Raw genomic sequence first — 53211 nt, forward strand, 5'->3', positions numbered from 1 at the left:
CGAAGAAAGCGTAATCGCAAGAGATTGAGGGGTTAAAAAATGCCGCGTCGTCGCGAAGTACCCAAGCGGGACATTCTGCCGGATCCGAAATTCGGCAGTGTCGAGCTTTCCAAGTTTGTCAATGTGCTGATGTCTGCCGGCAAGAAGTCTGTTGCCGAGCGCATCGTCTATGGCGCGTTTGACCAGATCAAGACCAAGAGTGGCAAGGATCCGCTCGAGGTGTTCTCCCAGGCGATCAACAACGTCAAGCCGGTGGTCGAGGTGAAGAGCCGCCGTGTTGGTGGTGCCAACTATCAGGTGCCGGTTGAAGTGCGTCCGTCGCGTCGCATGGCGCTGTCGATGCGCTGGCTGCGTGAGGCTGCCCGCAAGCGTTCCGAGAAGTCGATGGGCCTGCGTCTGGCTGCCGAGCTGCTGGAAGCGGCTGAAGGTCGCGGCGCTGCAATGAAGAAGCGAGACGAAGTTCACCGGATGGCGGATGCCAACAAGGCGTTCTCGCACTTCCGCTTCTGATTCCAAATTTCGCTTAACTGACTGGCCGCCACTTGTGGCGGCCTCTTGTTTCAAAGGACTGTATCGTGGCACGCAAGACACCGATCGAGCGCTACCGGAACATCGGCATTTCCGCTCACATCGACGCCGGCAAGACGACGACGACCGAGCGGATTCTTTACTACACCGGCGTCAACCACAAGCTGGGTGAGGTGCATGATGGCGCCGCCACGACGGACTGGATGGAACAGGAGCAGGAGCGTGGCATCACGATCACCTCCGCTGCCGTGACCACCTTCTGGAAGGGCATGGGCGGCAACTATCCCGAACACCGCATCAACATCATCGACACCCCGGGCCACGTCGACTTCACGATCGAAGTCGAGCGCTCGATGCGTGTGCTCGACGGTGCGTGCATGGTCTATTGCGCGGTGGGTGGCGTTCAGCCGCAGTCGGAAACCGTGTGGCGTCAGGCCAACAAGTACGGTGTGCCGCGTCTCGCCTTCGTGAACAAGATGGACCGTACCGGTGCCAACTTCTTCAAGGTGTACGAGCAGCTTAAGACTCGTCTGAGCGCGAATCCGGTTCCGGTGGTTGTGCCCATCGGCGCGGAAGAGAACTTCAAGGGCGTTGTCGACCTCATCAAGATGAAGGCCATTCTGTGGGATGAGGCTTCGCAGGGCATCAAGTTCTCGTACGAGGACATTCCTGCCGAGCTGCAATCCACCTGTGAAGAGTGGCGTGAAAAGATGGTCGAGGCGGCTGCCGAGTCCAGCGAAGAGATGATGAACAAGTACCTCGAGAGCGGTGAGCTTTCCGAGGCTGACATCATCCTCGGTCTGCGCACCCGCACCATTGCAGGCGAAATCCAACCGATGCTGTGCGGCACCGCGTTCAAGAACAAGGGCGTGCAGCGCATGCTGGATGCTGTCGTCGATTTCCTGCCTTCCCCGGTTGATATTCCGCCGGTCAAGGGCATCGGTGAAAACGACGAGCAGGTTGAGCGCGCAGCGGCCGACGACGAGAAGTTCTCCGCCTTGGCGTTCAAGCTGATGTCGGACAAGTACGTCGGTCAGCTCACCTTCATTCGTGTCTATTCGGGCGTTCTGAAGTCCGGCGATACCGTGTACAACCCGGTCAAGGGCAAGAAGGAGCGTATCGGCCGTCTGGTGCAGATGCACGCCAACGATCGCCAGGAAATCGAAGAGGTTCGTGCAGGCGACATCGCCGCTGCGATCGGCCTTCAGTCGGTGACCACCGGTGAAACGCTGTGCGATCCGGATGCCGAAGTCACGCTCGAGCGTATGGAATTCCCGGAGCCGGTGATTCACGTCGCTGTGGAGCCGAAGACCAAGGGTGACCAGGAAAAGATGGGCCTGGCGCTGGGCCGTCTGGCACAGGAAGATCCGTCCTTCCGCGTGCGTACAGACGAAGAGTCCGGCCAGACCGTTATTTCGGGCATGGGCGAGTTGCACCTCGAAATCATCGTTGATCGCATGAAGCGTGAATTCGGTGTCGAGGCAAACGTCGGTGCGCCGCAGGTGGCCTACCGCGAGGCGGTGCGCAAGTCGGTCGAACAGGAAGGCAAGTTTGTCAAGCAGTCGGGCGGTCGCGGCCAATACGGTCACGTCTGGATCAAGCTTGAGCCGAACGAGCCGGGCAAGGGCTATCAGTTCGTGGATGCGATCAAGGGCGGTACCGTGCCGCGCGAATTCATCCCGGCTGTCGATCGCGGCCTGCAGGAGACCCTGCCGAACGGTGTTCTGGCTGGCTTCCCGGTGGTGGATGTGAAGGTCACGCTGTTTGATGGCTCCTACCACGACGTGGACTCGAACGAGAACGCGTTCAAGATGGCTGCTTCGATGGCCTTCAAGGATGCGATGCGCAAGGCCAGTCCGGTTCTGCTCGAGCCGATGATGGCCGTCGAGGTGGAAACGCCGGAAGACTACATGGGCAACGTCATGGGTGACCTGTCCGGTCGTCGCGGCATCGTCCAGGGCATGGAAGACCTGCCGGGTGGCATCAAGGCGATCAAGGCTGAAGTGCCGCTCGCATCGATGTTCGGTTACTCGACCACGCTGCGCTCGCTGAGCCAGGGTCGCGCAACCTACTCGATGGAATTCAAGCATTACGCGGAAGCGCCCAAGAACGTCGCTGACGCCATCATCAACAAGAAGTGAGTTTTGGGATTTAGGGGTTAGAAATGGCAAAGGGAAAGTTTGAGCGCACCAAGCCGCACGTGAACGTGGGCACGATTGGTCACGTTGACCATGGCAAGACGACGCTGACGGCGGCGATCACGACGATTCTGTCGTCGAAGTTCGGTGGTGAGGCGAAGGCGTACGACCAGATCGACGCAGCGCCGGAAGAGAAGGCACGCGGCATCACGATCAACACGGCGCACGTTGAGTACGAGACGGCAACCCGTCACTACGCGCACGTTGATTGCCCGGGTCACGCCGACTACGTGAAGAACATGATTACCGGTGCCGCGCAGATGGATGGCGCCATCCTGGTGTGTTCGGCCGCTGACGGTCCGATGCCGCAGACGCGCGAGCACATCCTGCTGGCCCGTCAGGTCGGTGTGCCGTACATCGTCGTGTTCCTGAACAAGTGCGACATGGTCGACGACGCCGAGCTGCTCGAGCTGGTTGAAATGGAAGTGCGCGAGCTGCTGTCGAAGTACGACTTCCCGGGCGACGACGTGCCCATCGTCAAGGGCTCGGCCCTGAAGGCGCTGGAAGGCGACAAGACCGACCTGGGCGAAGGCGCCATCATGGCGCTGGCCGCTGCGCTGGACAGCTACATCCCGACGCCGGAGCGCGCGGTGGATGGCGCGTTCCTGATGCCGATCGAAGACGTGTTCTCGATCTCGGGCCGCGGCACCGTGGTGACCGGTCGTATCGAGCGCGGCATCGTGAAGGTCGGTGAGGAAATCGAAATCGTCGGTATCAAGCCGACCGTGAAGACCACCTGCACCGGCGTTGAAATGTTCCGCAAGCTGCTGGACCAGGGTCAGGCGGGCGACAACGTCGGTGTGCTGCTGCGCGGCACCAAGCGTGAAGACGTGGAGCGTGGTCAGGTTCTGGCCAAGCCGGGCTCGATCAAGCCGCACACGCACTTCACGGCCGAGATCTACGTGCTGTCGAAGGAAGAAGGTGGTCGTCACACGCCGTTCTTCAACGGCTACCGCCCGCAGTTCTACTTCCGTACGACGGACGTGACCGGTTCGATCGAACTGCCGGCCGGCACCGAAATGGTGATGCCGGGCGACAACGTGTCGATCACGGTGAAGCTGATCGCCCCGATCGCGATGGAAGAAGGTCTGCGCTTCGCGATCCGCGAAGGTGGCCGCACCGTCGGCGCCGGCGTGGTTGCAAAGATCATCGAATAATTAGTACAATCGACAGCTTTTGCGCCGGGTGGCTTGTGCTACCCGGCTTTGCTCTTTCGCTCTTTGGGAAAAACCAATGCAAAGCCAGAAGATTCGTATTCGCCTCAAGGCATTCGACTATCGCCTGATCGATCAGTCGGCTCTTGAGATTGTGGATACCGCCAAGCGCACCGGCGCCGTTGTTCGTGGTCCCGTGCCGCTGCCGACCCGCATCGAGCGTTTCAACGTGCTGCGTTCGCCGCACGTGAACAAGAGCTCGCGCGATCAGTTTGAAATCCGTACTCATGTTCGCCTGATGGACATCATCGACCCGACCGACAAGACCGTCGACGCGTTGATGAAGCTCGATCTGCCGGCGGGTGTGGATGTCGAGATCAAGCTTCAGTAAGTGCAGTCTTTTCCGGCGTACTTTTTGCCGGTAAGCGTCACCGGATGTTCCGGTGGCAGTTGAAACGGATCCCGGTCAATCGCAACCGGGATGAGGAGAAAAACATGACTCTAGGCCTTGTGGGTCGCAAGGTCGGCATGACGCGTATTTTCACCGACGACGGGCAAACCGTTCCGGTGACGGTCGTTGATGTGTCGAACAATCGCGTTACCCAGATCAAGACAGCAGAAACCGACGGTTACACGTCGGTGCAGGTCGCTTTCGGCAAGCGTCGCGCTACTCGCGTGAACAAAGCCGCCGCAGGTCATTTCGCCAAGGCAGGTGTCGAGGCCGGTGAGGTGCTGCGTGAATTCCGTGTGGATGCTGGCAAACTCGCCGAGTTCAAGGCGGGTGATGTGATCAGCCCTGCCTCGGTGTTCTCGGTAGGCCAGAAGGTCGATGTGACGGGTACGTCCATCGGTAAGGGCTTTGCCGGTGCCATCAAGCGCCACAACTTCTCGTCCAACCGTGCGTCGCACGGCAACTCGATCTCGCACAACTCGCCGGGTTCGATCGGTATGGCGCAGGATCCGGGTCGAGTCTTCCCGGGCAAGCGCATGGCCGGTCACCTGGGTGACGTCAAGTGCACCCAGCAGGGGCTGGAGGTCGTGCGTATCGACGAGGCCCGTCAGCTGCTGCTCATCAAGGGCGCAATTCCGGGTTCCAAGGGCGGCGACGTTGTCGTGCTGCCGGCGGTCAAGGGCTGAGGAGAGCGCGATGGCTGAATTGAAGGTTTTGAACGACGCTGGTCAACAGGCGGCGACGGTGCAGGCACCGGACGCGCTGTTCGCCCGCGAATACAACGAAGCGCTGGTGCACCAGGTGGTCGTGGCCTATCAGGCCAACGCTCGCCAGGGTGCCCGCGCTCAGAAGGACCGTACGCTGGTCAAGCACACCACGCGCAAGCCGTGGCGTCAGAAGGGTACCGGTCGCGCACGCGCCGGTATGTCCTCCAGCCCGCTGTGGCGTGGCGGCGGTCGCATCTTCCCGAACTCGCCCGACGAGAACTTCTCGCAGAAGGTCAATCGCAAGATGTATCGCGCCGGCATCGCCGCGATCCTCTCGCAGCTGGCTCGCGAAGACCGCATCGCTGTGGTCGAGAATTTCAATGTCGAGGCTCCGAAGACCAAGCTGCTGTCGAGCAAGCTCAAGGGCATGGGTCTGGATTCGGTGCTCGTGATCACCGACGAACTCGATGAGAACCTGTTCCTGTCGTCGCGCAACCTGCACAACGTGCTGGTCCTGGAAGCGCATGAGACGGATCCGGTTTCGCTCATCCGCTTCGGCAAGGTGCTGGTCACGCGCAGCGCGATGAGCAAATTCGAGGAGATGTGGGCATGAGCAACTTTTCGCAGGAAAGGCTGATGCAGGTTCTGCTCGCGCCGCAGATTTCCGAGAAGGCTACCTTTATTGCCGACCGTAACAACCAGGTCGTGTTCAAGGTTGCGCCGGATGCTACCAAGCCGGAAATCAAGGCTGCGGTTGAGCTGCTGTTCAGCAAGGGCGACAACAAGATCGAAGTCCTGTCGGTTCAGGTTCTGAACGTGAAGGGCAAGATCAAGCGTTTTGGCCGCACGTTCGGCCGTCGCAGCGACTGGAAGAAGGCCTTTGTGCGCATCAAGCCGGGCCAGGACATCGAGTTCGCTGAAGGAGGGGCTGTCTAATGGCACTCGTCAAAGTCAAGCCGACCTCGGCCGGCCGTCGTGCCGTCGTCAAGGTCGTCAATCCGACCCTGTACAAGGGCCGTCCGGTTGATTCGCTCACCGAGAGCCAGAACAAGACCTCGGGTCGCAACAACCACGGCCGGATCACGACCCGTCACAAGGGCGGTGGTCACCGTCAGCAGTATCGCGTGATCGATTTCCGTCGCAACAAGGATGGCATCGTCGCTACTGTCGAGCGCATCGAGTACGACCCGAACCGTTCGGCTCATATCGCGCTGCTGTGCTACGCCGATGGCGAGCGCCGCTACATCATCGCCCCGAAGGGCATGGTGGTCGGCCAGCAGGTGGTCAGTGGTTCGGAAGCGCCGATCAAGTCTGGTAATACGCTGCCGCTGCGTAACATCCCGGTCGGTTCGACGGTGCATTGCATCGAGATGACGCCGGGCAAGGGCGCCCAGCTGGCGCGTGCCGCGGGTACCTCGGTTCAGTTGCTGGCCCGCGAAGGCAGCTACGCTCAACTGCGTCTGCGTTCCGGTGAAATCCGTCGTGTGCACGTGGAGTGCCGCGCGACCATCGGCGAAGTCGGCAACGAAGAAAACAACCTGCGCAAGCTTGGCAAGGCCGGCGCAACCCGTTGGCGCGGTGTGCGCCCGACGGTTCGCGGTACCGTGATGAACCCGATCGATCACCCGCACGGTGGTGGTGAGGGCCGTACCGGTGAAGGCCGCGTTCCCGTCAGCCCGTGGGGTCAGCCGACCAAGGGCTACCGCACCCGCAGCAACAAGCGCACGAGCAACATGATCGTGCAGCGCCGCTACAAGCGATAAGAGGTAGGCAATGGCACGTTCAATCAAGAAAGGCCCGTTCGTCGACGCCCACCTGCTGGCCAAGGTGGATACGGCTCGCGCGTCGAATGACAAGCGTCCGATCAAGACCTGGTCGCGTCGTTCGACCGTTCTGCCGGACTTCATCGGTCTCACCATCGCCGTGCATAACGGTCGCCAGCACATTCCGGTCTATGTTTCGGAAAACATGGTCGGTCACAAGCTGGGCGAGTTTGCGCTGACCCGTACGTTCAAGGGTCACACCGCAGGCAAGAAAGCGAAGAAGTAAGGAGCGATGACAATGGAAACCCGTGCAAATCTTCGCGGTGTGCGTCTGTCGGCGCAAAAGGGTCGGCTGGTCGCCGATCTGATCCGCGGCAAGTCGGTCAGTCAGGCTCTGAACATTCTGGCTTTCAGCCCCAAGAAGGGCGCAAAGATCATCAAGAAGGTCGTCGAGTCCGCAATCGCCAATGCCGAGCATAACGATGGCGCCGATATCGACAGCCTCAAGGTGAAGACCATTTACGTGGAAAAGGGTGTTGTGCTCAAGCGCTTCACCGCCCGGGCCAAGGGACGCGGTAATCGCATCGTGAAGCCGACCTGCCACGTGTTCGTCACGGTTGGAGACTGAAGGTTATGGGACAGAAGATTCATCCGACCGGCTTCCGTCTGGCGGTCACGCATAACTGGGCTTCGCGCTGGTTCGCGTCCAGCAAGGACTTCCCGCGCATGCTCAATCAGGATCTGCAGGTTCGCGCGTTCCTGAAGAAGAAGCTGGCGCATGCGTCCGTCGGCCGCGTGGTCATCGAGCGTCCGGCCAAGAACGCCCGCATCACCGTCTACTCGGCCCGTCCGGGCGTGGTGATCGGCAAGAAGGGCGAAGAGATCGAGCTGATCAAGGCACAACTGGCCAAGATGATGGGCGTGCCGGTGCACGTCAACATCGAGGAAATCCGCAAGCCGGAGATCGATGCCCAGCTGATCGCCGATTCGATCGCCCAGCAGCTCGAGAAGCGCATCATGTTCCGCCGCGCAATGAAGCGCGCGATGCAGAACGCAATGCGCCTCGGCGCCCAGGGCATCAAGATCATGTCGTCGGGTCGCTTGAACGGTATCGAGATCGCTCGCCGTGAGTGGTATCGCGAAGGTCGCGTGCCGCTGCACACGCTGCGTGCAGACATCGATTACGGAACGTCGGAAGCGAAGACGACCTACGGTGTGATCGGTATCAAGGTGTGGGTGTTCAAGGGCGAAATGCTCGCCCGCGGCGAAGCGCCTGCGGTTACCGAAGAAAACGATAACGCACGTCGTCCGCGTCGTGACGGTCGTCGCCCCGAAGGCGACAACCGCCCGGCAGGCCGCCGCCCCGCTCGTGATGCGAAGCCCGAAGGCGGCGCACCGGCAGGGGATGCCGACGTGAAGTCCACTCAGCAACGAGTCAGAAAGTCAGGAGCTAGCAATGCTGCAGCCGGCGAGAAGAAAGTACCGTAAGGAGCAGAAGGGCCGCAACACGGGCCTCGCCACCCGCGGCACCAAGGTTTCCTTTGGCGAGTACGGTCTCAAGGCCACTTCGCGCGGTCGTCTGACGGCTCGTCAGATTGAGTCCGCACGTCGTGCGATGACGCGTCACATCAAGCGCGGTGGTCGTATCTGGATTCGCATTTTCCCCGACAAGCCGATCTCGAAGAAGCCGGCGGAAGTGCGTATGGGTAACGGCAAGGGCAATCCGGAATACTGGGTTGCGGAAATTCAGCCGGGCAAGGTGCTGTACGAAATGGACGGCGTCGACGAAGCGCTGGCGCGCGAGGCATTCCGCCTGGCGGCTGCCAAGCTCCCGCTCGAAACCACCTTTGTCGTGCGACAGCTGGGGTAAGCGATGAAAGCCAAGGATCTGCGGACGAAAGATGCCGCTGAATTGAACAAGGAGTTGATGGATCTTCTGAAGGCGCAGTTTTCGATGCGCATGCAGAAGGCGACTCAACAGCTGACCAACACCAGCGAACTGAAGAACGTGCGCCGCGATATCGCGCGCGTTCGTACCCTGCTGCAACAGAAAGCGAGTACGAAATGAGCGAGACCAATCAAAAGGTTCATCGCACGCTGGTCGGCCGTGTGGTCAGCGACAAGATGGACAAGACCGTGACCGTTCTGGTGGAGCGTCGTGTGAAGCACCCGCTCTACGGCAAGGTGATCATGCGGTCGAAGAAGTATCACGCGCACGTTGAAGGCCTCGAAGCGCACGAAGGCGATCTGGTTCAGATCGAAGAGTGCCGCCCGATCAGCCGCACGAAGGCGTGGAAGGTTACGCAGGTTGTAGAACAGGCTCGCGTGATCTGAAGATGTATTTCAGGGAGGGGCTTGTATAGCTTCTCCCTGCGTGCTATTGTGGCGCGCTTTGCTTCGCCGAGCCTCAAGGTTTTGTTGGGCTCGTCCTACACCCTGACGGGTCCAAGACTGACCGCTCTCAGAGCGGGATAAGTTGGAGATAACAAATGATCCAGATGCAATCCATGCTGAACGTGGCCGACAACACCGGCGCGCGCTCGGTCATGTGTATCAAGGTGCTGGGTGGTTCCAAGCGCCGTTACGCCGGTATTGGCGATGTGATCAAGGTCAGCATCAAGGATGCTGCGCCCCGCGGTCGCGTCAAGAAGGGCGAGGTCTATAACGCAGTGGTTGTTCGCACTGCGAAGGGTGTGCGTCGTCCGGACGGTTCGCTCGTGAAGTTCGACGGCAATGCCGCAGTGCTTCTGAACAACAAGCTCGAGCCGATCGGTACCCGCATTTTCGGGCCGGTCACGCGTGAGCTGCGCGGCGAGCGTTTCATGAAGATCGTTTCGCTGGCGCCGGAAGTTCTCTGAGGCCAGGCTGGAGAGTCAGATGGAAAAGATTCGCAAGGGCGATGAAGTAGTGGTGCTGACGGGTAAGGATCGTGGTCGCCGCGGTACTGTGCTGCGTCGCGTTGATGAGCGCTCGGTTCTGGTCGAGGGCGTAAACCGCGTGAAGAAGCATCAGCGGCCGAACCCGATGAAGGGTCAGCAGGGCGGCATCGTCGAGAAGGAAATGCCGATCGACATTTCGAATGTTGCGCTGTTCAACCCGGCCACCAGCAAGGGTGATCGTGTGGGCATCAAGACGCTTGAAGACGGTACCAAGGTCCGTTTCTTCAAGTCGAATGGCGAGTTGGTCAAGGCTTAAGGAACGACAATGGCGCGCTTGCAAGATTTTTACAAGGCAACCGTTGTGGGCGATTTGACGGCTCGCTTCGGTTACAAGTCGGTGATGGAAGTTCCGCGCATCACCAAGATCACGCTGAACATGGGTGTCGGCGAAGCGGTGGGTGACAAGAAGGTTCTTGAACACGCCGTGGGAGACATGGTCAAGATCGCCGGTCAGAAGCCGGTCGTCACCAAGGCCCGTAAGGCTATCGCGGGTTTCAAGATCCGTGAGGGTTACCCGATCGGCTGCATGGTGACGCTGCGTGGTCCTCGCATGTTCGAGTTCCTGGATCGTCTGATCACCGTGGCGATGCCGCGCGTGCGTGACTTCCGTGGTGTGTCCGGCAAGGGCTTTGATGGCCGTGGCAACTACAACATCGGCATCAAGGAACAGATCATTTTCCCGGAAATCGAGTACGACAAGGTCGACAAGGTCCGCGGAATGAACATCAGCATCACGACGACCGCCAAGACCGACGAGGAAGCCAAGGCTCTGCTCGCCGCGTTCAAGTTCCCGTTCAAGAATTGAGGTTGCCATGGCCAAGTTGGCATTGAAAAACCGTGAAGAGAAGCGTGAGAAGCTGGTTGCGAAGTTCGCCGCCAAGCGCGCTGCGCTCGAGGCTGTCATCGCTGACATGTCTGCGTCCGACGAAGATCGCGCTTCCGCGCGCCTGAAGCTTCAGGCGCTGCCGCGTAACTCCAGCCCGACGCGTCTTCGCAATCGTTGCGAGCAGACCGGGCGTCCGCGTGGTGTGTTCCGCAAATTCGGTCTTTGCCGCAACAAGTTGCGTGAAGCGGCCTTCCGCGGCGAAGTGCCCGGCATGGTCAAGGCTAGTTGGTAACAGGGGTACAAGATGAGCATGAGTGATCCGATTGCGGACATGCTGACCCGCATCCGCAATGCACAAATGGCACAGAAGGGCTCTGTTGTCATGCCGTCCTCGAAGATCAAGGTGGCGATCGCCGGGGTGCTGCAGTCCGAAGGTTATATCGACGGTTTCAGCGTGCGCACCGATGGTGGCAAGGCTGAACTCGAACTGGTCCTGAAGTATTACTCGGGCCGCCCCGTCATCGAGCGCATCGAGCGCGTCAGCCGTCCTGGTCTTCGCGTTTATCGCGGCATGGACGACCTGCCTCGTGTGATGAACGGACTGGGTGTGGCCATCGTTTCGACGCCGCGCGGCGTCATGACTGATCGCAAGGCCCGCGCCGAGAAGGTCGGCGGCGAAGTGCTGTGCATCGTGGCCTGAGGACGAAGACATGTCACGTATCGCAAAGAATCCAGTAATCGTGCCGAAGGGCGTCGACGTTGCTCTGAGCAACGGCGAGCTGTCGGTCAAGGGGCCGCTCGGCCAGATCCGCCGCGTGATCAACCCGGCTGTGTCGGTTACGGTCGATGGCGGCGAGATCCGTTTCGGTCAGATCGAAGGCGCCGAGAACACCAAGGCACTTTCCGGAACCATGCGTGCGCTGGTCGCCAACATGGTTCAGGGTGTCACCCAGGGTTTCGAGCGCAAGCTGCTGCTGGTCGGCGTGGGCTACAAGGCTCAGGCGCAAGGCGACAAGCTGAACCTGTCGCTCGGTTTCTCGCACCCGGTCGTTCATCAGATGCCGGAAGGCATCAAGGTTGAAACGCCGGCGCAGACGGAAATCCGCATCAAGGGTGTCGACAAGCAACTCGTTGGTCAAGTCGCTGCTGAAGTCCGCGCGTATCGCCAGCCCGAGCCGTACAAGGGCAAGGGCGTTCGCTACGCGGATGAAGTGGTGGTGATCAAAGAGACCAAGAAGAAGTAAGGGTGACGAACATGGACAAGAATATTTCCCGTCTGCGCCGTTCCCGCCAGACCCGTGCGCGCATCGCCCAACTGAAGGCCGTTCGTCTGTCGGTTCACCGCAGCAACAGCCACATCTACGCGCAGGTCTATTCCGGTTGCGGCACCCGTGTGCTCGCAGCGGCGTCGACCATCGAAGAGTCGGTGCGCAAGGAAGTGAGCAACGGCGGCAACGTCGAGGCTGCTACGCTGGTCGGCAAGCTGATTGCCGAGCGCGCTCGCGCGCAAGGTATCGAGCAGGTGGCATTCGATCGTGGCGGCTTCAAGTACCACGGCCGTATCAAGGCGCTCGCTGAGGCCGCCCGCGAAGGCGGTCTCAAGTTCTAACTGATCAGGCGACTCAAGCGATGGCTAAACCGCAACGCAAGCAAAACCAGGCCCAGGAAGAACGCGACGACGGCCTGCGTGAAAAAATGGTGTCGATCAACCGTGTCACCAAGGTGGTGAAGGGTGGTCGTATTCTCGGTTTCGCGGCTCTGACCGTGGTCGGTGACGGCGACGGCGGAATCGGCATGGGCAAGGGCAAGGCGCGTGAAGTGCCGGTCGCCGTGCAGAAGGCGATGGAAGAGGCTCGTCGCAAGATGGTTCGCGTGAGCCTTCGTGACGGCAGCTTCCATCACCCGATCGTCGGCCACCACGGCGCGTCGACCGTGCTGATCCAGCCGGCCGCCGCCGGTACCGGCATCATCGCCGGTGGCCCGATGCGTGCCGTGTTCGAAGTGATGGGTGTGACGGACGTCGTCGCCAAGTCGCTCGGCTCGTCGAATCCCTACAACCTCGTGCGTGCCACGCTGAACGGCCTGCTGCGCATGAGCACGCCGTCGGACATTGCCGCCAAGCGCGGCAAGACCGTGGCGGAAATTCTCGGCTGAGGTCTGTGATGGCTGAAAAAACTCTGAAGGTCACTCTGGTGAAGAGCCTGATCGGTCGCAAGCAGGATCACCGTGCCACGGTGCGTGGCCTGGGTCTGCGCCGTCTGCATCACACCGTCGTCCTTGAGGACACGCCGGCAGTCCGCGGCATGGTCACCAAGGTGTCTTACCTGCTGAAGGTCGAGGCTTAAATGGAACTGAATGACATCAAGCCCGGCGAGGGCTCGAAGCACGCGCGCCGTCGCGTCGGTCGCGGCATGGGCAGTGGCCTGGGCAAGACCTGCGGCCGCGGCCACAAGGGTCAGAAGTCGCGTTCGGGCGGCTGGAAGAGCGTCGGTTTCGAAGGCGGCCAGATGCCGCTGCAGCGCCGACTGCCGAAGCGTGGCTTCACGTCGCTGACGCGTGCGCGCAACGAGGAAGTCAATCTTTCGTCGCTGTCGCGTCTGCCGGTCGAGGACGTTGATCTGCTGGTGCTCAAGCAGTTTGGCCTCGTGTCCCGTGACGCGCTGTCTGCCAAGGTGGTTCTGTCGGGCGAGATCACCCGCCGCGTCGTGCTCAAGGGCATCGGCGCGACCAAGGGTGCGCGCGCGGCGATCGAAGCCGCTGGCGGCCAGGTCGGAGAGTAAGCGTTGGTTACTGCCGCCCAGCAGCCCGGCCGTAGCGCCAAGTTCGGTGATCTGTGGCGTCGCCTGTGGTTCCTCGCAGGCGCGCTGCTGGTCTATCGCCTCGGTGCGCATATTCCGGTCCCGGGTATCGATCCTGCTCGTCTCGCGGAATTGTTCCAGGGGCAGCAGGGCGGCATCCTCGGCGTGTTCAACCTTTTCTCCGGCGGTGCGCTGTCGCGTTTCACGATCTTCGCGCTGGGGATCATGCCGTACATCTCGGCGTCGATCATCATGCAGCTGCTGACCGTCGCAGTGCCGTCGCTTGAGGCGCTGAAGAAGGAAGGTGAGGCGGGCCGTCGCAAGATCACGCAGTACACGCGTTACGGCACTCTGGCGCTCGCGCTGTTCCAGGCCTTCGGTATTTCCGTTGCGCTTGAATCGCAGCAGGGACTGGTGCTCGATCCGGGGATGATGTTCCGCTTCGTGACGATCTCGACCCTGATCACCGGGACGATGTTCCTCATGTGGTTGGGCGAACAGATCACCGAACGCGGCATTGGCAACGGGATCTCGATCATCATCTTTGCGGGTATTGCTGCGGGGCTTCCGGGTTCCATCGGCGGACTTCTCGAGCTGGTGAATACCGGTGCGATGCACGAGCTGACGGCGCTCTTCATCGTTGCGCTGGTGTTCGCTGTGACGGCCGTGGTGGTGTTCGTCGAACGCGGTCAGCGCAAGATCCTGGTCAACTACGCGAAGCGTCAGGTTGGCAACAAGGTGTATGGCGGACAGAGTTCGCACCTGCCCTTGAAGCTGAACATGGCCGGTGTCATTCCGCCGATTTTCGCGTCGTCGATCATCCTTTTCCCGGCGACGCTGGCGGGGTGGTTCGCAACCACGGACAGCACGCGCTGGCTGAAGGATCTGGCTGCCACGTTGTCGCCTGGACAGCCGATCTATGTGTTGCTCTACGCGACGGCAATCGTTTTCTTCTGCTTCTTCTATACGGCGCTGGTTTTCAACGCCAAGGAGACGGCGGACAACCTGAAGAAGAGCGGTGCCTTCGTTCCGGGCATCCGTCCGGGCGAACAGACGGCGCGCTATATCGACAAGATCCTGACGCGTCTTACCCTGGTCGGTGCGGTGTACATCACGTTGGTCTGTCTGCTGCCTGAGTTCCTGATCCTGAAGTGGAATGTTCCGTTCTACTTCGGCGGCACGTCGTTGCTGATCATCGTTGTAGTGACGATGGATTTCATGGCTCAGGTGCAGGCGTACGTGATGTCTCATCAGTACGAGAGCCTTCTGAAGAAGGCGAATTTCCGCGGGGCTGGGTTCCCGACGCGTTAGGTAGCTATGTCCAAGGAAGATGTCATTGAAATGCAGGGTGAAGTTGTTGAAACCCTGCCGAATGCGACGTTTCGCGTGAAGCTCGAAAACGGACACGTGGTTCTCGGGCACATATCCGGAAAGATGCGGATGCACTACATCCGCATTCTTCCTGGTGACAAGGTAACGGTGCAGCTCACGCCTTATGACCTGAGCAAAGGTCGCATCGTATTTCGCGCCAAGTAGGTCCGGCGTTTGGTTCCAGTTGGAGAAATGGGATGAAAGTCCAAGCATCTGTAAAGCGCGTCTGCCGCAAGTGCAAGGTGATCCGTCGCCACGGTGTCGTCCGCATCATTTGTGCTGATCCGCGTCACAAGCAGCGTCAAGGTTGACGTTAGCTGGTGGTCTTTGATAACATTTAAGGTTTCGCTTTTCGGGGTGACTGCATGGCCCGTATCGCCGGCGTTAACATTCCTAACCACCAGCACACCGAGATCGCTCTGACGGCGATTTTCGGGGTTGGTCGTTCCCGCTCACAAAAGATTTGCGACGCTGCCGGCATTGCCCGCACGACGAAGATCAAGGACCTCTCGGAGGCCGAAATGGATCGGCTGCGGGAAGAGGTCGGCAAGTTCACCATCGAGGGTGACCTGCGCCGTGAAGTGACGATGAACATCAAGCGCCTGATGGATCTGGGCTGCTATCGCGGTGTTCGTCATCGTCGTGGCCTGCCGCTGCGTGGTCAGCGCACCCGCACGAATGCCCGCACCCGCAAGGGTCCGCGCAAGTCGATCGCTGGCGCCAAGAAATAAGCAATAGGACACGATCATGGTCAAGAGTGCTGCAAAAGTCCGGAAGAAGGTCAAGAAGAACGTCGCGGAAGGTATCGCGCACATTCACGCTTCCTTCAACAACACCATCATCACGATCACCGACCGTCAGGGCAACGCCCTGTCGTGGGCAACGTCGGGCGGCGCCGGCTTCAAGGGTTCGCGCAAGAGCACGCCGTTTGCAGCACAGGTGGCCGCAGAGGCCGCTGGCAAGGTCGCTGTCGAATGCGGTGTGAAGAACCTGGAAGTCCGCATCAAGGGTCCCGGCCCGGGTCGCGAGTCGGCCGTTCGTGCGCTGAATGCGCTCGGCATCAAGATTTCGTCGATCACCGACATCACGCCGATCCCGCACAACGGTTGCCGTCCGCCCAAGCGTCGGCGCATCTAAGAGGAATTAGAGAATGGCTCGTAATCTCGACGCGAAGTGCCGTCAATGCCGTCGTGAAGGCGAAAAGCTCTTCCTGAAGGGCGAAAAGTGCTTCACCGACAAGTGCGCCATCGAGCGCCGTTCGTATGCCCCGGGTCAGCACGGACAGAAGTCCGGCCAGCGTCTGTCCGGTTTCGGTCAGCAGCTGCGTGAAAAGCAGAAGATCCGTCGCATCTACGGCGTGCTCGAGCGTCAGTTCCGCCGCGTGTATGCCGAGGCCGAACGCCGCAAGGGTCAGACCGGCGAGAACATGCTGCAACTGCTGGAAAGCCGCCTCGATACGGTTGCTTACCGCATGGGCTTTGGCGCTTCGCGTGCCGAGTCGCGTCAGGTCGTGCGTCACAACGGCGTGCTGGTCAATGGCAAGCGCGTCAACATCCCGTCGTACGAAGTGCGTCCGGGTGATGTGGTCGAGCTGACCGAACGTGCCAAGGGCCACCTGCGCTCGAAGGGTGCGCTCGAAGCTCAGGCTTCGCGCGGTTTCCCCGAGTGGCTGGATGTCGATTCCAAGGCTGCTCGCGGCGTGTTCAAGTCGCTGCCGGCCCGTACCGACCTGCCCTCGACGATCAACGAAAGTCTGGTCGTCGAACTGTACTCCCGCTGATCGCTGGTGCGATCAGCCTGCTGACGTCACTGAGGACTGCAGATGCAAAGCAATGCTCTCTTGAAACCGCGAATCATTGACGTACAAAATCTTTCCCCGGCTCACGCACGCGTTGTGATGGAGCCGTTCGAACGCGGGTTCGGGCACACGCTGGGCAACGCGCTCCGTCGCATTCTCCTGTCGTCGATGCCCGGCTACGCGCCGACCGAAGTGCAGATCGAAGGCGTGCTGCACGAGTACTCGACGCTGGATGGCGTGCGTGAAGACGTGGTCGATATCCTGCTGAATCTGAAGGGTGTCGTGCTGAAGCTGCACAACCGCTCCGAGGCCTACCTGCGCCTGTCGCGTAACGGCGAAGGCGTCGTGACGGCTGGCGATATCGAGGTCACGCACGATGTCGAGATCGTCAATCCGGAACACGTGATCGCTCACGTTGCGCCGGGTGGCAAGCTGGATCTCCAGTTCAAGATCGAACAGGGCCGTGGCTACGTGCCGGGCACCGTTCGTCAGAGCTCTTCGGAGAACAAGGCGATCGGTCACATCGTTCTCGACGCGAGCTTCAGCCCGGTTCGCCGCGTGAGCTATTCGGTCGAGTCGGCGCGCGTTGAACAGCGCACCGACCTTGATCGTCTGGTGATGGATGTCGAAACCAACGGTGCTGTCGAGCCGGAAGAGGCGGTGCGCTACGCTGCCCGCGTTCTGGTTGATCAGCTGTCGGTGTTCGCAGAGCTGGAAGGTACGGCCCCGGCCGTCGAGCAGCGCAAGCCGGCGGTGATCGATCCGATCCTGCTGCGCCCGGTCGACGACCTGGAGCTGACGGTGCGTTCGGCCAACTGTCTCAAGGCCGAGAACATCTATTACATCGGCGATCTGATCCAGCGTACCGAGAACGAACTGCTGAAGACCCCGAACCTGGGACGCAAGTCGCTGAACGAAATCAAGGAAGTGCTTGCCTCGCGTGGTCTCACGCTGGGCATGAAGCTCGAGAACTGGCCGCCTGCCGGCCTCGATCGGGCGTAACACCGTACCGGCGCACCGCGCCGGATACAAGATGAACCGGCCACCTGCCTGACCCGCGGTGGCCGCATAATTTATACGGAGTCATCATGCGTCATCGTAACGGTCTCAGAAAGCTCAACCGCACCAGCTCGCATCGCGAAGCGATGTTCCGCAACATGGCCGTTTCGCTGCTGCGTCACGAAGCCATCAAGACTACGGTCCCGAAGGCCAAGGAACTGCGCCGCGTCGTCGAGCCGCTGATCAATCTCGGCAAGACGCCCAACCTGTCGAACCGCCGCCTCGCCTTCTCGCGCCTGCGTGATCGCGAAGTCGTGTGCAAGATTTTCGACGTGCTGGGCCCGCGCTATGCGACCCGCAACGGTGGCTACCTGAGCATCCTGAAGATGGGTTTCCGCGTCGGCGATAATGCACCGATGGCGTTTGTCCAGCTGATGGATCGCCCGGACGAGAGCGCGGAGCCGGTTGAAGTCGCCGAGTAAGCGATTTCCACCTGCACCAAACAAAAAGCCCCGCGACGCGGGGCTTTTTGTTTGGGCGCCCACCCGCCCACCGCAAACTCCCGGTTAAGGGTGGAGCGTGCGCGGGCGCGTTGTGAGGTCAGGCCGCGCTGGCGCTGTCGTCCTGCCAGAGGCGCGTGTGCTGCTGCAGGGCTTCACGAAATACTTCGCCGAGCATCACGAGCACCGGCCCCTCGGGTGTTCCCGCTGTGCCCAGCAGGGCGCCGATCGGTTGTTCCGAGAGCCCCTGCAGCGTCGTGAAGGCCTCGCGCGAGGCCGGGTGACTTGCGTTCTCGATCAGCGCCACCGGAGTGGCCGGATCGCGCCCGTAGCTCATCAGTTCGCGTGCAATTGCCATCGATTCGTGCGATGCCATGTAAAGCGCGAGCGTCGGGGTGTCGGCATTGGCACGCAGCGCCTGCGAGGGGTGCTCGCCTTCGCCGGCACGAGGCGTCAGCAGCGCAACGCTGCGCGCGATGCCGCGACGCGTCAGCGAGACGCGGAGCTGCGCGCTGGCGGCGCTGGCCGCGGTGATGCCTGGCACCACCTCGTAATCGATACCCGCGGCCGACAGCGCATCCATTTCCTCCTGAGCGCGACCGAACAGCATCGGATCGCCGCCCTTGAGCCGAACGACACGGGCGTGCGTACGCGCCGCGTGGATGAGCTTCTGATTGATGAAGCGCTGGGCGGTGGAATGCTTGCCGCAGCGCTTGCCAACGGCAATATGCTTGGCCTGAGGCGCGAGCGACAGCACGTCGTCGCCGATCAGCGCGTCGTGCAGCACGACCTCGGCGTCGGCAAGCAACCGGACCGCGCGGACGGTCAGCAGGTCGACGGCGCCGGGGCCGGCGCCAACCAGCCAGACTTTGCCCGGAGGGCGACGTTCAGCCTGCCTTGACATGGAGGCCACACTCCTTGCTCTCCGGGTTCTCCCACCACCAGCGTCCGGCGCGGATGTCCTCGCCCGGCGAAATAGCGCGGGTACAGGGCTGGCAGCCGATGCTCGGGAAGAAGCGCTCGTGCAGTTCGTTGTACGGGACTTCGTGCGTATGGATGTAGACCCATACCTCGCGTTCGGTCCAGTCGGACAGCGGATTGAATTTCTCGATGCCGTGACCTTCGTCGAACTCGCGCGCAGGCAGTGCGCTCCGCGTCGCCGACTGCTGGGCCCGCATGCCGGTGATCCAGGCCTTCTTGCCGGCCAGCGCGCGCTTCAGGGGCTCGACCTTACGCATTGCACAGCAGGCCTTGCGCAACTCAACCGAGTCGTAGAAGGCGTTGATGCCGTGCTTGCGCACGTACTCTTCGACCGCCTCGTGACGCGGAAAGAAGGTGACCGGGCGGGCGCCGTAGTGCTGTTCAGCTTTCGCCATCAGATCGTAGGTTTCCGCGGGCAGGCGGCCGGTATCCAGCGTGAAGATTTCGATGTCGAGCGCGTTGCGCTGGATCAGGTCGGTCAGCACCATGTCCTCGGCGCCCATGCTGCTGGCGAAGCCGATAGGCTGGAATTCGGCCGCTGCCTGTCTGAGCAAATCGACGGCCGCAGCGGTCTTCTGCGCCACCGTCGCGCGCATCGCGTCGGTGATGTTCGGATGGATCAACGGGTTCTTCATGCGATCGCCTTCTGCCCGATGCGCCGACGGAACACCGGCGTGATGCCGTCGGTGGAGGTCTGGTAGGGCGTGGTGAAGTCGTTCAGCGCAGCGATGCAGCGCTCCGGCTTCTGGTCGGCGCGCAGCAGGTAGGCGTCGAAGCCGGTACGACGGAAGAAGAACATCTGGTCGCGCAGCACATCGCCCAGCGCGCGCAATTCGTTGCGGTAGCCGTAACGGGTGCGCAGGATGAAGGCGATCGAGAAGCCGCGGCCGTCGATGAACTTCGGGAAGTTCACGCCGATCAGCGGCAGCCGGTTCAGATCGCCGTCGAGGCTTTCTGCCAGTTCGGCCGGTTCCTCGTGGCTGTCCAGCCAGACCGCGATCTCACCGGCGGCAACCCGTGCCGCAAGCTCTTCACGACGGCGCAGCCACACGGTCAGCGGAATCATCACCTTGCCGGCCGGCACTTCACAGGCGGCGACCACGTCTTCGGGCGCGGCCGGCTCACCGGTCAGCTTGAACATGACCACCTTGCCGGCGGCCTTGCGCACCGGTTCGGTCGACTCCGGCAGTTTCACCCAGGTCCATTCGTTCTGTGCGAGCGCGTTGCCGCGGATCAGGTCAGCCATGAGCCACCTCGGCTTTCTTTGCAGTCTCGCCGTACACACGCGCCTTGAACGGCGCGATGCCGAGGCGGCGTACGGTATCGAGGAAACGCTCTTCCGGCGTGCGCGCCTCGACATAGGTTTCGATGAGCTTCTTGACCACGCCCGGCACTTCGTCGGCCGCGAACGACGGACCGATCACGTCGCCGAGCGAGGTGGTGTTGCCCTGGGCGCCGCCGATCGACACCTGGTACCACTCGGAACCGGCCTTGTCGACGCCGAGAATGCCGATGTGGCCGACGTGGTGGTGACCACAGGAATTCATGCAGCCGGAAATGTTCAGCTCCAGGTCGCCGATGTCGTACAGGTAGTCCAGATCATCGAACTCGGCCTGGATGGCCTGCGCGATCGGGATGGACTTGGCATTCGCCAGCGAGCAGAAGTCGCCGCCTGGGCAGCAGATCATGTCGGTCAGCAGACCGATGTTGGGCGTCGCCAGTCCGTGCGCGCGCGCGCCTTGCCAAAGGTCGTAAAGGTCGGCCAGCGCGACGTCGGCCAGCACCAGGTTCTGTTCGTGCGTCACCCGCAGTTCGCCGAAGCTGTAGCGGTCGGCGAGATCGGCGACGGCTTCCATCTGTTCCGACGTTATGTCGCCCGGTGCGACGCCGTGCGGCTTCAGCGACAGCGTGACCGAGCGGTAGCCCGGACGCTTGTGCGCACGCACGCAGCGCGACACCCAGCGGGCGAAGGCGCGGTCTTCGGCGAGGTGTGCGTCGAAGGCGGCATCGCGCGCCGGGCGGGCGGGGGCGTCGGGATCGGAGAAAGCGGCGCGGGCCAGATCGAGTTCGGCTTCGGTGACGGTCGCGATGCCGTCGCGCTCCAGCTGCCATTCCTCATTGACCTGACGCGCGAACTCCTCGGCGCCGATCGCCTTGACCAGAATCTTGATGCGCGCCTTGTAGGCGTTGTCGCGGCGTCCGTAGCGGTTGTAGACGCGCAGCACGGCGTCGAGATAGGTCGGCAGGTGCGGCCAGGGCAGGGCGTCGTGAATGACGCTGCCGAGGATAGGCGTGCGACCCATGCCGCCGCCGACGATGACGCGTACCAGCACGTCGCCCTTGTCGTCGCGGTAGAGCTGCAGGCCGACGTCGTGCGCATAGGTCACGGCGCGGTCTTCCAGCGTGCCGCTGACGGCGATCTTGAACTTGCGCGGCAGGAAGGCGAATTCCGGATGGAAGGTCGACCACTGGCGCAGCACTTCGCAGTACGGACGCGGATCGACGATCTCGTCCGGCGCCACGCCGGCGAAGGGGTCGGTCGTGATGTTGCGGATGCAGTTGCCCGAGGTCTGGATGGCGTGCATTTCGACCGTCGCCAGTTCGGCCAGGATGTCGGCGGTGTCTTCCAGCTTCGGCCAGTTCAGCTGCATGTTCTGGCGCGTCGTGAAGTGACCGTAGCCGCGGTCGTAGCGGCGGGCGATGTCGGCCAGCTTGCGCAGTTGCACGCTGGACAGCATGCCGTAGGGCACGGCGATGCGCAGCATCGGCGCGTGGCGCTGGATGTAGAGACCGTTCTGCAGACGCAGCGGGCGGAATTCGTCTTCCGACAGTTCGCCGGCCAGATTGCGTTGCAACTGGTCGCGATACTGGGCGACGCGCTCGATCACCAGCGCGCGGTCGTAATCGTCGTAGCGATACATAAGGGTGGTCCAGTCATGGGTGTCCGACCCATGCCGGACTACCCGTTGCCCTCTTTCAGCCTAGAAGGTTCAGGCTCAGTTTTCCGCCGATGCCGAACAGCATGCTGGCCAGCAGCGGACGCAGGAATCGTTCGGGCATGCGCGCCGCGATCTGGCTGCCGAGCGCGATGCCGGGCAGCGAACCGACCAGCAGCGCGCCGAGCAGCGTCCAGTCGACATTGCCCAGCCACCAGTGGCCCATGCCGGCCACCAGAGTCAGCGGCACGGCGTGCGCAATGTCGCTGCCGACGATGCGCACCGCAGACAGCCGCGGATAGAGAAACACCAGTGCCGCCGTGCCAAGTGCGCCGGCGCCGACCGAAGAGATCGTCACGAGCAGGCCCAGCACTGCGCCGGTGGCGATGGTCAGCGAACGCAGATGGCGTTCGCGGAATTCGCCTATGCCCGGCCGCTCGGCCAGAGCCTGCAGACGGGCTCGGAAAAGTAGCGCGCACGCAGTCAGAACAAGCGCCACGCCGAGCGTACCGCTGATCAGCGACTGGCTGCCATAGGCCGAGCCGGAATGCGTCGATAACCACCACAGCGTCAGCGCCGCCGCCGGCACACTGCCGGTACCCAGCGCGGCGACGATGCGCCAATCCACCGTTCCGTTGCGACCATGCACGACCGCGCCGCCGGCCTTGGTCATGGCTGCGTACAGCAGATCGGTGCCGACCGCCACCGCGGGGTGGATGCCGAACAGCAGCACCAGCAGCGGCGTCATCAGCGAGCCGCCGCCGACGCCGGTCAGACCGACGATGGCGCCGACGAAAAAGCCCGCGATCGAATAACCGAAATCCATGAATGCACTTTCTGCACTTTAAGGCGACCGAGGGTAGCGGCCTTCGAAGATAATTGGAAATGCTTTGAAGTAAGATTGAAATGACTTCCAGTGCTAATCGGGGTGGGGCATGAATCTGCAACAGCTGCGTTACGTCGCCGAAGTCGCCCAGCGCAATCTGAACGTGTCCGAGGCGGCGCGCGCGTTGCACACCTCGCAGTCCGGCGTGTCACGGCAGATCAGCCTGCTGGAGGAGGAGCTTGGCGTCGATGTGTTCGTGCGCCAGGGCAAGCGACTGGTGGCGATCACCCGACCCGGCGAGGAGGTGGTCACGATCGCTCGCCGCATGCTGCGCGACGTTGGCGCGCTGCGTCAGGTCGGTGACGAGTATGCGAGCGGCGACCTCGGCCGGCTGTCGATCGCCACCACCCACACGCAGGCGCGCTACGTGTTGCCGCGCGTGCTGTCGGAGTTCCTGCGGGCTCACCCGGGGGTACAGATAGAACTTCACCAGGGCAATCCGACGCAGTGCTGTGAATTCGTGCTGTCCGGCGCCGCAGATCTGGCGATCGCGACCGAAGCGATCGACGACTACGAACAGCTGGTCGGCCTGCCCTGTTACCAGTGGAACCGTTGCCTGATCGCGCCACCCGGTCATCCGCTGCTCGACGTGAAACCGCTGACGCTGGAAGCGATCGCCGCCTGGCCGCTCATCACCTACGACTTTTCCTTCACCGGCGGATCGCGTGTGAACCAGACCTTCGCCGAGCGCGGGCTGACACCGCGCGTGGCGCTGAGCGCCATCGACGCCGACATCATCAAGACCTATGTGGCGCTGGGCCTCGGCGTCGGCATCGTTGCGCAGATGGCGTTCGATCCGGAGCAGGACCGTGGCTTGCGCGCGGTCGACTGCGCCCACCTCTTCGAATCGAGCACCACACGCATCGGTCTGCACCGCAACGCCTGGCTGCGCGGCTACACCTATGCCTTCATCGAGGCCTTCGCCGCCTCGCTCACCCGTGATGTGGTCGACAAGGCGCTCGGGCGCGGTTGAGCGCCTTTCATCGGCCGGTAACCTCGCCGGGCGACAGTGTCGGAATTGTTTCCACTCAGAATCCGACCATGAGCGTGGCGCCCCTGCATCCCCTGAAACTTGACCCGACCCGCCGGCTGGCCGAACTGGCCGGTGTCGCCTATCTCGCCAGCGTGCCGCTGCGTGCAAAGGACGGCCGTCAGGTCCTCTATCTGACCGAAGCGGCTCAGCCCGAGCACGTCTACAAGTTCATCGGCCCGCTGCCGGATGGCGGTGCCCTGCAGCACGGCGCGCTCTACGTCGCACGACTGGGCGAAGCCGGCCACGGGCGCTGGTTGCCACTGGTGCCGGCGCGCCAGGGCTTTCTGCTGTGGGACGCACAGCTGAACGTGGCCGACGTGCTGGCGCGCCCCGCCGATGCTGCCCGTCGGGCGGGCGCCAGCCGCATCGACGCGCTGTTCTGCGTGCAGGCGCGCGCAGACGGTGGTCAGCTCCTTCTGTGCGATCGCGCCGGGGCGGCGCTGGTCTGGCGCGAGGCGCTGGGCGATGCGGCCAGTCTCAGCTTTGCCTGGCAGGGGGCCGCGCTGTGCGGCGACACGACCGCCGTGCTGCTTTCGCCGGACCGCACTCGCCACGATACGCAGCCTGTCGCCGGCTGACAGGCCTGCGCACGGCTCCCCGTGACGCGGTCGCGGGCGGTGGCTGCGGGCTGCGGCCTATACTCCGGCGTCTGTTCACATTGACAGCCGCCCATGACCCGCTTCCGCTCTTCCCTCGTCGCAGCGCTGTGTGCAGTCGGCATCCTTGGCGCCGGACCGCTGCAGGCGGCCGACGGAGCCAGCCGCTACTACGAGGACGCCCTGGTCCGCTTCGAACGCAAGGACGACGCCGGCGCCATCATCCAGCTCAAGAACGCACTGAAGGCCGACCCCGGCTTCCTCGCCGCGCACATGCTCATGGGACGTGCCGCGCTGCGCAAGGGCGACTACGCGGCGGCCGAGGTCGCGCTGAACGAGGCGCGTCAGCGTGGCGTGTCGCGTGCTGAGTACATCGTTCCGCTGGCGAACCTGCTGGTGTCGACCGGCCGCCAGAAGGAGGTGATCGACACGCTGTCGCCGGACGATCTGCCGCCCGGCATCCGTTACGAAGTGATCGTGCTGCGCGCCAAGGCGCATCTGGAACTGGGTCAGTATCCGCAGGCCTTGTCGACAGTGCGCGAGGCGCGTGCGCTGAATCCGGCGTCCGCGTCGGCGGTCGTGATGGAGTCGCGCATCGCGCTTCAGGCCGGTCGCCCCGCCGAGGCGGCCACGCTCGCCGAACAGGCGACCACGCTCGCCCCCAATGATTCCGACGCCTGGGGCATGCGTGCAGCCGTTGCCTACGCGACCGCACAACTGCCGGTGGCGCTGTCGCACTACGACCGCGCGCTGCAGCTGGCCCCCGACAACAGCGAGGCCTTGCTCGGCCGCAGCTCGGTGCTGATGGATCTCGGGCGCATGCCGGAGGCCAAGCAGTCCTTGCTGACCTTGTCCAAAGTCGACGTGAACGAACCGCGCTCGGCCTATCTGCGCGCGGTGATCGCCGAATCGGAAGGCGACCGTGCGGCGGCGCGCAAGCTGCTCGGCGAGGTGGTTGGTCTGATTGATCCTTTGCCGCGTTCCGTGCTGACCAGCCGCTCCCATCTGGCGCTGATCGCCGGCCTGTCGCATCTCAGCCTCGGTGGGGCGGTCAAGGCCAAGGAGTATTTCGAGCTGCACATCCGCTTCTTCCCGTCGCAGATGGCGGCACGCAAGCCCCTGGCGTCGCTGCAGATCGCGATGGGTGAAGCGGCCGCGGCCGTGTCGACGCTCGAACCGCTGATGCGTACGGCAAGCGGTGCGCGTGATCCCGAGGCATTGACGCTGATGGCCAGCGCCTACAGCCGCCTCAAGCGCCACCAGCAGGCGACCGAACTGCTGGAGCAGGCGGCAAAGCTCGGCGCATCGTCGCAGACCCAGACCTCGCTCGGATTGAGCCTGATCGACGCGAAGCAGACAGCGCTCGGCATCGAGCAACTGCGCAACGTACTGAAACAGGATCCTGGTCAGGCGCGCGCCAGCACGGCGCTGGCGCTCGTTGCGCTGCGCGACAGCCAGCCGCGCAAGGCGGTCGAACTGATGGAAGCGGTAGTCAAGCGCGAGCCTGACAATCTGGCGGCGCTGAACCTGCTCGGGGTGTCGCGTGCGGCGGCCGGCGACTTCGCCGGCGCACGCAAGGCCTACGACAAGGCACTTGCCGCCGACCGCAATTTCGACAGCGTCAAGCTGAACCTGGCCAAGCTCGAAGTCGCCGAAGGCAAGCCAGATCAGGCACGGGCGCGCCTTGATGCGTTGATCAAGGAAAAGCCCAACAGCGCCTCGGCGCTTTACGAGAAGGCCATGCTCGACGCCGCGACCGGGCGCACTGCGGACGCACTGCGCGGCCTCGAAACCCTGCACGACAAGCACCGCAACCATGTCGAAGGTCATGTCGCATTGATCGAGCTCTATCTGCAGACCGGTGCGTCGGACAAGGCGCTGGAGGCAGCCAAGGGGGTCAGCCAGGGACAGCCGGGCTATCTGGCCATCCAGGCGGCACTGGCCCGTGTACAGCTGGCGCGCGGCGACGCGGCCGGCGCGCGTGCCACGCTGACCTCGATGACCCGGGTTGCCGATTTCGACCCGTCGGCCCAGTACCGCATCGCCCAGCTGCAGCGCATGGCCGGCAATCCGGGCGGGGCCACGTACAGCTTGGAGAAGGCCCTGCAGGGCGATCCTGGGTATCTGCCGGCGCGCATCATGCAGGGAGAGCAGATGCTGGCCGAGGGGCAGCTCGACAAGGCGGAGGCGCGTGCGCAGGAACTGCTCAAGTCACCGACCGCACCCGCCGAGGTGTACCGGCTGGCAGGCGATGTCGCGATGGCGCGCGGCCAGTGGCAGAACGCGATCACCCACTACCGGAACGGCCTCGGCAAGGGCGGCAGTGTCGAACTGGCCGGCGGGCTGTACGAAGCTCATCGTCGCGCCGGCAACACCGCCCAGGGGAGGGCGGCGGTGGAGGCGCTGGTGAAGGAGCGTCCGCGCGATCTCGCATTCAAGCTGCTGCTGTCGCAGGCGCAGACCGACGCCGGGATGCTGCGCGAGGCAAAGGCCACGCTCGAAGCCGTGCTGAAAACCGGCGGGGAATCGGCGCCGGTGCTCAACAACCTCGCCAATCTGCAGTGGCAGACCAAGGACGCGGCAGCGCAAGCTACGGCCGAACGCGCGTTCAAACTGGCGCCGGCAGACCCGCTGGTGCTCGATACGCTGGGCTGGATACTGGCGCAGAAGGGGCAGACCGACGCCGCCCTCAAGCATTTGCGCGAGGCGCGGTTGCGCAGTCCGCAGAACCCGGAAATCCGCTATCACCTCGCCTGGGTGCTGGCGAAGACGGGCCGGAAGGCAGAGGCCCTGCAGGAGCTGGACGCCGCGCTGCAGCCGGGACGAACCTTCCCGGATGCCGACCAGGCCAAGGCGCTTCGCAGCGAACTCGGCGGACGATGAAACATCTTGTCGAAATTATTTACAGCACACATTTTCACAGTCTTCATGTTGTTGTTTTTAAAAGATTAATTGCTTCTGGCCCCAAAATTGCTAAGAAGGTGTCAAGACAGAGATGTCCCCTTCTGACCAAGGAAAGACAATGAACAAGAAACTGATCAATGCAATCGGCGCCGTGATGATCGCGGGTTTTGCCGGTGCGGCCTCGGCGGCGCAGTACAGCTGGTCGTTCACCTCGACCGCTACCTCGCACGTCGGCGCCAGTGGTTTCGGCTCCAACATCTCCGAGTACTCGTCGATGACCTACACCAACGGCGCGAGCCAGTCGGTGAACATCCAGGGTTTCGCCAACACCGCGTCGGGTTCGACCATCGAGCGCGCCTACCTGACCTACCAGGGAAGCAGCGGTCTGGGCATGACGAGCCGTGATTCGACATGGAACGACGAGGTGAACAGCTCCGGTTACGCGACCAACCCGGACCACGCCATGGACAACGAAGGCGCGATGGAGGGCATGCTGTTCTCCTTCGGTTCGGAAATGAACCTCAACCTGGTCGACATCGGCTGGTTCAGCGGCGATTCGGACATCACGGTGTATGCATATACCGGGGCCTCCGTGGCCGATATCAACACCACGGTGATGGGCAAGACCTTCTCGACGCTGACCGGCTGGACCAAGATCGGCGATTTCACCGGCAACAGCGACCCGCGCAGCACGACCAACGGCACCTATTCGCGTTACTGGCTGGTGACTCCGGGTTCGTCGTCGGACTACAAGGACTACATAAAGCTGGCCGGCGTGACCGCAACGACCAAGCCGACCACGCCGCCGCCGGCCGTTCCGGAACCGGCTTCACTGGCGCTGATCGGCACCGCACTGGCAGGCATGATCGCCGTGCGCCGCCGCAAGGCAGCCTGAGCGGATCTCCCCGCATCTGAAAACCGCGCTTCGGCGCGGTTTTTTTTCGCTCTCGCTCAGAGCGTGGTGCCGTCCTCTTCCTGCGCCTGCAGGGCCCACATCTGAGCGTAGGCGCCATCCAGCGCCAGCAGTTCGCTGTGACTGCCGCGCTCGATGATGCGGCCGGCGTCCATCACCAGAATCTGGTCGGCGTCCATGATGGTCGATAGCCGGTGCGCAATGATGAGTGTCGTGTGGCCGCGTGCCACCTGTTCGAGCTGGCCCTGGATCGCCTGCTCGGTTTTCGAATCGAGCGCCGACGTGGCTTCGTCGAAAATGAGTATCGGCGGATTCTTCAGCAGCGCGCGGGCGATGGCGACACGCTGCTTTTCGCCGCCCGACAGCTTCAGCCCGCGCTCACCCACCTTGGTCGCGTAGCCGTCCGGCAGCTTCTGCACGAAGTCGTGCAGTTGCGCGGCACGGCTGGCGGCCTCGACCTCGGCGGCGGACGCCGTGACCCGGCCGTACTGGATGTTGTAGTGGATGCTGTCGTTGAACAGCACCGTATCCTGCGGAACGATGCCGATCGCTCCGCGCAGGCTGTCCTGGGTGAGCTGGCGGATGTCGGTGCCGTTGATCGTGATGCGACCGCTGCCTTCGGCCACGTCGTAGAAGCGGTAGAGCAGTCGGGCCAGCGTCGATTTGCCGGAGCCCGAGTGGCCCACGACGGCAACGCGATGGCCGGCCGGTATCGTGAAATCGACGTCGTGCAGGATCTGCCGCGCCGACTCGTAGCTGAAATTCACCTGCTGGAAGCGTACCTCGCATGGACCGTCGGCCAGCGTCAGTGCGTCCGGTGCGTCAGCGACTTCGCGGTGCGTTTCCATCAGCGCGAACATGCGCTCGATGTCGGTCAGCGACTGGCGGATCTCCCGGTACAGCACGCCGAGGAAGTTCAGCGGAATGTAGAGCTGGATCATGAAGGCATTGACCAGCACGATGTCGCCGAGCGTCATGCGGCCCTCGGCGACGCCGACCGTGGCGCGCCACATCATCAGCGTGACGCCGATGGCGATGATGAAGGCCTGGCCCATGTTGAGCCAGGACAGCGACACCTGGCTGCGCTCCTGCGCCCGCTGCCAGCGAATGAGCTGTTCGTCGTAGCGGCGCGCTTCGAATTCCTCGTTGTTGAAATACTTCACCGTCTCGTAATTGAGCAGGCTGTCGATCGCCCGCGTATTGGCGGCCGAATCCAGTTCGTTCGCCTCGCGCCGTATCGTCGTGCGCCAGTTGGTTACGGTGACGGTGAAGGTGATGTAGAGCGCCAGCGTGACGAAGGTGATCAGCGCGAAGCTCGCTTCGTACTTCACCGCGAGGATGCTCAGCACCAGCCCGATCTCGACCAGCGTCGGCAGGATGGAGTACAGCGTGTAGCTGATCAGCGAGCCGATCGCGCGCGTGCCGCGCTCGATGTCGCGCGTCAGGCCGCCGGTCTGGCGCTCGAGGTGAAAGCGCAGCGACAGCGCGTGCAGATGGCGGAACACCTGCAGCGAAATGCGCCGCACCGCCTGCTGGGTGACGCGCGAGAACACGATTTCGCGCAGCTCGGTCAGCATCGAGGTGGAAAAGCGCAGCGCGCCGTAGGCGGCCAGCAGGCCCAGCGGCACCAGCAGCGGCGCCGCCTCGAGCGCCGCACGGCTGCTCGCGGCGGCCGGCGCCAGCGCGTCGATGATCTGCTTGAACACCAGTGGCACCGCGACGTTCGAGCCCTTGGCCAGCACCAGACAGGCAAGCGCGATCAGCACGCGCCATTTGTAGGCCCAGAGGTAAGGCAGCAGGTTGCGGATGGTTTCGGAATCGCGGCGGCGGGCGCCCGGCACGGTCGCGGCGGGCAGGGGGGCGGTGGCGGATCGTCTCATGCGCGGATTCTACGGGCTGCCGGGCCGGGTGCCAGCGCTATCGCTGCCGGCGCGGGCCCGGGGCGTGCCTTCCGCGCAGGGGCGGGGCCTCTGACTGCGGCCAAGGCGTGTGAACGGCAGGCCTTACCGGGCCACGGGCCGCCTTGCGCTTGGGAGACCGTTCCCATAAGGGGCTCGCTGCCGTGCGGATCGCGGGGATGCGCAGACATCACTCGGAAGCGTCGAACAGCGTGTGCTGCCAGCCGTCAGATCAGCACAGTCAGCCATGCGGCGCCGACCGATAGCAGTACGCCGGGCACGACCTGCAGGGCGAAGCTGCGATCGCCGGTGGTGACCGCGACGATGAGCTTGCTGCACGCATTGGTGGTGAACGCGGCCAGGATGGGCAGCACGGCCTGCTCGGCCGCAATGCGTCCCGACGCCTGCAATGCGGCCACCGCCGCCGAGGCCGAGTGCGCGTCGGCGAAGCCGGCCAGAGCTGCTGCGATGCCTGCGCCGCCGGTGCCATAGCGGTCGGTCAGGAAGGCGGTCAGCAGTAACAGTGCGCCCATGGTCGCCGCGAACAGCAGCGCCAGCCGCGGATTGAAGGGCCGGCCGGGTGGCGGCGTATCGCCGTCGTGCGTGCGCACGCTGCGCAGTGCGATCAGCAGGCCGTAGGCCGCGGCGGCGACGCCGGCCGCCAGCAGCGGCGCAGCCATCGCACGCAGCACGGCCGGACTGGTCGCCGCCAGCAGCAGCGCGAGATAGACCACGGTCGCCAGCGACGACAGCACGGCGCCCGACACCGCGCCGGCGCGTAGCGCCGGGTTGCGCCGCGCCTCCGCACCCATGGCGGCAATGGTGGCGGTACTCGACACGAAGCCCGAGGCGAAGCCGGCGAAGCTGAGGCCGAGTGCCGGTCCGGCGGCGCGCAGTGCGATGTGGCCGCAGGCGTTGATCGCCATCATCAGCACCGCCAGTTTCCACAGCGTGCGCGGGTTGATGGCTCCCAGCGGATCGACCGCGCGGTCCGGCACCAGCGGCAGGATGACCAGCGCGGCAGCGGCCAGCAGCAGGCCGTCATGCACCTCCTGTTCCGACAGCACGCGCACGACGAAGCGGTGCAGCTGGCTGCGCGCGGCCAGCGCGATGGCGACCAGCACCCCGATGCCGGTCGCCAGTCGCGCGTCGTGCATGGCCAGCGCACCGAGCATGAAGGTGAGCACCAGCGCGATTTCGGTGGTGAGGCCCGGGTCGTCGTCACGCGAGCGGCGATAGGACACGATGGCCAGCGCACCGACCACGGCGGCCAGCACTGCCAGCGTTGCGCCACCGCCGAGCAGCATGGCAAGCGCGCCAAGCAGCGAAGCCAGCGTGAAGGTACGCAGGCCGGCGGCCGCACGCGCAGGGCCCTCGCCCTTGCGACGTTCGCGTTCGATGCCGATCAGCAGGCCGATGCCCAGTGCGGCGGCAAGCCCGGTCAGGCGCGGATCGATGTCGGCAGGCATGGCGGAGGATGGAATGTGCTCATACCATTACCTTACCCGACGGCGCGCCGGACTCCGGCCGCCCAATGAAGCGGAGACCCTGCCCATGCACACCACCTTGATCACCGTAGATGGCCTCGAAAGCGAGGACTGCGTCCATGAAATCACCAACGTGATCCACGAGCTGCCGGGCATCAACATGGTCGAGGTCGCGCTGGCGACCGGCACCGTCAGCGTCGAACACAGCCCGCTGGTCAGCGAGGCCGACATCCGGCAGGTGCTGGAGGACGAGGGCTATGCGCTGAAGTAGCGCGCTGGACGGCCTTTTCGCCGTCGTTTGATGCCTTCCGCGTAATTGCCGCGCTTCGTGCGCTGCCCGAAGATCGCCAATGATCGGGTGCATTGATCGCATCCGCATGCTTCATTCCGGTGCGCGGACGGGCCTCTAAATCCATGCTTTGAAAAGGGTTTTTACACCCTCGTGCGGGGTGCATGCGGCCGCAAGGCGGCGTGTGCATCCATTGATCGCATATTGATCGCACTCATCCGGGCGCCGGTGGCACGGCGCATGCGAAGGGAAGGGCGAGCGCCTGAAGGACAAGCATGTTCCGGGCGCCGCTTTCCTGATCGCATACCACCACCGGAGATTGCCATGCCCAAAGTCACCCGCCCCGCCAACGAGAAGGGCGAATTCCTCGTCGATTACGAAGAGAAGGTGTTCGAGGACGTGAAGGCCGAGCCGGGCGAAAAGGCCCTGGTCACCTTTCACACAGTCGCTTTCGAAGGCTCCATCGGCTTCGTCAATCTGCTGCAGGCCACGCGTCTGAAGCGCAAGGGTTTCGATACCTCGGTGCTGCTGTACGGCCCGGGCGTCACGCTGGGCGTGAAGCGCGGCTTTCCGACGCTGGGCGACGAAGCCTTCCCCGGCCACCAGAACTTCAACAAGCAGATCGAGAAGTTCATCGAGGAAGGCGGCAAGGTCTATGCGTGCCGTTTCGCGCTGCAGGCGCTGTACGGCCACGGCGAGGGCTCGCTGATCGAAGGCATCCGTCCGATCAATCCGCTCGACGTGCTGGATCTGATCCTGCTGCATCGCAAGGACAACGCCTTCATCCTCGATACCTGGACGCTCTGATCATGGGTGCCCGCTCCTTCTTCGGCGCGCGGCATGCATGCGGCGTGCTGCCGCTCGCGCCGGGTCGCGCCGGGTCGCCGGCGCTCGCGCCGGCGGGCGCGGCTTGGCCCTGGGGATGCGCGGCAGGTGGACCGGCGGCAGCGATGTCGACCCCGGGTGCAGCGTCCCCGGCGCCGGGCCGCTGGCCGTGGGGTGGCGCAACGTCCTCGACCCGGGCCTGCGTGACCGCTGGCGCCGGGGGCCGGTCATGAGCGCCGCCCGCGTCGTCCGCGCCGCGGCGATCCAGATCGCGCCCGATCTCGAATCCGCCGACGGCACGCTGGCGCGCGTGCTGGCGGCGATCGACGAGGCAGCGGATCGCGGCGCTCAGCTGGCCGTGTTTCCGGAAACCTTCGTGCCCTACTACCCCTACTTCTCTTTCGTGCAGCCGGCGGTGCGCATGGGCGCCGACCACCTGAAGCTTTACGAACGGGCGGTGACGGTGCCGGGCCCGGTCACGCAGGCGGTGGCCGAGCGCGCGAAGGCGCGTCGCATCGTCGTGGTGCTGGGCGTGAACGAGCGCGACCACGGCAGCCTGTACAACACGCAGCTGGTGTTCGACGCCGACGGCCGCCTCGCGCTGAAGCGTCGCAAGATCACGCCGACCTATCACGAGCGCATGGTGTGGGGACAGGGCGACGCCGCCGGGCTGAAGGTGATCGATACGGCCATCGGCCGGCTCGGCGCGCTCGCCTGCTGGGAGCACTACAACCCGCTGGCGCGCTACGCGCTGATGACCCAGCACGAAGAGATCCACTGCGCCCAGTTTCCGGGATCGATGGTCGGCCAGATCTTCGCCGACCAGATGGAAGTGACCATCCGCCACCACGCGCTCGAATCCGGCTGCTTCGTCATCAATTCAACCGGCTGGCTCAGCGACGAACAGATCCAGTCCATCACGCCCGACCCAGGCCTGCAGCGCGCGCTGCGCGGTGGCTGCCACACCGCCATCGTGTCGCCCGAAGGCGTGCATCTGGCGCCGCCGCTGACCGAGGGCGAAGGCATGGTGGTGGCCGATCTCGACATGGCGCTGGTGACCAAGCGCAAACGCATGATGGATTCGGTCGGCCACTACGCGCGGCCGGAACTGCTGAGCCTGGCCATCAACGACCGGCCGGCCACGACGACGGTCGCCCTGCACGACACCTCACCCCGGAGCACTGCCGATGAGCACGATCACGACACCCGACGCCTCCAGCCGGCAACTGATGACGGAGCTGCAGTCGTACGGCTTGCGGCTGGCTGATCCGAAGGCCGGCGCGCCCAGTCGCCGCGGCGGCGCCGGGCCGTCCGACCACAAGGCAGTCACGGTGGATGGCGTCACCATCATGGTGCCGGTGCATACCGGCAGCGCCTTCGAGTCGCCCTTCACCGCCGACGCGCCGGACGCCGACGGCCGCGTGCAGATCCGCCGCGGCCATATTCCAATCGCGCTGGCCAGCTTTCCGAAGCAGCCGCGCTTCTACGCGCTGCAGACCTTGGACGGCATTCCGTACTCGCACATCGCGACGCTGCATGGCGCCGACGTGCTGGCGACCACGGTGCTGCAGACCTGCATCCGCTACGAAAGCCGGCGCAAGGCCTGCAAATTCTGTTCGATCGGCCAGTCGCTGGCGGCCGGCCGCACCATCGCGCACAAGACACCGCAACAGCTGGCCGAAGTGGCACGCGCCGCGGTACTGCTCGACGGCGTCAAGCACATGGTCATGACCACCGGCACGCCGGCCACGCCCGACCGCGGCGCGCAGGTGCTGTGCGATTCGGCGTTCGCGGTGCGCGCCGCAGTGGACCTGCCGATACAGGGTCAGTGCGAACCGCCGGACGACGACCGCTGGTTTGCGCGGATGAAGGCGGCCGGTATCGACACGCTGGGCATGCACCTCGAAGTGGTGACGCCGGCGCTGCGCGAACAGATCATGCCGGGCAAGGCCACCGTGCCGCTCGCCCGCTACATGGAGGCGTTCGCCGCGGCGGTCGAGGTGTTCGGCCGCGGCCAGGTGAGCAGCTACATCCTCGCCGGCCTCGGCGATACGAAGGAAGCCATTCTCGACATGAGCGCGCAACTGGTCGCGCTCGGCGTCTATCCCTTCGTCGTGCCCTTCGTGCCGATCAGCGGCACGCCGCTGGAAGACCATCCAGCGCCGTCGCCCGAATTCATGCGCTCGATACTGGCGCCGCTCGGCGAAATGGTGTCGGCAGCCGGCCTGCGTTCGGCCGACATCAAGGCCGGTTGCGGCAAGTGCGGCGCCTGCTCATCGCTGTCCTCGTTCGAACGCGCGGAGGCTGCCCATGCTGTCGGCTGACGCGAAGGATCTGTGCGAACTGGCGCCGCGCTTCGCGCCCTGCGAGTTCCGCATCAAGTGGGCGCACGGCGACTGGGAACACGACCAGGCGATGCGGCTGCGCCGCGCCGTGTTCTGCGTCGAACAGGGCGTGTTCCCGGGCGACGACCGCGATGCCATCGACGATCACGCGCAGATCATCGTCGCGCTCGCCTGCGTTGGCGGCATGCCGGACCAGGTGGTCGGCACCGTGCGCATCCACGAGGACCGCGCGAGCGACCCCGGCCTGTGGTGGGGTTCGCGCCTTGCCGTGCATCCGGCCTTCCGCAGCCAGGGCCGGCTCGGCGCCACGCTGATCCGCCTCGCGGTGACCAGTGCGCATGCACGCGGCTGCCACACCTTCCTCGCGCACGTGCAGGCGCAGAACCTGCCGCTGTTCCGCCGCCTGCACTGGACACCGCTGCAGGCGGAAACGTTGCACGGCCGGCCGCACTGGCTGATGCAGGCGCAGCTCGATCATTACCCGCCGTGCTACGACGTCTACACCGGCTTCGTCGCACGCAGCGCCGGAGCACCGGCATGACGCTGCCTGCCATGTCGCTCGCTGAACTGACCGACGCGCTGCGCGGCAGCCCGGGCTTCGCGCACAAGCGCGACATTTCGGACGTGATGACGGTGCTCGGTCGCGCGCTGCCGGGCGGCGTCGCCGATATGGCGCAAGCGGTGGCGGTCGGTGACGACTGCGCCGCCATTCCCGATCCGTCGGGCGAAGGCTGGCTGCTGTTCGCGATCGAAGGTCTGGTCGAGGAATTCGTCGCCCGCATGCCGTGGTTCGCTGGCTACTGCGGCCTCATGGTCAATGTGAGCGACATCTGCGCGATGGGCGGCCGGCCGATCGCGGTGGTCGATGCGCTGTGGAGCGACGGTGCCGACAGTTCCGAGCCGGTGCTCGACGGGCTCGCCGCGGCGTCGGCGCGCTACGGCGTGCCCATCGTCGGCGGCCACAGCAACCACCGCGCGGCGCGCGGCCAGCTGGCGGTCGCGGTGCTGGGCCGCGCGCGCAAGCTCATCACCAGCTTCGACGCGCAGCCGGACGACGATCTCATCCTCGCGGTCGACCTGCGCGGCGCCTTCGAGGAGCCGTATCCGTACTGGAATGCGTCCACCCGCGCGCCGGCCGAGCGGCTGCGCGGCGACATCGAAATCCTGCCGCGCCTGGCCGAAGACGGCCTGTGCGACGCCGGCAAGGACGTGAGCATGGCCGGCGCCATCGGCAGCGCGCTGATGCTGCTCGAATGCTCGGGTGTGGGTGCGCAGATCGACCTCGACACCGTGCCGCGCCCGGAGGGCGTGCCGCTGCTGCGCTGGCTGCTGTCCTTCCCCAGCTTCGGCTATGTGCTGTCGGTGCGCCCGCAGCAGCGGCTCCGCGTGCTCGAACGCTTCGCCGCGCGCGGCATCGCGGCAGCGCGCATCGGCCGCGTCACCGCCTCGCCCGAGGTGTGGCTGACCCAGCGCGGCGAGCGGGCGCTGCTGTGGAACGTGAAGGATCAGCCCTTCATCCGCGCACCGCGGGAGACCATCGATGTCTGAGTCGCTGCGCATCGGTCTGCTGACGCACTCGGTCAATCCGCGCGGCGGCGTCGTGCATACGGTGGAACTGGCGCAGGCACTCCATGCGCAGGGGCACGACGTGACCGTGTTCGCGCCGGCCGTCGACGGGCAGTGCCTGTTCCGCAGCATCGACTGCCGCTTCGAGCCGGTGCCGGTCGGGCCGGCCTCAGGGGACGTCGTCGACATGGCGCGCTCGCGCATTGCCGCCTTCGTCGCTCACCTCGCGCCGCGCGTCGAACGGAGCCGGTTCGACGTGCTGCACGCGCAGGACGGCCTCGGCGCCAACGCGCTCGCGACGCTGCAGCAGCGCGGTCTGATCGCCGGCTTCGTGCGCACCGTGCATCACCTCGACCCCTTCGCCGATCCGCAGCTCGCAGCCTGGCAGACGCGCGGCGTGCTGGCTGCGCGCGGCGTGCTGTGCGTGAGCCGGCTGTGGCAGCAGCGTCTGCAGGACGAACTGGGCGTGCAGGCGCACTGCGTGAACAACGGCGTCGATCTGACGCGCTATTCGCGCAGACCGGATGCGCATGACAGCGCGCTGGCGCAGCGCCTCGGCCTGCGCGGCGGTCCGGTGTTCGTTGCCGTCGGTGGCGTCGAGGCGCGCAAGAACACGCGTCGCGTGCTGCAGGCTTTCGCGCTGCTCAAGCCGGCGTTGCCGCAGGCGCAGCTGCTGATCACCGGTGGCGCCAGCCTGCTCGACCATGCCGACTACGTGCACGCCTTCCGCGACGACCTGCGCGACAGCGGCCTGAGCGAGGGGGTGGGCGGCGACGTCGTCATCACCGGCGTGCTCGACGACGCCGACATGCCGTCGCTGTTCCGTCTCGCCGACGTGCTGGTGATGGCGTCGACGCGCGAAGGCTTCGGCCTGGTGGTGCTGGAGGCGCTGGCCAGCGGCACGCCGGTGGTCGCCTCGCGCATCGCGCCCTTCACCGAATACCTCGACGACGACAGCGCGAGCTGGGCCGACCCGCTCGATACCGCCTCTATCGCTCGGGCGATGCAGCAGGCGCTCGATCCGGCCCGCGCCGCGCTGCTGCGCACACCGCCGGCGGTGTGCCACCTCTACAGCTGGGCGGCCAGCGCCGCCCGCCACGTCGACCTGTACCGCGCGCTGTGCATCGCACCGGCGCGCCAACCCGAAACCGTCTGAGGACCTTACATGCCCGCCATGCACTTCACCGTCCGCTGGCCGGACGCAACCGAAACCCGCTGCTACTCGCCGTCGCTGGTGATCAAGGACTATTTCGCGCCGGGCGCCCGGTATCCGCTGCCCGACTTCATGGCTTCGGCGCGCGAGGCGCTGCACATCGCCTCCGAGCGGGTACGCGCGAAGTACGGCTTCGCCTGTTCGGCCGCGATGGACCAGCTGGCCGATCTCGAACAGCTTGCCGCCCGCTGGGGCGACGACCCGCACACCCATATCGAACTGGTCAGTTTCGATGAATGACCGCCGCAAGGAGAACGTCATGAGCACGCCCGAAACCATCCCCCATCTGCCGGTCATCATCGTCGGCGGCGGCCAGGCCGGCCTGTCGATGAGCGCCTGCCTGCAGCAGTCCGGCATCGAACACCTGGTGCTGGAAAAGCACAGCGCGATGCACGTCTGGCGCACCCAGCGCTGGGACAACTTCTGCCTGGTCACGCCGAACTGGCAGTGCGCGCTGCCCGGCCACGCCTACGAGGGCCCCGAGCCGCACGGCTTCATGAAGAAGGACGAGATCAACGCCTGGCTCGACGCCTTCCGTCGCAAGGTGAATCCGCCGCTGCGCGAAGGCGTGTCGGTGCAGCGCGTGACACCGCGGCCGGACGGCGGCTTTCACGTGACGACTTCAATCGGCGACTGGACCGCCGACCAGGTCGTCGTGGCCAGCGGCGGCTATCACGTGCCCATCGTGCCGCGCATGGCCGAGCGCTTGCCGGCCGGCATCGTGCAGCTGCATTCCGAGCAGTACCGCAATGCCGACGCGCTGCCGCCGGGCGCCGTGCTGGTCGTGGGCTCGGGCCAGTCCGGCGCGCAGATCGCGGAAGACCTGCATCTGGCCGGCCGCACCGTGCATCTGGCGGTCGGTGATGCGCCGCGCTGCGCCCGCTTCTACCGCGGCCGCGACGTCGTCGACTGGCTGGCCGACATGGGCTACTACGACATGCCGGTGACCGCCCACCCGCTGCGCGAAGGCGTGCGCGACAACACCAACCACTACGTGACCGGCCGCGACGGCGGGCGCGACATCGACCTGCGCCGCTTCGCGCTCGAAGGCATGCAGCTGTACGGGCTGATGCAGGACTACCGCGACGGCATGCTGCAGTTCGCGCCCGGCCTGCGCGCCGCGCTCGACAGCGCCGATCGCACCTACAACGGCATCAATGCCGCCATCGACAAGCACATCGCCGACCGCGGCATCGACGCACCGCCGCCGTCGGTCTATGAGCCGGTGTGGCAGCCGGGCGAGGAATGCGCGGCGCTCGATCCGGTTGCCGCCGGCATCACCAGCATCATCTGGTGCATCGGTTTCTCGCCGGACTTCCGCTGGGTGGACGCGCCGGTGTTCAACGGCCGCGGCGACCCGGTACATGTGCGCGGCGTGACGCAGCAAGCCGGCCTCTTTTTCCTTGGCCTGCCCTGGCTGCACACCTGGGGCTCCGGCCGCTTCTCCGGCGTGGCACGCGACGCCGAATACCTGGCCGCGCGCATCGCCGCGCTGCGCGCGACGCAGCCCGCTGACGCGGAGGCACTGACATGCTGATGGACAGCGCCGAGCGCCTGCAGTCGGCGGCGGCGCTGCAGCAGCAGTATTGCGCCGGCATGCCGCAGCTGGGCCTGTACGGCCTGTCGGAGAACTGGCTGCTGAAGGAATGCGGCCATCTGCACTGGATGGCGATCGCGCGCGCGCAGGGCAGGGCGGTGCCGGAGTTCGCCGACGCCGCCGGCCGCAAGAGCTATGCCGCGCTGACTGCGGTGCATCTGCACGAGGCGCACCTCGACGCGGTGACGGAGAACGCGCCGTTCTCGCTGTCGGTGCGCGCCGTGTCGCCCGGCCGCGCCCAGCACTTCAGCGCCCAGACCTTGCGCAGCGGCAACACGCGCGCGGCGCGCATCGAACTGCTGTCCGCCTTCGTGCGCCGCGACGCCGGCAGCAACCGCAGCATCGTGCGCGCACCGGTCGAAGGCCCGGAGTGCGGCGACCGCACGCTGACCGACGCCGCGCTGTCGCTGCAGGCGCGCGCCCGGCTGTTCCGCAGCGGCGACGGCGTGGCGCGCATGGGCTTGCAGCCGGCCGCGAATGGCGGCGTGCTGCGCGCGGTCGACATCACGCCCTGTCCGCACAACGACTTCAACGGCGCCGGCCTGCTCTATTTCGCCAGCTTCCAGGCGCTGGCCGACCGCGCCGAACTGGCCTGCTTCGGGCTGCGCCCGGCCCTGACCGCCGAGCGGGAACTGTATTTCTACGGCAACATCGACCCCGGCGAGACAGTGCGTGTCGAACTGCTCGCCGCACGCGACGACAGCGCCGAGTTCGCGCACTGGTGGCGCGTGCGCCGCTGTGCCGACGGCGCGCGCATCGCCGACCTGATCACCCGCAAACGACGACTGGCCTGAACGCCCCGATGGACAAGACCTCGCAGCTCTGGCTCAAGCGCATCCGGTCGAGCAACAAGCCGGCCTATCTGCTGATCGCCGACCTCATCGCCGAGGACGTGCGCAGCGGACGGCTGACGCCGCGCGACCGGCTGCCGGCGCTGCGCGACCTGGCTGATTCGCTTGAACTGAATTACACGACGGTGGCGCGCGGCTATGCCGAGGCACGCAAGCGCGGGTTGATCGATTCGCGCGCTGGCATGGGTACCTTCGTCCGCGGGTCGACGCCGGGCATGGCGCTGCGCGGCGGCAGTGCCGCCGAAATGACGATGAACCTGCCGCCCGAACCGCAGGAACCGGCGCTGCTCGCCCATCTGCGCGACAGCGCGGCGCAGCTGATGGCGCAGTCAGACTGGAACGACCTGCTGCGCTACCAGGATTTCGGCGGCACGCGCGAGGACCGTGCTGCCGGCGTGCACTGGCTGCGCCAGCGGCTGCCGCTGTGCGCCGCCGAGCGCGTGCTGGTGTGCCCGGGCATCCATAGCGCGCTGACCGCGCTGGTGTCGCTGCTGGCGCGACCGGGCGAGACGATCTGCGTCGAGTCGCTGACCTATCCGGGCATCAAGGCCATCGCCGCCCAGCTCGGCGTGCAGTTGCACGCGCTGCCGCTCGACGACGACGGCCCCAGCGCCGACGCCTTCGAGCACGCGTGCAAGACGCTGAAGCCGCGTGCGCTGTACTGCAACCCGACGCTGCTGAACCCGACCACCGCCACCGTCACCCGGGCGCGGCGCGAGGCGCTGGCCGACGTCGCGCTGCGCTACGCCATCCCCATCATCGAGGACGACGCCTACGCGATGCTGCCGCCCGAGGTGCCGCCGCCGCTGGCCGCACTCGCGCCGGCGCTCACCTATTACATCGGCGGCCTGTCCAAGTGCTTCGGCGCCGGCTTGCGCACCGCCTACGTACATGCACCGGGGCCGCGTCAGGCCGAGCGGCTGGCCGGTGCGCTGCGCGCGACCACCGTCATGTGCTCGCCGGTCACCAGCGCGCTGGCCACCCGCTGGATCACCGACGGCACCGCGGACGCGATGCTGCAGGCCATCCGCGCCGAATCCGTCGCGCGCCAGGCGTCAGCGGCGCGACTGCTGGCCGGGCACGCGCTGCGTGCGCAGCCCGAAGGCTTCCACTTCTGGCTGCCGCTGAGCCCGGACTGGGCCATGGTCGAGTTCGCCTCCAACCTGCGAGCCCAGGGCGTGGCGGTTGTCGCCAGCGCCGCGTTCAGCACCGACGGCACGCCGCCGGACGCGGTGCGCGTCTGCCTCGGCGGCCCGATGTCGCGCGAGGACTGCGACATCGCGCTGCGCCTGATCGCCGACACGCTGGAGCATCCGGTGCACCCGCACGCGAATGTGATGTGAGGGCAGGGGCTGGGGACTAGGGGGCAGGGACTGTGGCCGGCAGCCCGGATGCGCATTTCGCGGCATCTGCGTGTCGGCTGCTTTTACACCGACCTGTCCGAGGAATGGCATTGATGGAGTCTGGCGAACGCAAGCTATTGCTTTTGCAGGAGAGTGACGCCGGTCGGGCCTGCACTGGTGCAGCTCTTGCTCGCGGTCCGTTGTATCGTGGCTTTCCAGCAGAGGAGCACTATCAATGAGCGTAACGAACAGGGCATTCGTTGCCGCAGGACTGTTGGCTTCCATCGTCGCCGCGGTTCCGGCGCAGGCAGCAAGCCTGTCCGGTTCCTACACGGCGGACGATTACGCAACGGTCTATCTGTCCACCGATCTGCTTGCCGATGCCGGTGAAATCATCAGCGACAAGACCACGCTCTGGGGCGCCAGCGAGAGCTTCTCGGATGTCGCGTTGGTGGCGGGGCAGGACTACTACCTGCTGATTCACGCGCGTAACGTGTTCAGCGGTCCGGCCATGTTCCTCGCGGATTTCTCGATCAGCGGCGACGGCTTCCGTTTCGCCAACGGCCAGCAGACCCTCAGCACCGGCACCGCATACTGGACCGTGAACGAAAGCGGTTTCGACGCGCCGGGTGCGACACCAGTGAGTCTTGGAACGAATGCCGGCCTGCAGATCTGGGGTCAGCGCCCGGGTATTTCGGCCGATGCCGAAGCGATCTGGGCCTATTACGCGGACTGGAGCGCCGGCTACAACGGTCCGGCGTATTTCGTCGCCCACATCGTGGCCGTGCCGGAGCCGGAAACCTGGGCGATGTTCGGTGCGGGACTGGCACTCCTGGCGACGCGCCGGCGCGCCGCGAAGCGCTGAACTGGGGCGTTTTCTCGCCTTCGGCGACTGGAACGGAACCGGCGCAGCCGGAACAGGAAGCGGCTGCGCTCGCTGGCGTTCTCATCCGGCCGCCCCAGTCGGGCGACCACGATGTCCAGCGGCTGTGCGCCGCGCAGCATGCCGTCGTCGGGCGCCGACACGGTGAGCCGCAGACTGGCCACACTGTTCGCGGCGACGCGCAGCCGGGTGTTGCCGACGATGGTCGCACCCGGCAGGCCATCGATCTGTGCGACATATTCGACCTCTTCACGCGTCAGGTTGGCCACCTTCAGCAGGTAGGCGTTCTCGATGCGGCCGTCCGCCGTCTCGCGCATCAGCACGCCGCGGTCGCGCAGCACGTCGAGCCGTACTTCCGGTCGGGTCACCATCTGCCACACGCCGAGCACCGCGAACAGCAGGAATAGCACGGCGTACATCTTCACGCGTGGCTGTACCGTCGTCGCGCCGCGCCCGGACAGCGCGTTTTCCGACGCGAAGCGGATCAGGCCGCGCGCACGGCCGACCCTGTCCATCACCGTGTCGCAGGCGTCGATGCACAGGCCGCAATTGATGCAGGCGTACTGCACGCCGTTGCGGATGTCGATGCCGGTCGGGCACACCTGCACGCAGATCGTGCAGTCCACGCAGTCGCCGGCGCCGCGGCTGCGGGCGGATGCACGCGGCTCGCCACGCCGCCTGTCGTAGCCGACCTGGCGGGTGTGCGCGTCGGTCATCACGCCCTGGAAGCGCGAGTACGGGCACATGTGCTGGCACACCGATTCGCGCGCAAAGCCGGCCTGCAGATAGGTGAAGGCGGCGTAGAACAGCAGCCAGAAGCCCTCCCACATGCCGACGTCCCAGATGGCGAGGCGCGGCAGCAGATCGCGTATCGGCGTGAAGTAGCCGACAAAGGTGATCGCGGTCCACGCCGCCAGCGCGAGCCACAGCGCGTGCTTGGCGCCCTTGATCGCCGCCTTGCGCGGGGCCCACGGTGCGGCATCCAGCGCACGGCGCGCGGCGGGTTTTCCCTCGATGCGCGCCTCGACCCACGTGAACATCATCGTGTACACCGTCTGCGGACAGGCGAAGCCGCAGAACAGCCGCCCGGCCAGCGCGGTCACGAAGAACAGCGCCAGCGCCGCGACGATGAGAACGAAGGCGAACAGCAGCGCGTCCTGCGGCCACAGCACCTGGTCGAACAGGTAGAGCCGCTCGTGCGGAATGTCCATCCACAGAGCCGGCCGCACCGTGTCGCCGTCGCGCCAGGTGAGCCACACGCCACCGTAGAACACGAGCTGGGTGAGCCACACCATGGCCCAGCGCCAGGTGTTGAAACGGCCGGACACCGCGCGCGCATGCACGGTGCCCGGGCGGGGATGGAAGGTGAGCGGCACGGCGCGCACCGCGCCTCCCGCCAGCGTCGTGTCGGTGTTCATCTGCAGGCTCCGGAAAGGGATGCCGGCAGTACACCCGCCGCAGGCGGACAGGGACAGATTCAGCGGAGTTGAATCAATATGGGCACAGATGGAATCCGTCGTGCCTCTTGATGCGGGTCAAGTGACCGACGCCAGCGGATGCGGGATGCCCTTGTCGCCATAGGTGCGCACCACCTGCGCGATCACGACCTGGTAACCCTTGAGCCAACGCGCCTGCAGCTGCTTGGCCCTGATGTGCTCCGGGTGAGTCATCAGCGCCTGCAGCGCGTCCATCGAATCCCAGTAATAGACATTCGAGATCAGCCCGGTTTCGGCGTTCTCCCAGGCTTCCTCGCCGAGGTAGCCGGGAATGGCGCGGGCGACCTCGGCGATGACCGCGTCCAGCGCGTGGAAGTCTTCGTCGTACTGGCCTTTGGCGAAGGTGAAGGTGGAGGTGTACATATAATCACGCAAGCGCCGAGAGAAAGAATTAATTAAACGTTGAGTGAAATCCCCGCAGCTCCTCTAATGCATCTGCAGATTCAAGCAGCTATCTGTCCTATTCCAATGAAATCAGCTAGCACTCGGAGCCGCTCTCGGATATTGGAGGCGTCATTAGTGCCCTGTTGAGAAAGACGGTCATACTCAAGTAGTTCGAACCGGGCTTCGGCGTAATTATCCTCCGCGCGAATTCTATTTTCTCGCACGAGATCTCGGAATGAGAAGAGTGCCTGACGGGTTATTTTTTCCTCTTCTCCATTCAGTAAAGCACTCTTGAATAGTAAATAGTAGACGACGGTATTGCCCTGAGCTCGAAGCAGTTCATCACGCTCTATGAAAACTCTTGACATCAAGTTAAGAACATCGACGGTTGCACCGTATATGTCAGCGACAAATGCGGATTTCTCGCTGCGATAGTTGCGTGCCAAGGCATCGAGATACTCCTTCTTTGTATCTATGAGCTTACCCATGACTCGCGAGGCCTCTTCCACCAGTAGAAGTCGCGCGGCCGCCTCCTGATGTTGATAGCGGCGGTTTCCAAATGCTACTTTGTTCTTGAAAAAATCGTGGCAAGACAATGATCGAATAGCTGCGACGAGTTCCCCTCCAATCGCGTTCCGCTTCTCTGCGGCATTTAGCGGAACTGCCTCGTTGAGTCGCGAAAACATGTCCTCTATCAATTCTTGATCATCCGTGCTCACACCAACCACAGGAAGTACAAAAGAATCAAATTTGATCTTTATTTTCGGATAATTGGCTGCGATATCTGAGTATCCCAGTCGAGCTAGGTTGATACTCTCGTCGTTCTGGTAAACAAAATCATCTGCAAGGCCGAATTTTCCTTCGATGAACTGCCATATTGCCTCTAAACGTTGCCTGCCATCGATTACGGCGTACGAGTAACCCGTTGTCTTTCGCTGTTCTCGAGAGAATGCGTGAAAATAAATCTTCGGAATGTCGTAATCGTTTAGGATCGAGTCTATGAGGAGTTTTTTCTTTTCTGGCGTCCAAACCCCGCCCATGCGCTGATAGTCCGGGTCGAGTTGAATTTCCTCTCGTTCAGAATAGATCCTTATGATCGTGCTGTGTTGTACGGGAAAGGTCTCGATGTAACTCATTTAAGGCCTCGCTTTATGTTGTCGCCAACACTGGAAAGTTCAGGGAACATCGTGAATTTTGAGAAGCCGAGGAGTTGTAGTTGTTTCTGTATTTTCGGCTTTTCCGCTGACGGGATTTGGTAGTACGTAATGTGGGCGCAATCCCCTATTCTCTCAATCGGTGTGTCGTCTAAGTGATGAATAGTGAAAACGCCGAGTTGTGCTTGTATTCGTGGGTTGTTGCGAGTGGCTATGGTTGCAATGGGGTGCAGTCTGGTGCGCTTTGGCCCCTGGGAAAGGCTCTCCAACGAGTAATTTCTCAGTTCTTCGTCGTCGAAAGATGGGATGAAGAACGGCTCAGTTGCATCATCGATCTTCGCGTTACGGTTCAGCTCCGTAGGTTGTAACACCCACAGCGCTGCGTCGGTCTCCATAGAAGTGCTCGGGTCAGTCACTGCGAAGTAAAGAGCCACCAAGGGACTCTCGCTCCAATCGAGTAGACGTGTTGGCAGGCCGTAGTGCTGCATTAGGAATAGCCAGTCAAACGAGTCCTTTGGGTCGCGATCCAAAAGCATTGCTGCGCTTTGTTTGAAGCGCTTGAGAAGTGTAGATTCAGAAGGCGGATTCGAGAGTCTTAGATATCCGGGCAACAGTGCCCAGTTCGCGTCCGCTTGCCCTCTAAACCACAGCGCCCCCTCGTAAGCTCCGTGATCGGTCTCAAGTGCGTCAAGGAGGTCAGCGACTGAAGAAATCTTTTTTACGGGCATGATGGATGATCAATATATGTATTTTGCGAGTGTATGCGATTTGCACGGCATATTAGAAGCAGATGTTCTCGGTTTTTCGGCGTTCTCGTGAGCGACGTCTGTTACTTGTCGTCGAGTCGCTCAACTATCGCAAATCAATCGGGTTGTGGTTGCGCTTGTCGCGGTTCTGCGATTGAGCTACCCAGTAGTCGCATAGCGTCCCGACGCGCCTCCGTATCCGGATGCCCGAAGTTCAGCCGCACGAAGTTCCTGAATTCGCGCTGCGCGGAGAAGATCGGCCCGGGCGCGATGCTGATGCCTCTTGCCAGTGCTTCGCGGTGCAGCGCCAGCGTGTCGCAGACCTCCGGCAGTTCCAGCCACAGGAAGTAGCCGCCCGCGGGCTCCGCCATGCGGGCGCCGGCGGGGAAGTGCGCTTCGACGTCGGCGACCAGCGTGGCCTGCTGCGCGCGCAGGGTGGCGCGCAGCGTGCGCAGGTGGCGGTCGTAGCCGCCCTGTTTGAGGTAATCGGCCAGCGCGTGCTGCAGCGCGACCGGTGTGGCGAGGCTGAATGACAGTTTCTGCCGGCGGATCGTGTCGGCGTAACGGCCGGCGGCGACCCAGCCGACGCGGAAGCCGGGGGCCAGGCATTTGGAAAAGGACGACACGTGCATGACGCGGCCGTCGCGGTCCAGCGCCTTGCTGCACAAGGGCGCCTGTTCGCCGTGGTGCAATTCGGCATAGACGTCGTCCTCGATCAGTGGCACGTCGTGGCGGTCGAGCAGGGCCATCAGCTGGCGGCGACCGTCGTCGGGCACGCAGGCGCCGGTCGGGTTGGCGTAGTTCAGCATGAACAGGCAGGCGCGCACCGGGTGCCTGTTCAGCAACTGTTCGAGCGCGGCGAGGTTCAGGCCTTCGCGTGGATGGCTGGGAACCTCGATCACCTTGAGCCCGAGCCGCTCGGCGGCCTGCAGGCCGGCGTAGAAGGTGGGCGATTCGACCGCGATCAGGTCGCCCGGCCGGGTCACCGCCTGCAGGCAGAGGTTCAGTCCCTCCATCGCGCCATTGGTGATGATGATGTCGTCAGGAGCCACGTCGGCGCCGAGGCCGAGGTAGCGCAGCGCGATCTGCCGGCGCAGTTCGGGGTGGCCCGGCGGCAAGTCGGTCAGCGTGTCCTGCGGCTTGATGCGGCGCGCGGCGGCGGCGAGGGCGCGGCCGAGGCGGTCGAGCGGGAACAGCTCGGGTGCCGGAAAGCTGGAACCCAGCGGCACGACGGCCGGGTCGCGCACGCTGTCGAGAATTTCGAAGATGAAGTCGCTCACCTGCAGCGCGGTCGAGCGCTGGCCCGGTCGCGACATGGCCGGTTCCGGCAGGCGCTGACCGAGGCGGGCGCGCACGAAGTAGCCGGAGCGTGGGCGCGCCTCGACCAGGCCGCGGCTTTCGAGCAGTGCGTAGGCCTGCGTGACGGTGATCGGGCTGAGGTCGTGCGCGCGGCAGGCGTGGCGTACCGAGGGCAGGCGGTCGCCCGGCCGCAGCACGCCGTCGGCGATCAATTGCGCGGTGCGGTCGGCGAGATCCTGGTAGAGCGTCATGCGCCGATGCTATCAGGCGCCATGCCTCGCCAGACCGCGCCGACGACCGCGCTTCAGCCGGTCAGCTTCTGGAAGCCGAGCAGCCGGGTGCCGCCGCCGGCGGGGTTGGGACCGTAGATGCCGAGGATGCGGGCGTATTCCGGCGCGTAGTAGCGGCCGATCGAGCCGCCGCGCACGCAGACGGTGTCGCCGGTGGTCGCCTCGACGGTGACACCGTCCGACTCGACGAACAGCCGGCCTTCGAGCACGTAGGCGTATTCGTCGTGCGCGTGCTCGTCGGTCCAGGTTTCGCCGCGCAATTCCCATTCCATCAGGACCGGCTCGGTCCAGCCCTTGGGGTCGGGGCGGGTGATCCAGTGCACGCCTGGTCCGCCGTCGCCGACCAGTGGCTGTTTCGGGTACTTCACCGGTGCGTCCGGCATGAGAGGCCTCCTGAATGTGCGGTCACCGCGATCCGCCCGGGGCGATGTCGTGCCGAGGGCGGCGCGGAAGTGGAGGCCGATTATTCGGGTGGGGGCGGCGCAGGACAATGCCCCGAAAGAGGTAGCCGCCGCGGTTCCGCTTCATGCGGCAGTGCAAGATTGACAGCGGCGATTCGAGGGTCTAGATTCAAACGAACGTTTGAACACAAGGCCGTGCCTGACCCGATGGACGCCCGCCGCAATCGACTTTCCGTGACCGAAACACGCCTCCGCATCCTCGATGCGGCGCAGTCACTGTTTGCCGCGCACGGTTTCGAGGCGACCTCGATGAGGATGATCACGACCACGGCCAGCGTCAATCTGGCGGCGGTCAATTATCACTTCGGATCGAAGGACGTGCTGGTGCAGGAGGTGCTGCTGCGCGGGCTGCGACCGCTGAACGCGCTGCGCATGCAGGCGCTCGACGAAGCGGAAGCCGCCGCCGGCGATGCGCCGGTCAAGGCGCGGGTGATCGTCGAGTGCTTCTTCAGCGGTTCGCTGGCGCTAGCGGCACAAAGCGAACAGGGGCGCGAATTCATGCGTCTGCTGGGCCGCACTTTCACCGAGCCGTCGGCGGTGGTGCGCGAGTGCCTGGCGACCGAGTACGCGCCGGTGATCGGCCGCTATCGCGACGCCCTCAGCCGCGCGCTGCCGGCGGTGCCGGTCGAGGACATCGTGTGGCGCCTGCATTTCATGTTCGGCGCCATGTCCTACGCGGTATCCGGCATCGACACGCTGCAGGTGATGACCGGCGTGCAGATCGACGAGCCGGATGCGATGGCGCGCATGGTGCCGCGATTGATGAGTTTCCTGCTCGGCGGCCTGCGCGCGCCGTTGCCGGAATCGAACTGATGGGGCGAAAGCCCGGACGATTGCAACTAGACTGCGGACATAAGCGCCTTGCGCGCGTATCGCAGCAGCATGACCGGACGAGGAGATACACATGACCTGGACGCTTCTTCTGCTGTTGCCGCTTGGCCTGCTCACGCTGGCCTACCTGCGCGCGCCGCTGCTGCTGATCACCGCGGCGCTGGCCGCCTGGCTGGTCGCAGCGGCACTGCATTTCGACTGGTCGGTCGCGGCCAGCGTCACCGTCGCCGTGCTGGTCGGTATTCCGGCGCTGCTGCTGAATCTGGTGCCGCTGCGCCGCGCACTGATTTCGCGGCCACTGCTCGCGGTGTACCGCAACATCCTGCCGCCGATGTCGGATACCGAACGCATTGCCCTCGAAGCGGGCACCGTCTGGTGGGAAGGCGAACTGTTCCGCGGGCATCCCGATTGGCAGAAATTACACGCCTACGCGGAACCGCAACTGAGCGCCGAAGAACAGTCCTTCCTCGACAACGAGGTCGATGAGCTGTGCCGTCTGTCCGACGACTGGCGCATTTCGCACGAGCTGAAAGACCTGCCGCCCGAGACCTGGCAGTACATCAAGGACAAGGGCTTCCTCGGCCTCATCATTCCGAAGAAGTACGGCGGCAAGGAATTCTCGGCCTGGGCGCATTCGCAGATCGTGACCAAGCTGTCGACGCGCTGCTCCGCCTCGGCGGTGACGGTGATGGTGCCGAACTCGCTCGGCCCGGCTGAGCTGCTGCTGCATTACGGCACGGACGCGCAGAAGGATCATTACCTGCCGCGCCTCGCCAAGGGGCTGGAGATTCCGTGCTTCGCGCTGACCAGCCCGCAGGCCGGTTCCGACGCGGCGTCGATTCCGGACTACGGCATCGTCTGCCGCGGCATGCACGAAGGCCGCGAAGTACTCGGCATGCGCGTGACCTGGGACAAGCGCTACATCACGCTGGGCCCGGTCGCCACACTGCTCGGCCTCGCTTTCCGCCTGTACGACCCCGATCACCTGCTCGGCGATACCGAAGACATCGGCATCACCTGCGCGCTGATCCCGACCGATCACCCGGGTGTGCAGATCGGCCGTCGCCACTTCCCGCTCAACGCGGTGTTCCAGAACGGCCCGAACTGGGGGCGTGACGTGTTCATGCCGCTGGAGTGGATCATCGGCGGTCCGGCGATGGCCGGGCAGGGCTGGCGCATGCTGATGGAGTGTCTGGCCGCCGGCCGCTCGATCTCGCTGCCAGCCTCCAACACCGGCATGGCCAAGCTCACCGCGCGTGCCGTCGGTGGCTATGCCCGCGTGCGCAGCCAGTTCAAGACCGCGATCGGCCGCTTCGAAGGCATACAGGAGCCGCTGGCCCGCATCGGCGGCCACCTGTACATGATGGACGCCGCGCGGCGGATGACGGCGTCGGCGATCGATCTCGGCGAGAAGCCGTCGGTGGTGTCGGCCATCGTCAAGTACCACATCACCGAACGCGCCCGCATCGTCGTCAACGACGGCATGGACATCCTCGGCGGCAAGGGCATCTGCCTCGGCCCGTCGAACTTCCTCGGCCGCGCCTACCAGCAGATCCCGATCGGCATCACGGTCGAGGGCGCGAACATCCTGACGCGCAGCCTCATCATCTTCGGTCAGGGGGCCATCCGCTGCCATCCCTATGTGCTGCGCGAGATGCGCGCCGCACTGGCCGACGATACGCCGGAAGCTCTCAGGGAATTCGACGACGCACTGTTCGCCCACATCGGCTACACCGCGAGCAATGCGGTGCGCACGCTGATCACCGGCCTGACCGGTTCGCACTGGGTCGGCGTGCCGGGCGACCTCGCGCCGGAAACGCGGCGATACTACCAGCAGCTCACCCGCTTCTCGACCGCCTTCGCCTTCATCGCCGACGCCGCCATGCTGACCATGGGCGGCGACCTCAAGCGCAAGGAAAAGCTGTCGGCGCGGCTGGGCGACATCCTGTCGCTGATGTATCTGTGCTCGGCCACGCTGAAGCGCTACGAGGCCGAAGGCCGGCAGGCCGCCGACGCACCGCTGATGCACTGGGCGATCTGGGACGCCATGTTCCACGCGCAGACCGCGTTCGAGGGCGTCATTTCCAACTTCCCGAACCGCCTGATCGGCATGCTGCTGCGCCGCCTCATCTTCCCGCTCGGCCGGCCCTACGTGGTGCCGTCGGACCGCCTCGGCGGCGAGGTGGCGAAGTTGCTGATCGAGCCGTCGGCGACGCGCGACCGGCTGACCGCCGACATGTACGTACCGCAGGACGAGCACGACGCGGTCGGTGCCATCGAGCACGCGCTGAAAGCCACGGTCGCCGCCGAGGCGATCGAGGCCAAGGTACGCGCGGCACAGAAGCGCGGCGAACTGAAGGCGCGCGGGCCGGGCATGATGCGTGCCGCTTTCGAGGCCGGCGTCATCGACGCGCAGGAATTCGCGCTGGTCACCCGGCGCGACGAACTGCGCGACCGCGTGGTTAAGGTGGACGATTTCGCGCAGGACTTCGGCGTCGACGCCGTGCCTGCGACGCCGGCTGAAGCGCGCAACGTCACCGCGCTCGCCGCCTGAGGAGTGTTCATGTCGTTTCCCGAAGTATTCGTCGTCGATGGGGCACGCACCCCCTTTCTGAAATCGCGCAACGCGCCCGGGCCTCTCGCTGCCGCAGACCTCGCGGTGGCGGCCGGCAACGCGCTGCTGGCGCGCCAGCCCTTCCGGCCGGACCAGCTCGATGAAGTCATCCTCGGTTGCGCCGCGCCGTCGGCCGACGAAGCGAACATCGGCCGCATCGCCGCGCTGCGCATGGGCTGCGGTGATCGCGTGCCCGGCTGGACGGTGATGCGCAACTGCGCCAGCGGCATGCAGGCACTCGATTCCGGTCTGGCCAACATCCAGCGCGGCCGCGCCGACCTGGTGCTGGCCGGCGGTGTCGACGCGCTGTCGCGCGCTCACCTGCTGTTTTCCGACGCGATGGTGCGCTGGCTGTCGCAGTGGTACGCGGCGAAGACGCTGGGCCAGCGCGCGTCTCTGATCACGAAGTTCAGGCCGGCGATGCTGGCGCCGGTGATCGGCCTGATCAAGGGACTGACCGATCCGGTGATCGGACTGAATATGGGCCAGACCGCCGAGAATCTCGCAGCGCGGTTCGCCATCAGCCGCACGCAGATGGATTTCTACGCCATGCGCTCGCACCAGCGCACGGCACGCGCGCTCGACGAAGGCTGCTTCGGCGAAATCGTTCCGCTGACCGACCGCGACGGCAAGCTGTACGCCGAAGACGACGGCATGCGCCGCGACTCTTCGGTCGAGCGCCTGGCAAAGCTGCGCCCGGTGTTCGACCGCAAGCACGGCCACATCACCGCCGGCAACAGTTCGCAGGTGACCGACGGCGCGAGCTGGCTGCTGCTCGCTTCGCAGAAGGCCGTCGACCAGTACGGCCTGAAGCCGCTCGGCCGCATCCTCGACGTGCAGTGGGCGGCGCTCGATCCGGCGCAGATGGGGCTGGGCCCGGTGCATGCCGCGACGCCCATCCTGCAGCGTCACGGCCTCGGACTGAACGACCTCGACGCCTGGGAAATCAACGAAGCCTTCGCCGCCCAGGTCATCGGCTGCATCGAGGCGTGGAAGAGCGACAGCTACTGCCGCGAACAGCTCGGACTGTCACACGCGCTCGGTACGCTGGACGAGCGACGCCTCAACGTCGACGGTGGCGCGATCGCGATCGGTCACCCGGTCGGCGCCAGTGGCGCGCGCATCGTGCTGCATCTGCTGCACGTGTTGAAGCGTCGTGGCGGTGGCCGCGGCATGGCCTCGATCTGCATCGGTGGCGGACAGGGTGGTGCGATGCTGGTGGAAACCGCATGAGCGCGCATGCAAGCGATCTGAAGCACTGGCGCATCGAACGCGACGAGGACAACCTCGTCTGGCTCGTGTTCGACCGCGCCGGCGAGAACGTGAACACGCTGTCCGGCGAGGCGATGCGCGAGCTT

The 53211-nt window shown here is 64.7% G+C and carries 65 protein-coding genes and 1 pseudogene (2 of these 66 cut by a window edge); 53 read left to right on the forward strand and 13 right to left on the reverse strand.

The genetic code is table 11. The features are described 5' to 3' along the window. From rpsL to rplQ, 33 genes are all read left to right on the forward strand, one after another. A protein-coding gene (gene rpsL / locus METRZ18153_RS0103455) for a 30S ribosomal protein S12 (protein ID WP_008061703.1) crosses the window boundary here: on the forward strand, window positions 1-14 show its 3' portion. The gene continues 364 nt to the left of window position 1, outside the view; the window shows 14 of its 378 coding nt (coding positions 365-378); its start codon lies off the left edge, out of view; it ends in the stop codon at window positions 12-14. Window positions 15-39: 25 nt separating this feature from the next. Beyond that, window positions 40-510, forward strand: coding sequence for a 30S ribosomal protein S7 (rpsG, locus tag METRZ18153_RS0103460; RefSeq protein ID WP_019915266.1), 471 nt, complete (start codon window positions 40-42; stop codon window positions 508-510). A 65-nt stretch (window positions 511-575) separates the two neighbouring features. Beyond that, entirely contained in the window at window positions 576-2669 is a 2094-nt protein-coding gene (gene fusA / locus METRZ18153_RS0103465) for an elongation factor G (protein ID WP_019915265.1), read from the forward strand. Between the two features lie 23 nt (window positions 2670-2692). Then, window positions 2693-3883 carry an elongation factor Tu gene (tuf, locus tag METRZ18153_RS0103470; RefSeq protein WP_020163423.1) on the forward strand — a complete coding sequence of 397 codons (1191 nt, stop codon included), beginning with the start codon at window positions 2693-2695 and terminating at the stop codon, window positions 3881-3883. 76 nt (window positions 3884-3959) lie between these two features. Next, a complete protein-coding gene (gene rpsJ / locus METRZ18153_RS0103475) occupies window positions 3960-4271 on the forward strand; it encodes a 30S ribosomal protein S10 (protein WP_018413334.1) in 312 nt (103 codons plus the stop codon). Between the two features lie 104 nt (window positions 4272-4375). Beyond that, a complete protein-coding gene (gene rplC, locus METRZ18153_RS0103480; RefSeq protein WP_024300633.1) occupies window positions 4376-5017 on the forward strand; it encodes a 50S ribosomal protein L3 in 642 nt (213 codons plus the stop codon). A gap of 10 nt (window positions 5018-5027) precedes the next feature. Next, window positions 5028-5651, forward strand: coding sequence for a 50S ribosomal protein L4 (rplD, locus tag METRZ18153_RS0103485; RefSeq protein ID WP_020163427.1), 624 nt, complete (start codon window positions 5028-5030; stop codon window positions 5649-5651). Next, complete coding sequence (gene rplW, locus METRZ18153_RS0103490; protein ID WP_020163428.1) at window positions 5648-5974, forward strand: 50S ribosomal protein L23; 327 nt, start codon at window positions 5648-5650, stop codon at window positions 5972-5974. The genes rplD and rplW overlap by 4 nt, the downstream gene beginning before the upstream one ends. Further along, window positions 5974-6801, forward strand: a complete 828-nt coding sequence (rplB, locus tag METRZ18153_RS0103495) for a 50S ribosomal protein L2 (protein WP_020163429.1) — start codon at window positions 5974-5976, stop codon at window positions 6799-6801. Before rplW ends, rplB begins: the two co-directional genes overlap by 1 nt. 10 nt (window positions 6802-6811) lie before the next feature. Next, window positions 6812-7087, forward strand: coding sequence for a 30S ribosomal protein S19 (gene rpsS / locus METRZ18153_RS0103500; protein ID WP_008061716.1), 276 nt, complete (start codon window positions 6812-6814; stop codon window positions 7085-7087). Window positions 7088-7099: 12 nt separating this feature from the next. Continuing rightward, window positions 7100-7429 (forward strand): 50S ribosomal protein L22, encoded by a 330-nt coding sequence (gene rplV, locus METRZ18153_RS0103505; RefSeq protein ID WP_020163430.1) that lies wholly within the window; start codon window positions 7100-7102, stop codon window positions 7427-7429. 5 nt (window positions 7430-7434) lie between these two features. Beyond that, complete coding sequence (gene rpsC / locus METRZ18153_RS0103510) at window positions 7435-8289, forward strand: 30S ribosomal protein S3 (protein ID WP_019919625.1); 855 nt, start codon at window positions 7435-7437, stop codon at window positions 8287-8289. Then, window positions 8258-8671: a 50S ribosomal protein L16 gene (gene rplP, locus METRZ18153_RS0103515; RefSeq protein WP_008061728.1), complete on the forward strand. Its 414-nt coding sequence runs from the start codon at window positions 8258-8260 to the stop codon at window positions 8669-8671. Before rpsC ends, rplP begins: the two co-directional genes overlap by 32 nt. Before the next feature lie 3 nt (window positions 8672-8674). Then, complete coding sequence (rpmC, locus tag METRZ18153_RS0103520; RefSeq protein ID WP_019919624.1) at window positions 8675-8869, forward strand: 50S ribosomal protein L29; 195 nt, start codon at window positions 8675-8677, stop codon at window positions 8867-8869. Then, window positions 8866-9135, forward strand: a complete 270-nt coding sequence (gene rpsQ, locus METRZ18153_RS0103525; protein WP_018228087.1) for a 30S ribosomal protein S17 — start codon at window positions 8866-8868, stop codon at window positions 9133-9135. Before rpmC ends, rpsQ begins: the two co-directional genes overlap by 4 nt. A gap of 155 nt (window positions 9136-9290) precedes the next feature. Further along, window positions 9291-9659 carry a 50S ribosomal protein L14 gene (rplN, locus tag METRZ18153_RS0103530; RefSeq protein ID WP_008061731.1) on the forward strand — a complete coding sequence of 123 codons (369 nt, stop codon included), beginning with the start codon at window positions 9291-9293 and terminating at the stop codon, window positions 9657-9659. 19 nt (window positions 9660-9678) lie between these two features. After that, window positions 9679-9996: a 50S ribosomal protein L24 gene (rplX, locus tag METRZ18153_RS0103535; RefSeq protein WP_019919623.1), complete on the forward strand. Its 318-nt coding sequence runs from the start codon at window positions 9679-9681 to the stop codon at window positions 9994-9996. A gap of 9 nt (window positions 9997-10005) precedes the next feature. After that, window positions 10006-10545, forward strand: coding sequence for a 50S ribosomal protein L5 (gene rplE, locus METRZ18153_RS0103540; RefSeq protein WP_019919622.1), 540 nt, complete (start codon window positions 10006-10008; stop codon window positions 10543-10545). A 7-nt stretch (window positions 10546-10552) separates the two neighbouring features. After that, complete coding sequence (gene rpsN, locus METRZ18153_RS0103545) at window positions 10553-10858, forward strand: 30S ribosomal protein S14 (protein WP_019919621.1); 306 nt, start codon at window positions 10553-10555, stop codon at window positions 10856-10858. A 12-nt stretch (window positions 10859-10870) separates the two neighbouring features. After that, window positions 10871-11266, forward strand: coding sequence for a 30S ribosomal protein S8 (gene rpsH, locus METRZ18153_RS0103550; protein WP_029143520.1), 396 nt, complete (start codon window positions 10871-10873; stop codon window positions 11264-11266). 10 nt (window positions 11267-11276) lie between these two features. After that, entirely contained in the window at window positions 11277-11810 is a 534-nt protein-coding gene (gene rplF, locus METRZ18153_RS0103555) for a 50S ribosomal protein L6 (RefSeq protein ID WP_020163432.1), read from the forward strand. A gap of 11 nt (window positions 11811-11821) precedes the next feature. After that, window positions 11822-12175 (forward strand): 50S ribosomal protein L18, encoded by a 354-nt coding sequence (rplR, locus tag METRZ18153_RS0103560; RefSeq protein ID WP_020163433.1) that lies wholly within the window; start codon window positions 11822-11824, stop codon window positions 12173-12175. Window positions 12176-12195: 20 nt separating this feature from the next. Beyond that, window positions 12196-12720, forward strand: a complete 525-nt coding sequence (gene rpsE / locus METRZ18153_RS0103565) for a 30S ribosomal protein S5 (protein ID WP_020163434.1) — start codon at window positions 12196-12198, stop codon at window positions 12718-12720. 8 nt (window positions 12721-12728) lie between these two features. Continuing rightward, the gene (rpmD, locus tag METRZ18153_RS0103570) at window positions 12729-12911 is read left to right on the forward strand and encodes a 50S ribosomal protein L30 (protein WP_008061740.1); all 183 of its coding nucleotides are present in this window, start codon (window positions 12729-12731) and stop codon (window positions 12909-12911) included. Continuing rightward, entirely contained in the window at window positions 12912-13346 is a 435-nt protein-coding gene (rplO, locus tag METRZ18153_RS0103575; protein WP_019919616.1) for a 50S ribosomal protein L15, read from the forward strand. A gap of 3 nt (window positions 13347-13349) precedes the next feature. Further along, a complete protein-coding gene (secY, locus tag METRZ18153_RS0103580; RefSeq protein WP_019919615.1) occupies window positions 13350-14675 on the forward strand; it encodes a preprotein translocase subunit SecY in 1326 nt (441 codons plus the stop codon). A gap of 6 nt (window positions 14676-14681) precedes the next feature. Beyond that, on the forward strand, window positions 14682-14900 hold the full coding sequence (gene infA, locus METRZ18153_RS0103585; RefSeq protein ID WP_008061745.1) for a translation initiation factor IF-1: 219 nt from the start codon (window positions 14682-14684) through the stop codon (window positions 14898-14900). Window positions 14901-14932: 32 nt separating this feature from the next. Further along, window positions 14933-15046 carry a 50S ribosomal protein L36 gene (gene rpmJ / locus METRZ18153_RS20465; RefSeq protein WP_081627205.1) on the forward strand — a complete coding sequence of 38 codons (114 nt, stop codon included), beginning with the start codon at window positions 14933-14935 and terminating at the stop codon, window positions 15044-15046. Window positions 15047-15100: 54 nt separating this feature from the next. Beyond that, entirely contained in the window at window positions 15101-15466 is a 366-nt protein-coding gene (gene rpsM, locus METRZ18153_RS0103590) for a 30S ribosomal protein S13 (RefSeq protein WP_019919614.1), read from the forward strand. Between the two features lie 16 nt (window positions 15467-15482). Continuing rightward, entirely contained in the window at window positions 15483-15872 is a 390-nt protein-coding gene (gene rpsK / locus METRZ18153_RS0103595; protein WP_008061749.1) for a 30S ribosomal protein S11, read from the forward strand. Window positions 15873-15885: 13 nt separating this feature from the next. After that, entirely contained in the window at window positions 15886-16515 is a 630-nt protein-coding gene (gene rpsD, locus METRZ18153_RS0103600) for a 30S ribosomal protein S4 (RefSeq protein ID WP_019919613.1), read from the forward strand. Window positions 16516-16557: 42 nt separating this feature from the next. Continuing rightward, the gene (locus tag METRZ18153_RS0103605) at window positions 16558-17535 is read left to right on the forward strand and encodes a DNA-directed RNA polymerase subunit alpha (RefSeq protein ID WP_024300631.1); all 978 of its coding nucleotides are present in this window, start codon (window positions 16558-16560) and stop codon (window positions 17533-17535) included. A gap of 86 nt (window positions 17536-17621) precedes the next feature. Continuing rightward, window positions 17622-18014 carry a 50S ribosomal protein L17 gene (gene rplQ / locus METRZ18153_RS0103610; RefSeq protein ID WP_020163436.1) on the forward strand — a complete coding sequence of 131 codons (393 nt, stop codon included), beginning with the start codon at window positions 17622-17624 and terminating at the stop codon, window positions 18012-18014. A gap of 118 nt (window positions 18015-18132) precedes the next feature. On the opposite strand, the gene cobA is transcribed toward rplQ, so the two are convergent. The 5 genes from cobA to METRZ18153_RS0103635 are packed head-to-tail and all read right to left on the reverse strand — an operon-like array spanning window position 18133 to window position 22775. Next, a complete protein-coding gene (gene cobA, locus METRZ18153_RS0103615) occupies window positions 18133-18936 on the reverse strand; it encodes a uroporphyrinogen-III C-methyltransferase (RefSeq protein ID WP_020163437.1) in 804 nt (267 codons plus the stop codon). After that, a complete protein-coding gene (locus METRZ18153_RS0103620) occupies window positions 18920-19648 on the reverse strand; it encodes a phosphoadenylyl-sulfate reductase (RefSeq protein ID WP_020163438.1) in 729 nt (242 codons plus the stop codon). Before METRZ18153_RS0103620 ends, cobA begins: the two co-directional genes overlap by 17 nt. Next, window positions 19645-20259, reverse strand: a complete 615-nt coding sequence (locus METRZ18153_RS0103625) for a DUF934 domain-containing protein (protein WP_020163439.1) — start codon at window positions 20257-20259, stop codon at window positions 19645-19647. Before METRZ18153_RS0103625 ends, METRZ18153_RS0103620 begins: the two co-directional genes overlap by 4 nt. After that, window positions 20252-21934 (reverse strand): nitrite/sulfite reductase, encoded by a 1683-nt coding sequence (locus METRZ18153_RS0103630; protein ID WP_020163440.1) that lies wholly within the window; start codon window positions 21932-21934, stop codon window positions 20252-20254. The genes METRZ18153_RS0103625 and METRZ18153_RS0103630 overlap by 8 nt, the downstream gene beginning before the upstream one ends. 55 nt (window positions 21935-21989) lie before the next feature. After that, complete coding sequence (locus METRZ18153_RS0103635) at window positions 21990-22775, reverse strand: sulfite exporter TauE/SafE family protein (RefSeq protein ID WP_020163441.1); 786 nt, start codon at window positions 22773-22775, stop codon at window positions 21990-21992. Between the two features lie 109 nt (window positions 22776-22884). Between METRZ18153_RS0103635 and METRZ18153_RS0103640 the strand changes: the two genes are divergently transcribed. The 4 genes from METRZ18153_RS0103640 to xdp1 all read left to right on the forward strand — a co-directional run bounded on the left by METRZ18153_RS0103640 (window position 22885) and on the right by xdp1 (window position 28263). Further along, a complete protein-coding gene (locus METRZ18153_RS0103640) occupies window positions 22885-23808 on the forward strand; it encodes a CysB family HTH-type transcriptional regulator (protein ID WP_020163442.1) in 924 nt (307 codons plus the stop codon). A gap of 68 nt (window positions 23809-23876) precedes the next feature. Continuing rightward, entirely contained in the window at window positions 23877-24446 is a 570-nt protein-coding gene (locus tag METRZ18153_RS0103645) for an alkaline phosphatase PhoX (protein WP_020163443.1), read from the forward strand. A 93-nt stretch (window positions 24447-24539) separates the two neighbouring features. Continuing rightward, the gene (prsT, locus tag METRZ18153_RS0103650) at window positions 24540-27347 is read left to right on the forward strand and encodes an XrtA/PEP-CTERM system TPR-repeat protein PrsT (RefSeq protein ID WP_020163444.1); all 2808 of its coding nucleotides are present in this window, start codon (window positions 24540-24542) and stop codon (window positions 27345-27347) included. 139 nt (window positions 27348-27486) lie between these two features. After that, window positions 27487-28263: an exosortase-dependent surface protein XDP1 gene (gene xdp1 / locus METRZ18153_RS0103655; RefSeq protein ID WP_020163445.1), complete on the forward strand. Its 777-nt coding sequence runs from the start codon at window positions 27487-27489 to the stop codon at window positions 28261-28263. A 56-nt stretch (window positions 28264-28319) separates the two neighbouring features. Here the strand turns inward: xdp1 and METRZ18153_RS0103660 are convergent, their stop codons facing one another. Then, a complete protein-coding gene (locus METRZ18153_RS0103660) occupies window positions 28320-30161 on the reverse strand; it encodes an ABCB family ABC transporter ATP-binding protein/permease (protein WP_029143521.1) in 1842 nt (613 codons plus the stop codon). 245 nt (window positions 30162-30406) lie between these two features. Further along, window positions 30407-31648 carry an MgtC/SapB family protein gene (locus METRZ18153_RS0103665; RefSeq protein ID WP_020163447.1) on the reverse strand — a complete coding sequence of 414 codons (1242 nt, stop codon included), beginning with the start codon at window positions 31646-31648 and terminating at the stop codon, window positions 30407-30409. Window positions 31649-31733: 85 nt separating this feature from the next. Between METRZ18153_RS0103665 and METRZ18153_RS0103670 the strand changes: the two genes are divergently transcribed. From METRZ18153_RS0103670 to METRZ18153_RS21250, 12 genes and pseudogenes are all read left to right on the forward strand, one after another. Then, window positions 31734-31937 (forward strand): heavy-metal-associated domain-containing protein, encoded by a 204-nt coding sequence (locus tag METRZ18153_RS0103670; RefSeq protein ID WP_019919599.1) that lies wholly within the window; start codon window positions 31734-31736, stop codon window positions 31935-31937. Between the two features lie 342 nt (window positions 31938-32279). Beyond that, on the forward strand, window positions 32280-32762 hold the full coding sequence (locus METRZ18153_RS0103675) for an MSMEG_0572/Sll0783 family nitrogen starvation response protein (protein ID WP_019919598.1): 483 nt from the start codon (window positions 32280-32282) through the stop codon (window positions 32760-32762). Window positions 32763-33009: 247 nt separating this feature from the next. Next, window positions 33010-34047 (forward strand): Nit6803 family nitrilase, encoded by a 1038-nt coding sequence (locus METRZ18153_RS0103680; RefSeq protein WP_020163448.1) that lies wholly within the window; start codon window positions 33010-33012, stop codon window positions 34045-34047. Then, window positions 33968-35104, forward strand: coding sequence for an MSMEG_0568 family radical SAM protein (locus tag METRZ18153_RS0103685; RefSeq protein WP_232415956.1), 1137 nt, complete (start codon window positions 33968-33970; stop codon window positions 35102-35104). The genes METRZ18153_RS0103680 and METRZ18153_RS0103685 overlap by 80 nt, the downstream gene beginning before the upstream one ends. Beyond that, window positions 35091-35666, forward strand: a complete 576-nt coding sequence (locus METRZ18153_RS0103690) for an MSMEG_0567/Sll0786 family nitrogen starvation N-acetyltransferase (RefSeq protein WP_020163450.1) — start codon at window positions 35091-35093, stop codon at window positions 35664-35666. The genes METRZ18153_RS0103685 and METRZ18153_RS0103690 overlap by 14 nt, the downstream gene beginning before the upstream one ends. After that, window positions 35663-36673, forward strand: a complete 1011-nt coding sequence (locus tag METRZ18153_RS0103695) for a sll0787 family AIR synthase-like protein (protein ID WP_020163451.1) — start codon at window positions 35663-35665, stop codon at window positions 36671-36673. Before METRZ18153_RS0103690 ends, METRZ18153_RS0103695 begins: the two co-directional genes overlap by 4 nt. Continuing rightward, window positions 36666-37847 carry an MSMEG_0565 family glycosyltransferase gene (locus METRZ18153_RS0103700; RefSeq protein ID WP_020163452.1) on the forward strand — a complete coding sequence of 394 codons (1182 nt, stop codon included), beginning with the start codon at window positions 36666-36668 and terminating at the stop codon, window positions 37845-37847. The genes METRZ18153_RS0103695 and METRZ18153_RS0103700 overlap by 8 nt, the downstream gene beginning before the upstream one ends. A 9-nt stretch (window positions 37848-37856) precedes the next feature. Continuing rightward, on the forward strand, window positions 37857-38144 hold the full coding sequence (locus METRZ18153_RS0103705; protein ID WP_020163453.1) for an MSMEG_0570 family nitrogen starvation response protein: 288 nt from the start codon (window positions 37857-37859) through the stop codon (window positions 38142-38144). 19 nt (window positions 38145-38163) lie between these two features. Further along, window positions 38164-39441 (forward strand): MSMEG_0569 family flavin-dependent oxidoreductase, encoded by a 1278-nt coding sequence (locus METRZ18153_RS0103710; RefSeq protein ID WP_020163454.1) that lies wholly within the window; start codon window positions 38164-38166, stop codon window positions 39439-39441. Beyond that, window positions 39435-40295: a Pnap_2097 family protein gene (locus METRZ18153_RS0103715; RefSeq protein ID WP_020163455.1), complete on the forward strand. Its 861-nt coding sequence runs from the start codon at window positions 39435-39437 to the stop codon at window positions 40293-40295. Before METRZ18153_RS0103710 ends, METRZ18153_RS0103715 begins: the two co-directional genes overlap by 7 nt. 8 nt (window positions 40296-40303) lie before the next feature. Further along, window positions 40304-41695, forward strand: a complete 1392-nt coding sequence (locus tag METRZ18153_RS0103720; RefSeq protein ID WP_020163456.1) for an aminotransferase-like domain-containing protein — start codon at window positions 40304-40306, stop codon at window positions 41693-41695. A gap of 511 nt (window positions 41696-42206) precedes the next feature. Beyond that, window positions 42207-42515: pseudogene (locus METRZ18153_RS21250) on the forward strand (PEP-CTERM sorting domain-containing protein); the annotation flags it as partial. Here METRZ18153_RS21250 and ccoG read toward each other — a convergent pair. The 6 genes from ccoG to METRZ18153_RS0103745 form a co-directional block, all read right to left on the reverse strand. Continuing rightward, window positions 42440-43996, reverse strand: coding sequence for a cytochrome c oxidase accessory protein CcoG (ccoG, locus tag METRZ18153_RS0103730; RefSeq protein ID WP_020163458.1), 1557 nt, complete (start codon window positions 43994-43996; stop codon window positions 42440-42442). The pseudogene METRZ18153_RS21250 and the gene ccoG overlap by 76 nt on opposite strands. Window positions 43997-44113: 117 nt before the next feature. Continuing rightward, window positions 44114-44437 (reverse strand): antibiotic biosynthesis monooxygenase family protein, encoded by a 324-nt coding sequence (locus tag METRZ18153_RS0103735; protein WP_020163459.1) that lies wholly within the window; start codon window positions 44435-44437, stop codon window positions 44114-44116. A gap of 80 nt (window positions 44438-44517) precedes the next feature. Then, entirely contained in the window at window positions 44518-45594 is a 1077-nt protein-coding gene (locus tag METRZ18153_RS20470; protein WP_081629057.1) for a DUF262 domain-containing protein, read from the reverse strand. After that, window positions 45591-46340, reverse strand: coding sequence for an FRG domain-containing protein (locus METRZ18153_RS20475; RefSeq protein ID WP_081629058.1), 750 nt, complete (start codon window positions 46338-46340; stop codon window positions 45591-45593). The genes METRZ18153_RS20470 and METRZ18153_RS20475 overlap by 4 nt, the downstream gene beginning before the upstream one ends. 134 nt (window positions 46341-46474) lie before the next feature. Continuing rightward, the gene (locus METRZ18153_RS0103740; RefSeq protein WP_020163460.1) at window positions 46475-47908 is read right to left on the reverse strand and encodes an aminotransferase-like domain-containing protein; all 1434 of its coding nucleotides are present in this window, start codon (window positions 47906-47908) and stop codon (window positions 46475-46477) included. Window positions 47909-47961: 53 nt separating this feature from the next. Continuing rightward, window positions 47962-48330: a cupin domain-containing protein gene (locus METRZ18153_RS0103745; RefSeq protein ID WP_020163461.1), complete on the reverse strand. Its 369-nt coding sequence runs from the start codon at window positions 48328-48330 to the stop codon at window positions 47962-47964. A gap of 252 nt (window positions 48331-48582) precedes the next feature. Between METRZ18153_RS0103745 and METRZ18153_RS0103750 the strand changes: the two genes are divergently transcribed. The 4 genes from METRZ18153_RS0103750 to METRZ18153_RS0103765 all read left to right on the forward strand — a co-directional run. After that, window positions 48583-49221, forward strand: a complete 639-nt coding sequence (locus METRZ18153_RS0103750; protein ID WP_232415957.1) for a TetR/AcrR family transcriptional regulator — start codon at window positions 48583-48585, stop codon at window positions 49219-49221. Between the two features lie 91 nt (window positions 49222-49312). Next, window positions 49313-51793 carry an acyl-CoA dehydrogenase gene (locus tag METRZ18153_RS0103755; RefSeq protein ID WP_020163463.1) on the forward strand — a complete coding sequence of 827 codons (2481 nt, stop codon included), beginning with the start codon at window positions 49313-49315 and terminating at the stop codon, window positions 51791-51793. A 9-nt stretch (window positions 51794-51802) separates the two neighbouring features. Then, on the forward strand, window positions 51803-53086 hold the full coding sequence (locus METRZ18153_RS0103760; protein WP_020163464.1) for an acetyl-CoA C-acetyltransferase: 1284 nt from the start codon (window positions 51803-51805) through the stop codon (window positions 53084-53086). Further along, window positions 53083-53211, forward strand: partial view of a 3-hydroxyacyl-CoA dehydrogenase NAD-binding domain-containing protein gene (locus tag METRZ18153_RS0103765; protein WP_020163465.1) — the beginning only. 1836 nt of this gene lie beyond the right edge of the window; the window shows 129 of its 1965 coding nt (coding positions 1-129); it begins with the start codon at window positions 53083-53085; its stop codon lies beyond the right edge, outside the window. The genes METRZ18153_RS0103760 and METRZ18153_RS0103765 overlap by 4 nt, the downstream gene beginning before the upstream one ends.

This window comes from Methyloversatilis discipulorum (assembly GCF_000385375.1).
Classification (GTDB): Bacteria; Pseudomonadota; Gammaproteobacteria; order Burkholderiales; family Rhodocyclaceae; genus Methyloversatilis; species Methyloversatilis discipulorum_A.

What these genes read in the sequence shown, in the direction of transcription:
- rpsG (WP_019915266.1), top strand. Translation starts at nt 40, where the DNA reads ATGCCGCGTCGTCGCGAAGTACCCAAGCGGGACATTCTGCCGGATCCG.
- tuf (WP_020163423.1), top strand. Translation starts at nt 2,693, where the DNA reads ATGGCAAAGGGAAAGTTTGAGCGCACCAAGCCGCACGTGAACGTGGGC.
- rpsJ (WP_018413334.1), top strand. Translation starts at nt 3,960, where the DNA reads ATGCAAAGCCAGAAGATTCGTATTCGCCTCAAGGCATTCGACTATCGC.
- rplC (WP_024300633.1), top strand. Translation starts at nt 4,376, where the DNA reads ATGACTCTAGGCCTTGTGGGTCGCAAGGTCGGCATGACGCGTATTTTC.
- rplD (WP_020163427.1), top strand. Translation starts at nt 5,028, where the DNA reads ATGGCTGAATTGAAGGTTTTGAACGACGCTGGTCAACAGGCGGCGACG.
- rplW (WP_020163428.1), top strand. Translation starts at nt 5,648, where the DNA reads ATGAGCAACTTTTCGCAGGAAAGGCTGATGCAGGTTCTGCTCGCGCCG.
- rplB (WP_020163429.1), top strand. Translation starts at nt 5,974, where the DNA reads ATGGCACTCGTCAAAGTCAAGCCGACCTCGGCCGGCCGTCGTGCCGTC.
- rpsS (WP_008061716.1), top strand. Translation starts at nt 6,812, where the DNA reads ATGGCACGTTCAATCAAGAAAGGCCCGTTCGTCGACGCCCACCTGCTG.
- rplV (WP_020163430.1), top strand. Translation starts at nt 7,100, where the DNA reads ATGGAAACCCGTGCAAATCTTCGCGGTGTGCGTCTGTCGGCGCAAAAG.
- rpsC (WP_019919625.1), top strand. Translation starts at nt 7,435, where the DNA reads ATGGGACAGAAGATTCATCCGACCGGCTTCCGTCTGGCGGTCACGCAT.
- rplP (WP_008061728.1), top strand. Translation starts at nt 8,258, where the DNA reads ATGCTGCAGCCGGCGAGAAGAAAGTACCGTAAGGAGCAGAAGGGCCGC.
- rpmC (WP_019919624.1), top strand. Translation starts at nt 8,675, where the DNA reads ATGAAAGCCAAGGATCTGCGGACGAAAGATGCCGCTGAATTGAACAAG.
- rpsQ (WP_018228087.1), top strand. Translation starts at nt 8,866, where the DNA reads ATGAGCGAGACCAATCAAAAGGTTCATCGCACGCTGGTCGGCCGTGTG.
- rplN (WP_008061731.1), top strand. Translation starts at nt 9,291, where the DNA reads ATGATCCAGATGCAATCCATGCTGAACGTGGCCGACAACACCGGCGCG.
- rplX (WP_019919623.1), top strand. Translation starts at nt 9,679, where the DNA reads ATGGAAAAGATTCGCAAGGGCGATGAAGTAGTGGTGCTGACGGGTAAG.
- rplE (WP_019919622.1), top strand. Translation starts at nt 10,006, where the DNA reads ATGGCGCGCTTGCAAGATTTTTACAAGGCAACCGTTGTGGGCGATTTG.
- rpsN (WP_019919621.1), top strand. Translation starts at nt 10,553, where the DNA reads ATGGCCAAGTTGGCATTGAAAAACCGTGAAGAGAAGCGTGAGAAGCTG.
- rpsH (WP_029143520.1), top strand. Translation starts at nt 10,871, where the DNA reads ATGAGCATGAGTGATCCGATTGCGGACATGCTGACCCGCATCCGCAAT.
- rplF (WP_020163432.1), top strand. Translation starts at nt 11,277, where the DNA reads ATGTCACGTATCGCAAAGAATCCAGTAATCGTGCCGAAGGGCGTCGAC.
- rplR (WP_020163433.1), top strand. Translation starts at nt 11,822, where the DNA reads ATGGACAAGAATATTTCCCGTCTGCGCCGTTCCCGCCAGACCCGTGCG.
- rpsE (WP_020163434.1), top strand. Translation starts at nt 12,196, where the DNA reads ATGGCTAAACCGCAACGCAAGCAAAACCAGGCCCAGGAAGAACGCGAC.
- rpmD (WP_008061740.1), top strand. Translation starts at nt 12,729, where the DNA reads ATGGCTGAAAAAACTCTGAAGGTCACTCTGGTGAAGAGCCTGATCGGT.
- rplO (WP_019919616.1), top strand. Translation starts at nt 12,912, where the DNA reads ATGGAACTGAATGACATCAAGCCCGGCGAGGGCTCGAAGCACGCGCGC.
- infA (WP_008061745.1), top strand. Translation starts at nt 14,682, where the DNA reads ATGTCCAAGGAAGATGTCATTGAAATGCAGGGTGAAGTTGTTGAAACC.
- rpmJ (WP_081627205.1), top strand. Translation starts at nt 14,933, where the DNA reads ATGAAAGTCCAAGCATCTGTAAAGCGCGTCTGCCGCAAGTGCAAGGTG.
- rpsM (WP_019919614.1), top strand. Translation starts at nt 15,101, where the DNA reads ATGGCCCGTATCGCCGGCGTTAACATTCCTAACCACCAGCACACCGAG.
- rpsK (WP_008061749.1), top strand. Translation starts at nt 15,483, where the DNA reads ATGGTCAAGAGTGCTGCAAAAGTCCGGAAGAAGGTCAAGAAGAACGTC.
- rpsD (WP_019919613.1), top strand. Translation starts at nt 15,886, where the DNA reads ATGGCTCGTAATCTCGACGCGAAGTGCCGTCAATGCCGTCGTGAAGGC.
- METRZ18153_RS0103605 (WP_024300631.1), top strand. Translation starts at nt 16,558, where the DNA reads ATGCAAAGCAATGCTCTCTTGAAACCGCGAATCATTGACGTACAAAAT.
- rplQ (WP_020163436.1), top strand. Translation starts at nt 17,622, where the DNA reads ATGCGTCATCGTAACGGTCTCAGAAAGCTCAACCGCACCAGCTCGCAT.
- cobA (WP_020163437.1), bottom strand. Translation starts at nt 18,936, where the DNA reads ATGTCAAGGCAGGCTGAACGTCGCCCTCCGGGCAAAGTCTGGCTGGTT.
- METRZ18153_RS0103620 (WP_020163438.1), bottom strand. Translation starts at nt 19,648, where the DNA reads ATGAAGAACCCGTTGATCCATCCGAACATCACCGACGCGATGCGCGCG.
- METRZ18153_RS0103625 (WP_020163439.1), bottom strand. Translation starts at nt 20,259, where the DNA reads ATGGCTGACCTGATCCGCGGCAACGCGCTCGCACAGAACGAATGGACC.
- METRZ18153_RS0103630 (WP_020163440.1), bottom strand. Translation starts at nt 21,934, where the DNA reads ATGTATCGCTACGACGATTACGACCGCGCGCTGGTGATCGAGCGCGTC.
- METRZ18153_RS0103635 (WP_020163441.1), bottom strand. Translation starts at nt 22,775, where the DNA reads ATGGATTTCGGTTATTCGATCGCGGGCTTTTTCGTCGGCGCCATCGTC.
- METRZ18153_RS0103640 (WP_020163442.1), top strand. Translation starts at nt 22,885, where the DNA reads ATGAATCTGCAACAGCTGCGTTACGTCGCCGAAGTCGCCCAGCGCAAT.
- METRZ18153_RS0103645 (WP_020163443.1), top strand. Translation starts at nt 23,877, where the DNA reads ATGAGCGTGGCGCCCCTGCATCCCCTGAAACTTGACCCGACCCGCCGG.
- prsT (WP_020163444.1), top strand. Translation starts at nt 24,540, where the DNA reads ATGACCCGCTTCCGCTCTTCCCTCGTCGCAGCGCTGTGTGCAGTCGGC.
- xdp1 (WP_020163445.1), top strand. Translation starts at nt 27,487, where the DNA reads ATGAACAAGAAACTGATCAATGCAATCGGCGCCGTGATGATCGCGGGT.
- METRZ18153_RS0103660 (WP_029143521.1), bottom strand. Translation starts at nt 30,161, where the DNA reads ATGAGACGATCCGCCACCGCCCCCCTGCCCGCCGCGACCGTGCCGGGC.
- METRZ18153_RS0103665 (WP_020163447.1), bottom strand. Translation starts at nt 31,648, where the DNA reads ATGCCTGCCGACATCGATCCGCGCCTGACCGGGCTTGCCGCCGCACTG.
- METRZ18153_RS0103670 (WP_019919599.1), top strand. Translation starts at nt 31,734, where the DNA reads ATGCACACCACCTTGATCACCGTAGATGGCCTCGAAAGCGAGGACTGC.
- METRZ18153_RS0103675 (WP_019919598.1), top strand. Translation starts at nt 32,280, where the DNA reads ATGCCCAAAGTCACCCGCCCCGCCAACGAGAAGGGCGAATTCCTCGTC.
- METRZ18153_RS0103680 (WP_020163448.1), top strand. Translation starts at nt 33,010, where the DNA reads ATGAGCGCCGCCCGCGTCGTCCGCGCCGCGGCGATCCAGATCGCGCCC.
- METRZ18153_RS0103685 (WP_232415956.1), top strand. Translation starts at nt 33,968, where the DNA reads ATGAGCACGATCACGACACCCGACGCCTCCAGCCGGCAACTGATGACG.
- METRZ18153_RS0103690 (WP_020163450.1), top strand. Translation starts at nt 35,091, where the DNA reads ATGCTGTCGGCTGACGCGAAGGATCTGTGCGAACTGGCGCCGCGCTTC.
- METRZ18153_RS0103695 (WP_020163451.1), top strand. Translation starts at nt 35,663, where the DNA reads ATGACGCTGCCTGCCATGTCGCTCGCTGAACTGACCGACGCGCTGCGC.
- METRZ18153_RS0103700 (WP_020163452.1), top strand. Translation starts at nt 36,666, where the DNA reads ATGTCTGAGTCGCTGCGCATCGGTCTGCTGACGCACTCGGTCAATCCG.
- METRZ18153_RS0103705 (WP_020163453.1), top strand. Translation starts at nt 37,857, where the DNA reads ATGCCCGCCATGCACTTCACCGTCCGCTGGCCGGACGCAACCGAAACC.
- METRZ18153_RS0103710 (WP_020163454.1), top strand. Translation starts at nt 38,164, where the DNA reads ATGAGCACGCCCGAAACCATCCCCCATCTGCCGGTCATCATCGTCGGC.
- METRZ18153_RS0103715 (WP_020163455.1), top strand. Translation starts at nt 39,435, where the DNA reads ATGCTGATGGACAGCGCCGAGCGCCTGCAGTCGGCGGCGGCGCTGCAG.
- METRZ18153_RS0103720 (WP_020163456.1), top strand. Translation starts at nt 40,304, where the DNA reads ATGGACAAGACCTCGCAGCTCTGGCTCAAGCGCATCCGGTCGAGCAAC.
- ccoG (WP_020163458.1), bottom strand. Translation starts at nt 43,996, where the DNA reads ATGAACACCGACACGACGCTGGCGGGAGGCGCGGTGCGCGCCGTGCCG.
- METRZ18153_RS0103735 (WP_020163459.1), bottom strand. Translation starts at nt 44,437, where the DNA reads ATGTACACCTCCACCTTCACCTTCGCCAAAGGCCAGTACGACGAAGAC.
- METRZ18153_RS20470 (WP_081629057.1), bottom strand. Translation starts at nt 45,594, where the DNA reads ATGAGTTACATCGAGACCTTTCCCGTACAACACAGCACGATCATAAGG.
- METRZ18153_RS20475 (WP_081629058.1), bottom strand. Translation starts at nt 46,340, where the DNA reads ATGCCCGTAAAAAAGATTTCTTCAGTCGCTGACCTCCTTGACGCACTT.
- METRZ18153_RS0103740 (WP_020163460.1), bottom strand. Translation starts at nt 47,908, where the DNA reads ATGACGCTCTACCAGGATCTCGCCGACCGCACCGCGCAATTGATCGCC.
- METRZ18153_RS0103745 (WP_020163461.1), bottom strand. Translation starts at nt 48,330, where the DNA reads ATGCCGGACGCACCGGTGAAGTACCCGAAACAGCCACTGGTCGGCGAC.
- METRZ18153_RS0103755 (WP_020163463.1), top strand. Translation starts at nt 49,313, where the DNA reads ATGACCTGGACGCTTCTTCTGCTGTTGCCGCTTGGCCTGCTCACGCTG.
- METRZ18153_RS0103760 (WP_020163464.1), top strand. Translation starts at nt 51,803, where the DNA reads ATGTCGTTTCCCGAAGTATTCGTCGTCGATGGGGCACGCACCCCCTTT.